The 56,944-nt window shown below is 72.5% G+C and carries 49 protein-coding genes, 1 rRNA gene and 1 pseudogene (1 of these 51 cut by a window edge); 15 read left to right on the top strand and 36 right to left on the bottom strand.

Features of this window, described 5'->3' with window-relative positions; all coding sequences use genetic code 11:
- Positions 1-1,098, bottom strand: the 5' portion of a protein-coding gene (locus tag ACH4G3_RS32225; protein ID WP_397627820.1) for a DUF5685 family protein. 132 nt of this gene lie to the left of the window's left edge; 1,098 of the gene's 1,230 nt are visible here — the first part of the coding sequence; the start codon lies at positions 1,096-1,098; the stop codon falls past the left edge of the window.
- Positions 1,099-1,387: 289 nt separating this feature from the next.
- Here ACH4G3_RS32225 and ACH4G3_RS32220 point away from each other — a divergent pair, with 289 nt between their 5' ends.
- A complete protein-coding gene (locus ACH4G3_RS32220) occupies positions 1,388-1,825 on the top strand; it encodes a cell division protein SepF (RefSeq protein ID WP_114251168.1) in 438 nt (145 codons plus the stop codon).
- A 37-nt stretch (positions 1,826-1,862) separates the two neighbouring features.
- Here the strand turns inward: ACH4G3_RS32220 and ACH4G3_RS32215 are convergent, their stop codons facing one another.
- Positions 1,863-3,053, bottom strand: coding sequence for an acyl-CoA dehydrogenase family protein (locus ACH4G3_RS32215; RefSeq protein ID WP_397627819.1), 1,191 nt, complete (start codon positions 3,051-3,053; stop codon positions 1,863-1,865).
- 241 nt (positions 3,054-3,294) lie between these two features.
- Positions 3,295-4,902, bottom strand: coding sequence for an MFS transporter (locus ACH4G3_RS32210; protein WP_397627818.1), 1,608 nt, complete (start codon positions 4,900-4,902; stop codon positions 3,295-3,297).
- 263 nt (positions 4,903-5,165) lie between these two features.
- On the opposite strand from ACH4G3_RS32210, the gene ACH4G3_RS32205 reads away from it, so the two are divergent.
- Positions 5,166-6,335: a hypothetical protein gene (locus ACH4G3_RS32205; RefSeq protein ID WP_397627817.1), complete on the top strand. Its 1,170-nt coding sequence runs from the start codon at positions 5,166-5,168 to the stop codon at positions 6,333-6,335.
- Positions 6,336-6,562: 227 nt separating this feature from the next.
- Positions 6,563-7,555 (top strand): phosphatase PAP2 family protein, encoded by a 993-nt coding sequence (locus ACH4G3_RS32200; RefSeq protein ID WP_397627816.1) that lies wholly within the window; start codon positions 6,563-6,565, stop codon positions 7,553-7,555.
- Positions 7,556-7,651: 96 nt separating this feature from the next.
- Here ACH4G3_RS32200 and ACH4G3_RS32195 read toward each other — a convergent pair whose 3' ends face one another.
- Positions 7,652-7,867, bottom strand: a complete 216-nt coding sequence (locus ACH4G3_RS32195) for an I78 family peptidase inhibitor (protein ID WP_397627815.1) — start codon at positions 7,865-7,867, stop codon at positions 7,652-7,654.
- Positions 7,868-8,295: 428 nt separating this feature from the next.
- Here ACH4G3_RS32195 and ctaD point away from each other — a divergent pair.
- Positions 8,296-9,867: pseudogene (gene ctaD / locus ACH4G3_RS32190) on the top strand (aa3-type cytochrome oxidase subunit I); the annotation flags it as partial.
- On the opposite strand, the gene ACH4G3_RS32185 reads toward ctaD, so the two are convergent.
- The 3 genes from ACH4G3_RS32185 to ACH4G3_RS32175 are packed head-to-tail and all read right to left on the bottom strand — an operon-like array spanning position 9,866 to position 12,770.
- On the bottom strand, positions 9,866-10,906 hold the full coding sequence (locus ACH4G3_RS32185; RefSeq protein ID WP_397627814.1) for a helix-turn-helix transcriptional regulator: 1,041 nt from the start codon (positions 10,904-10,906) through the stop codon (positions 9,866-9,868). The pseudogene ctaD and the gene ACH4G3_RS32185 sit on opposite strands and share 2 nt — an antisense overlap.
- 39 nt (positions 10,907-10,945) lie before the next feature.
- Positions 10,946-12,232 (bottom strand): ABC transporter substrate-binding protein, encoded by a 1,287-nt coding sequence (locus tag ACH4G3_RS32180; protein ID WP_397627813.1) that lies wholly within the window; start codon positions 12,230-12,232, stop codon positions 10,946-10,948.
- Positions 12,207-12,770, bottom strand: coding sequence for an MTB12 C-terminal domain-containing protein (locus ACH4G3_RS32175; protein ID WP_397627812.1), 564 nt, complete (start codon positions 12,768-12,770; stop codon positions 12,207-12,209). The genes ACH4G3_RS32180 and ACH4G3_RS32175 overlap by 26 nt, the downstream gene beginning before the upstream one ends.
- Before the next feature lie 143 nt (positions 12,771-12,913).
- Here ACH4G3_RS32175 and ACH4G3_RS32170 point away from each other — a divergent pair, with 143 nt between their 5' ends.
- From ACH4G3_RS32170 to ACH4G3_RS32160, 3 genes are read left to right on the top strand one after another with little or no spacing between them, the layout of a single operon-like run.
- The gene (locus tag ACH4G3_RS32170) at positions 12,914-13,390 is read left to right on the top strand and encodes a hypothetical protein (RefSeq protein WP_397627811.1); all 477 of its coding nucleotides are present in this window, start codon (positions 12,914-12,916) and stop codon (positions 13,388-13,390) included.
- A gap of 9 nt (positions 13,391-13,399) precedes the next feature.
- Complete coding sequence (locus ACH4G3_RS32165) at positions 13,400-16,279, top strand: ABC transporter permease subunit (protein WP_397627810.1); 2,880 nt, start codon at positions 13,400-13,402, stop codon at positions 16,277-16,279.
- Positions 16,276-16,920, top strand: a complete 645-nt coding sequence (locus tag ACH4G3_RS32160; RefSeq protein ID WP_397627809.1) for an ATP-binding cassette domain-containing protein — start codon at positions 16,276-16,278, stop codon at positions 16,918-16,920. The genes ACH4G3_RS32165 and ACH4G3_RS32160 overlap by 4 nt, the downstream gene beginning before the upstream one ends.
- 69 nt (positions 16,921-16,989) lie before the next feature.
- Here the strand turns inward: ACH4G3_RS32160 and ACH4G3_RS32155 are convergent, their stop codons facing one another.
- The gene (locus ACH4G3_RS32155) at positions 16,990-17,637 is read right to left on the bottom strand and encodes a LysM peptidoglycan-binding domain-containing protein (RefSeq protein WP_020269693.1); all 648 of its coding nucleotides are present in this window, start codon (positions 17,635-17,637) and stop codon (positions 16,990-16,992) included.
- A gap of 547 nt (positions 17,638-18,184) precedes the next feature.
- On the opposite strand from ACH4G3_RS32155, the gene ACH4G3_RS32150 reads away from it, so the two are divergent.
- Positions 18,185-18,970, top strand: coding sequence for a hypothetical protein (locus tag ACH4G3_RS32150; protein WP_397627808.1), 786 nt, complete (start codon positions 18,185-18,187; stop codon positions 18,968-18,970).
- Between the two features lie 86 nt (positions 18,971-19,056).
- Positions 19,057-19,467, top strand: a complete 411-nt coding sequence (locus tag ACH4G3_RS32145; RefSeq protein ID WP_397627807.1) for a hypothetical protein — start codon at positions 19,057-19,059, stop codon at positions 19,465-19,467.
- 73 nt (positions 19,468-19,540) lie between these two features.
- On the opposite strand, the gene der is transcribed toward ACH4G3_RS32145, so the two are convergent.
- The 5 genes from der to aroH form a co-directional block, all read right to left on the bottom strand.
- Positions 19,541-21,034 (bottom strand): ribosome biogenesis GTPase Der, encoded by a 1,494-nt coding sequence (gene der, locus ACH4G3_RS32140; RefSeq protein WP_354749958.1) that lies wholly within the window; start codon positions 21,032-21,034, stop codon positions 19,541-19,543.
- 79 nt (positions 21,035-21,113) lie between these two features.
- Positions 21,114-21,764 carry a lysophospholipid acyltransferase family protein gene (locus ACH4G3_RS32135; RefSeq protein WP_397627806.1) on the bottom strand — a complete coding sequence of 217 codons (651 nt, stop codon included), beginning with the start codon at positions 21,762-21,764 and terminating at the stop codon, positions 21,114-21,116.
- Positions 21,761-22,441, bottom strand: a complete 681-nt coding sequence (cmk, locus tag ACH4G3_RS32130; RefSeq protein WP_397627805.1) for a (d)CMP kinase — start codon at positions 22,439-22,441, stop codon at positions 21,761-21,763. The genes ACH4G3_RS32135 and cmk overlap by 4 nt, the downstream gene beginning before the upstream one ends.
- 116 nt (positions 22,442-22,557) lie before the next feature.
- Positions 22,558-23,643, bottom strand: coding sequence for a prephenate dehydrogenase (locus ACH4G3_RS32125; RefSeq protein ID WP_397627804.1), 1,086 nt, complete (start codon positions 23,641-23,643; stop codon positions 22,558-22,560).
- Entirely contained in the window at positions 23,640-24,002 is a 363-nt protein-coding gene (aroH, locus tag ACH4G3_RS32120; RefSeq protein ID WP_020269700.1) for a chorismate mutase, read from the bottom strand. Before aroH ends, ACH4G3_RS32125 begins: the two co-directional genes overlap by 4 nt.
- Before the next feature lie 188 nt (positions 24,003-24,190).
- Here aroH and ACH4G3_RS32115 point away from each other — a divergent pair, with 188 nt between their 5' ends.
- A complete protein-coding gene (locus tag ACH4G3_RS32115) occupies positions 24,191-24,634 on the top strand; it encodes a Rieske (2Fe-2S) protein (protein ID WP_397627803.1) in 444 nt (147 codons plus the stop codon).
- Positions 24,635-24,692: 58 nt separating this feature from the next.
- Here the strand turns inward: ACH4G3_RS32115 and ACH4G3_RS32110 are convergent, their stop codons facing one another.
- The 10 genes from ACH4G3_RS32110 to ACH4G3_RS32065 form a co-directional block, all read right to left on the bottom strand.
- Positions 24,693-25,712, bottom strand: a complete 1,020-nt coding sequence (locus ACH4G3_RS32110) for an ADP-ribosylglycohydrolase family protein (protein ID WP_397627802.1) — start codon at positions 25,710-25,712, stop codon at positions 24,693-24,695.
- Positions 25,713-25,784: 72 nt separating this feature from the next.
- Positions 25,785-26,846 (bottom strand): pseudouridine synthase, encoded by a 1,062-nt coding sequence (locus tag ACH4G3_RS32105; RefSeq protein WP_397627801.1) that lies wholly within the window; start codon positions 26,844-26,846, stop codon positions 25,785-25,787.
- Positions 26,846-27,532: an SMC-Scp complex subunit ScpB gene (scpB, locus tag ACH4G3_RS32100; RefSeq protein WP_397627800.1), complete on the bottom strand. Its 687-nt coding sequence runs from the start codon at positions 27,530-27,532 to the stop codon at positions 26,846-26,848. Before scpB ends, ACH4G3_RS32105 begins: the two co-directional genes overlap by 1 nt.
- On the bottom strand, positions 27,529-28,584 hold the full coding sequence (locus ACH4G3_RS32095) for a segregation and condensation protein A (RefSeq protein ID WP_397628121.1): 1,056 nt from the start codon (positions 28,582-28,584) through the stop codon (positions 27,529-27,531). The genes scpB and ACH4G3_RS32095 overlap by 4 nt, the downstream gene beginning before the upstream one ends.
- 468 nt (positions 28,585-29,052) lie before the next feature.
- Positions 29,053-29,640, bottom strand: a complete 588-nt coding sequence (locus tag ACH4G3_RS32090; RefSeq protein ID WP_397627799.1) for a hypothetical protein — start codon at positions 29,638-29,640, stop codon at positions 29,053-29,055.
- Positions 29,625-30,752, bottom strand: a complete 1,128-nt coding sequence (locus ACH4G3_RS32085) for a ParA family protein (protein ID WP_082319718.1) — start codon at positions 30,750-30,752, stop codon at positions 29,625-29,627. The genes ACH4G3_RS32090 and ACH4G3_RS32085 overlap by 16 nt, the downstream gene beginning before the upstream one ends.
- 412 nt (positions 30,753-31,164) lie before the next feature.
- Positions 31,165-32,289, bottom strand: coding sequence for an alanine dehydrogenase (gene ald, locus ACH4G3_RS32080; protein ID WP_020269708.1), 1,125 nt, complete (start codon positions 32,287-32,289; stop codon positions 31,165-31,167).
- Positions 32,290-32,425: 136 nt separating this feature from the next.
- The gene (locus tag ACH4G3_RS32075) at positions 32,426-34,510 is read right to left on the bottom strand and encodes a tetratricopeptide repeat protein (protein ID WP_397627798.1); all 2,085 of its coding nucleotides are present in this window, start codon (positions 34,508-34,510) and stop codon (positions 32,426-32,428) included.
- Positions 34,511-34,711: 201 nt separating this feature from the next.
- Positions 34,712-35,338, bottom strand: coding sequence for an NUDIX domain-containing protein (locus ACH4G3_RS32070; protein WP_020275045.1), 627 nt, complete (start codon positions 35,336-35,338; stop codon positions 34,712-34,714).
- Between the two features lie 115 nt (positions 35,339-35,453).
- Positions 35,454-37,112 (bottom strand): CTP synthase, encoded by a 1,659-nt coding sequence (locus ACH4G3_RS32065; RefSeq protein ID WP_397628120.1) that lies wholly within the window; start codon positions 37,110-37,112, stop codon positions 35,454-35,456.
- 519 nt (positions 37,113-37,631) lie between these two features.
- Between ACH4G3_RS32065 and ACH4G3_RS32060 the strand changes: the two genes are divergently transcribed.
- A complete protein-coding gene (locus tag ACH4G3_RS32060; protein ID WP_397627797.1) occupies positions 37,632-39,434 on the top strand; it encodes a glycoside hydrolase family 15 protein in 1,803 nt (600 codons plus the stop codon).
- A gap of 69 nt (positions 39,435-39,503) precedes the next feature.
- Complete coding sequence (locus ACH4G3_RS32055; RefSeq protein ID WP_397627796.1) at positions 39,504-40,886, top strand: FAD-binding oxidoreductase; 1,383 nt, start codon at positions 39,504-39,506, stop codon at positions 40,884-40,886.
- On the opposite strand, the gene ACH4G3_RS32050 is transcribed toward ACH4G3_RS32055, so the two are convergent.
- Positions 40,873-41,829 (bottom strand): LLM class F420-dependent oxidoreductase, encoded by a 957-nt coding sequence (locus tag ACH4G3_RS32050; RefSeq protein ID WP_397627795.1) that lies wholly within the window; start codon positions 41,827-41,829, stop codon positions 40,873-40,875. The two genes, ACH4G3_RS32055 and ACH4G3_RS32050, sit on opposite strands and share 14 nt — an antisense overlap.
- A 126-nt stretch (positions 41,830-41,955) precedes the next feature.
- On the opposite strand from ACH4G3_RS32050, the gene ACH4G3_RS32045 reads away from it, so the two are divergent.
- Positions 41,956-43,599, top strand: a complete 1,644-nt coding sequence (locus ACH4G3_RS32045) for a PucR family transcriptional regulator (RefSeq protein WP_397627794.1) — start codon at positions 41,956-41,958, stop codon at positions 43,597-43,599.
- A 12-nt stretch (positions 43,600-43,611) separates the two neighbouring features.
- On the opposite strand, the gene ACH4G3_RS32040 is transcribed toward ACH4G3_RS32045, so the two are convergent.
- From ACH4G3_RS32040 to ACH4G3_RS32020, 5 genes are all read right to left on the bottom strand, one after another.
- On the bottom strand, positions 43,612-44,757 hold the full coding sequence (locus tag ACH4G3_RS32040; RefSeq protein WP_397627793.1) for a glycosyltransferase family 4 protein: 1,146 nt from the start codon (positions 44,755-44,757) through the stop codon (positions 43,612-43,614).
- Positions 44,758-44,969: 212 nt separating this feature from the next.
- Entirely contained in the window at positions 44,970-46,688 is a 1,719-nt protein-coding gene (recN, locus tag ACH4G3_RS32035) for a DNA repair protein RecN (RefSeq protein WP_243382864.1), read from the bottom strand.
- Positions 46,689-46,842: 154 nt separating this feature from the next.
- Positions 46,843-47,748: an NAD kinase gene (locus tag ACH4G3_RS32030; RefSeq protein WP_354749996.1), complete on the bottom strand. Its 906-nt coding sequence runs from the start codon at positions 47,746-47,748 to the stop codon at positions 46,843-46,845.
- Positions 47,745-48,560, bottom strand: coding sequence for a TlyA family RNA methyltransferase (locus tag ACH4G3_RS32025; protein ID WP_397627792.1), 816 nt, complete (start codon positions 48,558-48,560; stop codon positions 47,745-47,747). Before ACH4G3_RS32025 ends, ACH4G3_RS32030 begins: the two co-directional genes overlap by 4 nt.
- Before the next feature lie 7 nt (positions 48,561-48,567).
- Complete coding sequence (locus ACH4G3_RS32020) at positions 48,568-48,882, bottom strand: hypothetical protein (RefSeq protein ID WP_397627791.1); 315 nt, start codon at positions 48,880-48,882, stop codon at positions 48,568-48,570.
- A gap of 42 nt (positions 48,883-48,924) precedes the next feature.
- Here ACH4G3_RS32020 and ACH4G3_RS32015 point away from each other — a divergent pair, with 42 nt between their 5' ends.
- Entirely contained in the window at positions 48,925-49,272 is a 348-nt protein-coding gene (locus ACH4G3_RS32015) for a sterol-binding protein (RefSeq protein ID WP_010046015.1), read from the top strand.
- Here the strand turns inward: ACH4G3_RS32015 and ACH4G3_RS32010 are convergent.
- From ACH4G3_RS32010 to ACH4G3_RS31995, 4 genes are all read right to left on the bottom strand, one after another.
- Positions 49,256-50,122, bottom strand: a complete 867-nt coding sequence (locus tag ACH4G3_RS32010; protein ID WP_397627790.1) for an ABC transporter ATP-binding protein — start codon at positions 50,120-50,122, stop codon at positions 49,256-49,258. The genes ACH4G3_RS32015 and ACH4G3_RS32010 overlap by 17 nt on opposite strands.
- On the bottom strand, positions 50,119-51,159 hold the full coding sequence (locus ACH4G3_RS32005; protein ID WP_397627789.1) for a FecCD family ABC transporter permease: 1,041 nt from the start codon (positions 51,157-51,159) through the stop codon (positions 50,119-50,121). Before ACH4G3_RS32005 ends, ACH4G3_RS32010 begins: the two co-directional genes overlap by 4 nt.
- Complete coding sequence (locus tag ACH4G3_RS32000) at positions 51,156-52,199, bottom strand: FecCD family ABC transporter permease (protein ID WP_397627788.1); 1,044 nt, start codon at positions 52,197-52,199, stop codon at positions 51,156-51,158. Before ACH4G3_RS32000 ends, ACH4G3_RS32005 begins: the two co-directional genes overlap by 4 nt.
- 156 nt (positions 52,200-52,355) lie before the next feature.
- A complete protein-coding gene (locus ACH4G3_RS31995; RefSeq protein WP_397627787.1) occupies positions 52,356-53,387 on the bottom strand; it encodes an HAD hydrolase-like protein in 1,032 nt (343 codons plus the stop codon).
- Positions 53,388-53,459: 72 nt separating this feature from the next.
- Here ACH4G3_RS31995 and ACH4G3_RS31990 point away from each other — a divergent pair, with 72 nt between their 5' ends.
- A complete protein-coding gene (locus tag ACH4G3_RS31990; protein WP_397627786.1) occupies positions 53,460-54,752 on the top strand; it encodes a DUF1015 domain-containing protein in 1,293 nt (430 codons plus the stop codon).
- Positions 54,753-54,828: 76 nt separating this feature from the next.
- On the opposite strand, the gene ACH4G3_RS31985 is transcribed toward ACH4G3_RS31990, so the two are convergent.
- From ACH4G3_RS31985 to rrf, 3 genes are all read right to left on the bottom strand, one after another.
- The gene (locus tag ACH4G3_RS31985) at positions 54,829-55,566 is read right to left on the bottom strand and encodes a tetratricopeptide repeat protein (protein ID WP_397628119.1); all 738 of its coding nucleotides are present in this window, start codon (positions 55,564-55,566) and stop codon (positions 54,829-54,831) included.
- Entirely contained in the window at positions 55,458-56,636 is a 1,179-nt protein-coding gene (locus tag ACH4G3_RS31980; RefSeq protein WP_397628148.1) for a hypothetical protein, read from the bottom strand. The genes ACH4G3_RS31985 and ACH4G3_RS31980 overlap by 109 nt, the downstream gene beginning before the upstream one ends.
- A gap of 216 nt (positions 56,637-56,852) precedes the next feature.
- A 5S ribosomal RNA gene (gene rrf / locus ACH4G3_RS31975) occupies positions 56,853-56,944 on the bottom strand; the annotation flags it as partial.

Below are 56,944 nucleotides of genomic sequence, written 5' to 3'. Positions count from 1 at the left end.
CCCGCAGCCGGCCCAGAACCCGCGCCGCCCCCGGGGCGGCTGGGGCACCGGCGCACCACCGCCGAATCCCCCGCCGCCGTACCCGCCTCCCCCACCTGCGAACGGGTTCCCGCCACCGCCCGCGTACGGGTTCTGCCCAGTGCCGTGCTGCCCGTGCGGCCCCTGGGCGTACGGGCCCTGAGGAGGTTGCTGTCCGTACGGCCCGCCCTGGTGCGACGCGCAGACCGGCACCGTGCCGAACGCCCGGTCCACCGAGCGCCGCAGTTCGTGCACCAGCAGCAGATGCACGAGCTTCGCGTCGGTGAACTCGGTGTCGCGCAGCGCGAGCCCCACGCCGTGCACCGCGTCATCGGCGAGCCGCCGGGCCTCCGCCAGGGAGGTGCCGGTCGCGGCGATCGGGTTCCAGGCACCCGACGCGGCGTCAGCGTGCAGGTCCTCCACGGCGTCCAGGAGATGGGCCAGCCGTCCGAAGAGCCGTCCGGCTTCGGCGAGCGGCCGGGCGTTGTGCGGCCGGCCGGCGAGGACCGCCGTGTGCGCGAAGGCGGCGGCGGTCGCGGTCTCGGTCGGTTCGGTGACCCTCAGGATCGGTGTGCCGGGACCGGCGAGCGCCTCGATGCCGCTCTGCCGGTCCACGGCGTCGACCAGGACGGCCGTGTCGAACCCGACGGCGGAGCCGGTGCGCGCCCCGGCGCGGTCCCAGCCCGCGGCGACCCGGCGCGCGGCGCGTGCGACCGGCGCGCGGGCCAGCAGTCCGTCGCCGTCGGCGACGTGGTCGCGCACCTTGGCGGAGGCGAGCACCAGCGACACGGCCGCCGCCAGCCGCGCTCCCTCACCGTGCGCGACGGACGCGGTGCGCATCCCGCGCAGCGGACACGGACCCGCCGTACGCCGCCCCACCCCGCCCGGCCCGCCGGCCGCCCGGCCCGCCTGAGCCTCCGTCAACACCGAGACGAGAAGCCCGTCGTAGTTCGTCACGATGCGCGCGAGCTGCCCGTGGTCCCCGCGCAACGCGAGACACAGCCCGCACAAATGCGCCATCCACTGGGCCGTGAGGCTCTCCCCGAGCCGGTGCCTACAGGGCCTGACCATTCCGAACATCGATGTCCCCCCGTGCTCCGTACGACGTTTGGCGCCGCATGGTATCGGCCATCGTGTTCACCCGTACGCACCCCTCATCACCCGTACGCCGCGAAGAATCATATTTCACTCACAGTCAGCAGTCGTTTACGACAAGGCCCTTGGGAAACACGGACTCTCGACGGATTCGCTGTGCACCAGTACCGTCACAAACCCCCCGTGCGGCGTCTATCCACTTGGCGCGCCATCCGCATCATGGACGACCATAGGGATGCGGAAAGCAGAAAGACCGCTGTGAGAGGAGGCGTCCATGGGATCGGTACGCAAGGCAAGTGCCTGGCTTGGCCTCGTCGACGACAACGAAGACGAGCGTTACTACGACGACGACTACTCCGACGGGACCGAGCCCGGGGAGGCCTGGGTCACCGATCCGCGCGTCAAGGTGGCCTCGGACGTCGCCGAGGAGAAGGGGCGCCGCATCGGCACGGTGACCCCGGACAGCTTCCGGGACGCGCGCGCCATCGGCGAGCTGTTCCGCGAGGGCGTGCCGGTCATCATGAACCTCACGGCCATGGATGCCGGCGACGCCAAGCGCGTGGTCGACTTCGCGGCCGGGCTGATCTTCGGCCTGCGCGGTTCGATCGAGCGGGTGTCGACCCGCGTGTTCCTGCTGACCCCCGCCAACACGGAGATCGTGAACGGCGACCCGGCCGCGCACCGCACGGACGGCTTCTTCAACCAGAGCTGAGGCAGGGCCGCTCACCGGCCCTGCCCCCGCGCGGGGTTCACCGGAAGGCGTCGAGTCCGGTGAGCGCCTTGCCCAGCACGAGCTGGTGCATCTCGACGGTGCCTTCGTAGGTGAGCACCGACTCGAGGTTGGTCGCGTGCCGCATCACGGGGTATTCGAGGGAGATCCCGTTGGCGCCGAGAATGGTGCGGGCGGTGCGGCAGATCTCGATCGCCTCTCGTACGTTGTTGAGCTTGCCGAAGCTGACCTGCTCGGGACGCAGGCGGCCGGCGTCCATACGCCGCCCCAGGTGATGGGCGAGCAGAATTCCCTTGTGCAGTTCGACCGCCATGTCGGCGAGTTTGGCCTGGGTGAGCTGGAAGCCGCCGATGGGCCGTCCGAACTGCTCCCGCGACTTCGCGTAGTCGACCGCGGCCTCGAAACAACTGCGGGCCGCGCCCATGGCGCCCCAGACGATCCCGTAGCGCGCGTGCGACAGACAGCTGAGCGGTCCGCGCAGGCCGGTGCCCTCCGGGAGTACGGCGTCGGCGGGCAGCCGTACGTCGTCGAGGACGAGCTCGCTGGTGACGGAGGCGCGCAGGGACCACTTGTGCTTGATCTCCGGGGCGGAGAACCCACCGCTGCCGGCCGGCACCACGAACCCCCGGATCCCGTCCTCGGTCTGCGCCCACACGACGGCGACGCCGGCGACCGACCCGTTGGTGATCCACATCTTGCGGCCGCTGAGGACCCAGTCGGCGCCGTCGCGCTTGGCGTACGTCCGCATGGAGGCCGGGTCGGATCCGTGGTCGGGCTCGGTCAGCCCGAAGCACCCGATGACCTCGCCGGAGGCCATCCGGGGCAGCCACTGCTGCTTCTGCGCTTCACTGCCGAACCGGTGGATGGCGTACATGGCGAGGGAGCCCTGCACGGAGACGAGAGACCGGATCCCGGAGTCGGCGGCCTCCAGCTCCAGGCAGGCGAGCCCGTACTGCACGGCGGACGCCCCGGCGCACCCGTACCCCTCCAGGGACATCCCCAGGGCACCGAGCTCCCCGAGTTCCCGGGCGAGCTCCCTGATCTCCGGCAGCTCCCCCTTCTCGTACCACTCGGCGACATTCGGCAGCACCCGGTCCGCGGCCCAGGCCCGCACGGTGTCCCTGATCCCGAGATCCTCCGGCTCCAGGAGGTCGTCGAGGCCGAGGGGATCGGCTGGGTCGAAGGGAGGAAGCTTGGACGACTCGGACATGCGGACACCCTCCGAAGCTCTTTAACTAGCACTGCTAACCGAGACGCTACGACCTCCACCCACCCACGCACCACCCAAAGCTGCCGACCGGAGGGCTGAAGTCGCCCGTGGGGGCACAGCATCGTCGGCGTCCGCGCCCATCATTCGCCCGCCACCACCGCAAGCCGCCGACGGCGCTCCGCCCCCACGGGCGACCTCGACCCCTCGATCGGCAGATACGGGTGGCGCGTGGGTCGGCAACTCACACCGAGACGCGCGACTCCGCAGCGTCCCTGGGTGCGGGCACCTCCACCGCACCAGTGCCCTCGCCCTCGCACTGCATGACCCGCGGCAACCGCAACGCCATCACCGCCCCGAGCAGCAACAACCCCGCGCTCACCAGCAACGTCACATGCAGCCCGTGCACAAACGCGTCCCGCGCGGCATGCCGCAGGGCAACTCCGGCAACCCCGCCCAGCTGCGCGGCGACCTCATACGCCTCCCCCAGCGAATGCCCCGCGGCAGTGGACGCCGACTCCGGCACACCCGGCACACCCGACAACCCCGGCGCGTACGCCGCGTTCATCACCGTGCCGAGCAGCGCGATCCCGATCCCCGCGCCCAGCTGGTACGACGTCTCCCCGATCGCCGCCGCCCCACCGGCCTGGTCCTGCGGCGCCTCGCTCAGCATCGACTCGTACGCCCCGAACAGCGTCGTCTCCAGGCCGAAGCCGAGCAGCACGAACCCGGTCAGCATCAGCGCGCAGTCGTCGGTCCGGCCCAGCGCCGTCAGCAGCACCACCGCGAACGCCGTCAGACAGAACCCGAAGCACACCATCCGCCGCGGCCCGAACCGCCGCAGCATCCGCGCCCCGGCCAGCCCGGCCGCCATCGCGGCGAACGTCAGCGGCACCAGACGCAGGCCCGTCTCCAGGGGCGACAGTCCGAGCACCAGCTGGAGGTACTGCGCGGCGATCAGTTCGAGTCCGACCAGCGCGAGCATCGCCAGCACGATGCACCCGACGGCCGTGCTGAACGCCGGCCGCGCGAACATCCCGAGGTCGACCAGCGGATGCGTCCGCCGCCGCTGCCGCCGTACGAAGGCGACCAGCAGCGCCGCGCCCACCACGAGCGGCAGCACGGTGAGCAGGCTCCCCACCGACTCCCCGCCGCCGAGCCGCTTGACGCCCAGCACCACCCCGAACAGCCCGATCGCGGCCATCAGCGCGCCGACCACGTCCCAGGGCCCTTCGCCGTCGCCCTTCGACTCGGGCAGCAGAAGTCGCCCGACCGGGAGGCTGACCAGCATCAACGGGATGTTGACGAGGAACACCGAGCCCCACCAGAAGTGCTCCAGCAGGAAGCCGCCGAGCAGCGGTCCGACCGCCGCGCCCACCGCGGCCACGGCGCTCCAGATGCCGATCGCGAGCGCCCGTTCACGCCGATCCGGGAAGACCTGCCGCAGGATCGACAGGGTCGCCGGCATGATCATCGCGCCGCCCACGCCGAGCAGCGCCCGCGCCACGATCAGTACCTGGGCGTTGTCCGCCAGGGCCGCCAGGCCCGAGGCGACGCCGAACAGCGCGTACCCGAGGAGCAGGACCCTTCGGCGGCCGACGCGGTCACCCAGCGTGCCGAACAGGATCAGCAGCGAGGCGCAGACGAGCGGATAGACGTCGACGATCCAGAGCAGCTCTATCCCGCCGGGCTTCAGGTCCTCGGTGACGGCGGGGACCGCCACGTGCAGCACGGTGGCGTCGACGGCGACCAGCAGCAGGCTGACGCAGAGGACGACGAGAACCACCCAGCGGTTGGCACCGGCCCCGGCCGCCCGACGGCGCAGCGCAGCGGCCGTGGTCGTCCCGGACATGTACGTACCTCCCAGATGTTCCCTCGCGATCGGCGGGTTCACGGGGTGGGGGACGCCCCCGCGACTCGGCCGGAGAGGAGCGGTGGTCTCCGGCCCGCGCAAACGAAAAGCGAGTGACACGTCAGAGTACGCGAGTCCGCGCCGGAGCCCAGTGGCGGACCTCTCACACATTCGGCGGAAAGATGTGGCGTACGCCACTCCCCTCTCCCTCGACCACGCCCCGGGCGGCCGGGCGGTTGCGGCCCGGGTCGATAATCGGGCGCGTGACCGATCTTGAGACGCGCGCGGCCCCGGCCCGCGCCGGGGCGCTGCGCCGGGCGGCCCCGGCGCTCATCGGGTACGCGGCCGTCCGCGGCCTGGGCCTCGTCACCCTGGCCCTGTGGAGCGCGGCGCGCGACAAGAGCGCGTACACGCTGCTGACCGCTCGCTGGGACGCGCTCTGGTACACCAGGGTCGCCGAACTCGGCTACGGCTACGAGGTGCGTCTGGCGAACGGGGACGTGCACTCGAACCTCGCGTTCTTCCCGCTGCTGCCCTGGCTGGAGCGGCTGGTGGCGGCGGTGTCCCCGCTGTCGTACGCGGACGGCGGATTCCTGGTCGGCCTGGTCGCCTCCCTCGCCGCGGCCTGGGGGATCTTCGCGGTCGCGGACCACGTGTACGGCCGCCGGGCCGGGGTGTGCGCGGTGCTGCTGTGGGCCGTGCTCCCGGTCGGGATCGTGCAGTCGATGGCGTACAGCGAGTCGCTGTTCACGGCGCTCGCCGCGTGGTCGCTGTACGCGGTCCTGACGGGCCGCTGGGTGACCGCGGGCACGCTGGCCCTGCTCGCGGGACTGACCCGCCCGGTCGGGATGGCGGTGGTGGCCGCGGTGTGGGTGGCGGGGATCGCCTCCTTCGCGCGGGAGCGGCGGGCCGGCGACGCCCACGGCCCCGGCCCTCGTGCCCGCCGTGTCCTCGGCATGCTGCTCGCCCCCCTCGGCACCGCCGGATACGTGCTGTGGGTCGGCCACCACACCGGCAAGGGGCCGCTCGGCTACCTCGACGTGCAGGCGGGGTGGCGCAACGGCTTCGACGGGGGTTACGCCTTCGCCGGGTTCGTCGCCGAAAAGTTCACGTCGTTTCCCTCGGCCCTGGCCGGTGCCGGGCTGATCGCCGGGGTCGCGTCAGTCGTATGGCTGTATGTGGTCGGCGCACGTCAGCGCCAGCCGCTCCCGCTGCTGGTCTACACCGGAGTCGTGACCGCGCTCGCCCTGTGCGCGTCGAGCTACTTCGGCTCGAAGCCGCGCCTGCTGATGCCGGCCTTCCCGCTGCTCCTGCCCCTCGCCCTGGCCCTGACCCGGCTGCGTATCCGCAGGTCAGCACTGGTGCTCGGGTCGGTCGCTGTCGCCTCGGCGGTGTACGGGGCGTTCTGGCTGAACGGTTCGGGTCCCCCCTGACCCGCTGTGAGCGTCCGGAGAATTCCGCACCATGCCCCGGTGAACGAATTCAAAAGCTCAATAAAACCCGCATCCGGAATGATCAAAGGAATTGAAGGCCGCAGGGCCCGGCGATTACGGATTCGCTGGAAATAAACCTCCTGCTGAGAGGAATCCCACATCACATCGTCATCACAAAGCCGTTGATTCGACAGGGATCCGAGCTCACTCGCTGTAACGTCGATTGGGTGCGTACCGAACCGAAGCTCACCCGTCTGGACCGGGTGTTCGCCCGGCTGGACCGTGAGCCGGAACGACCGGCCCACATCGATGTGCCGAAGATGAGCAGGCACCGCATCGTGCTCTTCGCGGCGACCCTGGCCTTCTACGGCGCGATCGTGTGGGCCGTGATCATCACGTCCTGGCTGGTGCGGCTCGACTGGCAGGTCATGTTCTTCCGGCCGTACCAGCAGTGGTCGGAGATCCACTGGTTCGTCGACTACTACGTGGTGCTCGGCCAGCGCGGCCCGACCGCCGTGATGGTCGCGGCCTGGCTGGGCTGGCGCTCCTGGCGGCAGCACACCCTGCGCCCGCTCCTCGCCCTCGGCGTCTCGCTGCTCCTGCTGAACATCACGGTCGGCGCCGCCAAGTACGGCATGGGCCGTCTGGGACCGCACTACGCGACTGTGATCGGCTCGAACGAGATGTGGCGCGGCGGCGATATATTTCCGAGCGGTCACACCGCCAACGGGGTGGTGACCTGGGGCATCCTGGCCTACCTGGCCTCGACCCCGAGAGCCCGGCGCTGGCTGTCCGCCGTGTCCGCGGTGACCTCGCTCGGCGTCGGGATGGCCACCGTCTACCTCGGTACGCACTGGCTGAGCGATGTGCTGCTGGGCTGGGTCGCGGGGCTGCTGATCCTGCTCGCCCTGCCGTGGTTCGAGCCGCTGATCGCCCGTTCCGAGACCAGGATCTTCGACCTGCGCGACCGCTGGCGGGCCCGCCGGAGGGGTACGGCGGCGGCCGCCGCCCCGGTCAGCGCGCCGCCCGTGGTGGTCACGCCGCTGCCCGCCGACCGGGACGACGTCGCCGCCCGCTCGCCCCGGGCCCCGGTCTACCTGGCGCCGGGCCCGCACACGACCCGCTCGGAGCGCACGCCGATCACCCCGGCGGGCAGCCGCCGCCCGCCGCACACGGAGCGGCACCCACGCGGCTCGGCCTCCTCCTCGGCCCGCCCCTGACGGGCGGCTGACCACGACGGACGGCAGTCCGGTGCGCACACCCCAGGCACGGCGAAGGCCCCGGTTCCGGAGCGGAACCGGGGCCTTCGCGGTGGCTCAGCCCTTCCAGGCCCGCGCCACCCGGCCGCCCTTCACCTCGAAGTTCAGCCGGCCCACGCGGTACTCCATCGTGATGATCGCCCCCGGCGGCAACGCGCGCACCGTCGGCCAGCCGCGCTCACGCGCGAGGTGCTCGGCCCGGCCGGCCTCCAGGCCGACATAGGCGTCCGGGCTGTCGTCGGGTTCCGCGGAAGGTGTCGGAATCGGTGCCATGCCGCCACGCTATGCCGTGCCCGGCGACCACGGAAGTCCGGGCCCGTGACCCTGGTCCCCGTCCCTCCCCTGTCACGCTTCTGTCACAAGATCACGACAGCTGTTTCGAGAGCTGTCCGTCACACGGACGAGCGGTTTCCTAGGCCTTCCGCCGGTATTCGATCGCAATTTCCGCGTGTCACATGAGCCCATGGAAAAGCCCGGCGGAAAGTTCCGGGAGAAGTGGCCTCGGGGCCCCATTCCATTCCGGCGCCGCACCGGGCCGGCTCAGCCGCCGCCGCACAGGAAACGCATGACTTCGGCACACAAAGGCCGGTACGCCCCCTGTCGGAGCGCTCGGTGACGCGAGCATCATGGCGTGAGCTCGCGGGTACGTGGCGCGGGCTTCGGCGGACCCGGGACGCGATGAGCGAAGGGGCGAGCGAGCGATGGGGACGCAGACCGTACAGGCGACGGTCCGGCCGGTGTCGAGGAAGAGGCACGGGCGGGTGCTGGTCGACTGGCTGACCACGACGGACCACAAGAAGATCGGTCACCTCTACCTGATCACGTCGTTCGTGTTCTTCCTGATCGCCGGGGTGATGGCGTTGCTGATGCGCGCCGAGCTGGCCCGCCCCGGACTGCAGATCATCAATAACGAGCAGTTCAACCAGGCCTTCACGCTGCACGGCACGATCATGCTGCTGCTGTTCGCGACGCCGACCTTCGCGGGCTTCGCGAACGAGCTGATGCCGTTGCAGATCGGCGCGCCCGACGTCGCCTTCCCGCGACTGAACATGTTGTCGTACTGGCTGTTCCTGTTCGGCGGGCTGATGGTGCTGGGCTCGCTGCTGGTGCCGACCGGACCGGCGGACTTCGGCTGGACCGCCTACGCCCCGCTCAACAGCGCGGAGCGCACGCCGGGCATCGGGGCCGACCTGTGGATCATGGGGCTGGCGCTGTCCGGCTTCGGCACGATCCTCGGCGCGGTCAACTTCGTCACCACCATCATCGGGATGCGCGCCCCCGGCATGACGATGTTCCGGATGCCGATCTTCGTCTGGAACACGCTGTTCACGTCGATCATGATCCTGATGGCGTTCCCGGTGCTGGCGGCGGCGCTGCTGGTGCTGGAGGCGGACCGGAGGTTCGGCTCGCAGGTGTTCGACGCGGCCAACGGCGGGGCGATCCTGTGGCAGCACCTGTTCTGGTTCTTCGGCCATCCCGAGGTGTACATCATCGCGCTGCCGTTCTTCGGGATCATCACGGAGATCATCCCGGTCTTCAGCCGCAAGCCGATGTTCGGCTATCTGACGCTGGTCGGCGCGACGATGGCGATCACCGGCCTGTCGATGATCGTGTGGGCGCACCACATGTTCGCCACGGGCGCGGTGCTGCTGCCGTTCTTCTCCTTCATGAGCTTCCTGATCGCGGTGCCGACGGGCGTGAAGTTCTTCAACTGGACCGGCACCATGCTCAAGGGCTCGCTGTCCTTCGAAACGCCGATGCTGTGGGCGACGGGCTTCCTGGTGACGTTCCTGTTCGGCGGGCTGACCGGGGTGATCCTGGCGTCGCCGCCGATGGACTTCCACGTGACGGACACGTACTTCGTGGTCGCGCACTTCCACTACGTCGTCTTCGGCACCGTCGTCTTCGCGATCTTCGCCGGGTTCTTCTTCTGGTGGCCCAAGTTCACCGGGAAGATGCTCGACGAGCGGCTCGGCAAGATCCAGTTCTGGGTGCTGTTCACCGGCTTCCACACCACGTTCCTGGTGCAGCACTGGCTGGGCGCCGAGGGCATGCCCCGCCGGTACGCCGACTACCTCGCCGCGGACGGCTTCACGGCGCTCAACACGGTGTCGACGATCGGCGCGTTCCTGCTCGGCATGTCGACGCTGCCGTTCCTCTACAACGTGTGGAAGACCGCCAGGTACGGCGAGAAGGTCGACGTCGACGACCCCTGGGGCTACGGCCGCTCCCTGGAGTGGGCAACGTCGTGCCCGCCGCCCCGGCACAACTTCACGGTGCTGCCCCGGATCCGGTCGGAGTCGCCGGCGTTCGACCTGCACCACCCGCGGTACGCGGCGGTGACTGCGCAGCCCGAGCCAGAGCCCCATCAAGCCGGTCGCGAACCCTCCTGATCGCCTCGATCAGCCCGTCGGGTTCGAGCACCTCGAACTCGAAGCCCAGCATCATCACGTGGATCACCATCACGTCGAGGCTCCCGGCGCCGCAGCGCAGCAGGCAGGTGTCCGGGCCCTCCGCCTCCAGCACCCCGGCGCTGGGCGAGATGTGCGCGGCGGCCTCCTCCAGGGGCGCCAGGAGCCGCACGACGGCGTGAGTGGCGTACACGCGCGTGGAGACGCCCTGGGAGACGTAGGCGGCGAGGTCCTCGGCGGGCGCCGCGCGCGGCTGGAAGCGCGGGCCGTGCGGTGGCCTGGGCGTGACGCGGTCGACGCGGAAGGTGCGCCAGTCCTCCCGGTCGAGGTCCCAGGCGACCAGGTACCAGCGGCGCTCGGTGCACACCAGGCGGTGCGGTTCGACACTGCGGCGGCTTCGGGTGCCGTCGTGGCCGCGGTACTCGAAGCGCAGGCGCTCGGCGTCCCGGCACAGGTGGGCGAGCTCGGTCAGCACGGCCGGGTCGACGGCGTCGGGCACCGGGCCGCGCAGCATCGGCACGGTGAAGGCGTTGAGGGCGCCCACGCGGCGGCGCAGCCGGTTCGGCAGCACCTGTTCCAGTTTGGCCAGGGCTCGTACCGAGGTCTCTCCGATGCCCTCGATGCCCTGCCCGGCCGCCGTGCGCAGCCCGATCGCCACGGCGACGGCCTCGTCGTCGTCCAGGAGCAGCGGCGGCAGCTCGGCGCCCGCGCCCAGCTGGTAGCCGCCGCCCGTGCCGGGGCTGGCGTTGACCGGGTAGCCGAGTTCGCGCAGCCGGTCCACGTCCCGGCGCAGGGTGCGTGCGCTGACGCCGAGCCGCTCGGCCAGGTCGGGGCCGGACCACTCGCGGTGGGCCTGGAGCAGGGACAGCAGGCGCAGCAGGCGTGCCGAGGTCTCCAACATGGGGGCGAGTCTGCCAGCCCTTGCGGACAGCCGCTGTCCTCAAGGCTCGTACGCCAGCTGGGGGACGTCGAAGCAGATGCGGTTCATGTCGCCCTGGCCGACCCATCCCTTGCCGTCCTGCCAGCGGGCCACCGACAGGCAGGTGCGGCTGGTCTTCGGCGGCTCTGCCTGCCGCGCGAACTCGACGGGGAGGAGCAGGCCGCCGGCGGTGTAGCCCTGGCTGCGGTTCATGTAGGCGTCGACGCACGCGCGCGTGATGCCCGTCCGTGCGCAGGACCGTGCGGCGTCCGTGAACCAGCGGGCGGCCGCCCAGCCCTCCAGCTGCCACTGCGAGTGCGTCTTCAGGCCCTTGGTCGCCTCGCGGAACTCCCGTACGGCCGGGTGGCCGGTGTCGTCGAAGTTGCGGCTGGAGCCCGTCGCCCAGAGGGCGTTGCGGCAGCGCGGGGCGTCCTTGTAGGCGTCGGCGACGGTGGACGTCCAGTTCTGCACGTTGGTCACCTTGGCGGTGACGTGGGCGCCGACCTCGTCCATCGCCTGGCACAGCCGGGCGTTGCCGTGCCCGTCGATGGCGTCGAAGACGAGGTCGGCGCCCTGTTCCTTCAGGTCGGCCGCGACGGCGCGGAAGTTGGGCAGGGCGAAGTCGACCTGCTCGGTGACGACCTTGTAGCCCTCGGCGCGCAGACCCCGTTCGACGAGCCGGGCGTAGGCGGCGGACGCGGACTGGTTGTAGGAGACGACGGCGGCGGTCCGGGCGCCGTGTTCGCGCTTGAAGTAGCGGTAGACCTCGGTCCCGCCGTACAGCTTGCCGTCCCAGCCGGGGGTGCCGTCGCGCGGCGCGAGGCTGCCGTAGATGCCGTAGAGGTGCGGGTAGGTGTCGTAGGCGCTGCCGATGGGCTGGCCGCCGATGTCGGGCACGCGCGCGCGGGAGACGCGGGAGGCGCCCGCGTAGTCCAGGGCGGTGGTGGCGACCAGGGCCACTACCTTCTCCTCCTCGACCAGCCGGTGCACGCACTCGTTGTTGCCGACGCCGCTGCCGCCGTCGTCGCACAGGAGTACCTCCACCTGGCGTCCGTCGATGCCGCCGCGCGCGTTGAGCCGGTCGAACCATGCCTCGGCGCCGTCGCGCGGGCCGGTGAAGGCGCTGCCGCCGACCGGGCTGGTGGCGCTGGTGATGATGCCGACCCGCAGGGGCGCGGAGCCGCGGGGCATGGAGCCGCGGTCGTCGTGCTCGAAGTCGCTCTCCGGGAGCCGGCTGCCGCAGGCCGCGCTCAGGGCGAGCAGCAGCACCGCGGCGAGGGCCTCAACAGCCCGGGACCGGCGACGCATTGCCGCTCAGTTGCACCAGCGCGCACAGCGTCTTGGCGGACACCTTCCAGGTGCCGTTCTGCTCGACGGCGCTTCCGGAGGCGTCGGGCAGGGCGGTGGCGCCCTTCAGGGTGAGCGTGTACGTCACGTCCGCCTCGGTCGCCGAGGTGAACTCGATCTTGGTGACCTTCGCCTGGACCTGTCCGCCGCGCTCGTCACCGCTGAAGGCCTGCAGGACGGGGCCCAACCGGTCGCCGTTCTCCAGGACGGCCTGCTTGTCCTCGGCCGAGGTCTTCGGGTCGAAGAACTTCTCCCAGTTCTGCCTGATCTCCGTCTCGGCCGCGGCCCGGTCCGCCGGCGCGCTGGCCGGTGCGCTCGTGGTCCGCTCCGCGGTCGGTGTGGGCGGCGTGGTCTCGCTGCCGCCGCCGTTGTCGTCGCTGCATGCCGCGAGGGCCGGGGCGAGGACCAGGATCAGGGCGGCCGCGATCGCCGTACCCCGTCCCGCGGCTCGTGGGCCCCGTGTCGCGTTCCCTCGCCTGAGGTCGCTGCCGAGAACCATCTGGCTCACCACCGGGTGTCGGTCCGGGCCATGTGCGCCCGGTGCTTTCAGGGTCAGCTTCCAAGGGGCATAGTGCAAGCGATCGGCGGACTTGAACAGGCGGCCAGGCGCGTGCCCGGACAACCGACGTGTGGGAGCCAGCGATGCGGACAAGCCGACTGCGGACCGTGCATCCCGTCCTCTGGGCCGGCTGGGCGGCGCTGGCCGCCGGCGCGGTGCTGTGCGTCGTCGGCTGGTACGGCGTCTCCGGCGAGCGCTTCGCCGAACGGCAGCTGCCCTACCTCGCCTCCTGCACGGTCCCCGGCGCGGCGCTGATCGTCTCCGGGGCGGTGTTGCTGGCCCACGGCCGGGGCTCGATCGCCGCCGCGCGCGTGGAGGAGCTGTACGGCCTGCTGGTGGCGGCCGAGCCGGCGGACGAGGACGAGACCGGGCAGGCCGCGCTCGCGCCCCTCGCGGTCAGCGGCGAGCTGCTGATGGTGCCGGGCGGCACGCTGTGGCACCGCGCGGACTGCCCGCTGGTGGCGGGGAAGGCGGAGGCGGTTCCGGTGGACTCCAAGCTGGTGGCGAGCGGTGAGCTGGGCCCGTGCCCGATCTGCGAGCCCGTCGAAGAGACCGACTGAGCCCGGGCGATGTCCTCGCTGACGTACGACCTCACCCTGGCCGGCCTGTCGGTGGGCAGCGCGGCGGCGTTGACCGGGATCGGCCTGATCGTGACGTACCGCGCGACCGGGGTGCTGAACTTCGCGCACGGCGCGATCGCGATGGTGTGCGCCTACGTGCTGCGGCAGTGCGTGGTCGAGTGGGGCTGGCCGCTGTGGCTCGGGGCCGCGGTGACGCTGCTGGTGCTGGCGCCGGGGCTGGGTGTCGTACTGGAACGGTTCGTCTTCCGGCCTCTGGCGGTGCTCAGCGGTGACCCCGCGCAGACTCTGGTGGCGTCCATCGGGGTGTTCGTGCTGCTGGTGGGCGGAGCGGCGCTGCTGTGGGGACAGGGGGCGCGGGCCGACGCGCCGGAGCTGGTGCCGGACGAGCCGTGGGGGCAGCTGGCGGTGGTGCTGGTGCTGGCCGCGGGGGTCGCGGCGGTCGTCCGCTGGACGCGGTTCGGGCGGGAACTGCGGGCCGTGGTCGACGACCGGCGGCTCGCCGTGCTGGGCGGCATCGACGCGGACCGGGTCGCGGCGGCGGGCTGGGCGTTCGGCTCCTTCACGGCGGGCCTGACGGGCGTACTGCTCGCGCCGTACGTGCGGCTCGACCCGTACGGGCTGTCGCTGCTCGTGATGGAGGTGGTGGCGGTCGCGGTCGCCGCGCGGATGCGGAGCCTGCCGGTCGCGGTGGTGGTCGCGCTGGGCGTCGGGGTGGCGCAGAGCCAGCTCACGCGGCTGCACCCGTCCGGGTGGGGCGCGCCGCTGCTGCAGACGGCCGGCACGAACCTGTTCGTCGTCGCCCTGCTGGTCGCGGCCCTGGTCCTGCCGGGCGTGGGCACGCGTGACGCGCTGCCGCGCACGGCCACCGCCCGGGTTCCGACGCCGCCCGGCGCGTGGATCGTGGCGGCCGTGCTGTTCCTGCTGCCGCTGGGCCTCGCCGGCCGGGACCTGCACACCTCGATCCAGGTGCCGGCGCTGGCCGTCGTCCTGCTGTCCCTGGTGGTGGTCACCGGACGCGGCGGCCAGATCTCGCTGGGGCAGGCGGCGTACGCGGGTCTGGGCGCCCTGTTCACCGCTCTGCTGGCGGCGGGCCGCTTCCCGGGCCTGCCGGCCGTGCCGGAGCTGGCGGCCCTCGCGGTGGCGGTCGTCCTGGTGGCACCGCTCGGCCTGCTCACGGGCTGGCCGGCGATCGGCCGCCGGGGCCTGGCGCTGGCGCTGGCGACGTTCGCCGTCGGCGTGGGCGTGAGCCGCTTCGTCTTCGACCAGCCGTACGCCACGTCGGGCCTGACGCTGGGCCGCCCGGCGGGTTTCGAGGGGGACCGCGCGTACTACGTCCTGGAGTTGCTCCTGCTGGCGCTCGCGCTGCTGGCGGCCCACGCGCTGCGCCGGGGGCGGACGGGCCGGGCCCTGGCGGCCATGCGGGACCACGAGGCGGGGGCGCAGGCGGCGGGCGTGCGGGTGCCGTCCCTGAAGCTGCTCGCCTTCGTCGCGGGCGCCGCGCTCGCCGCGCTGGGCGGCGGCATGCTCGGCATGGGCCTGCGCGCCTTCGACCCCGCCGCCTACGACCCCGTGCGCGGTCTGCTGTGGTTCGCGGCGGTCGTGGTCCTGGGCGCCGACAGCACCCTCGGCGCCCTCGCCGCCGCGGCCCTCCTGGTCGGCCTGGACGCGGGCACGCGCGGCGGCGTGGCGGCAGCCCTGATCGGCGTCCTGGCGGTCCTCGTGGGCCGCTTCCCCGGTGGCCCGTATGAGGCCCTGCGGGCAGCGGCGGAACGCCTGCGCCTGCGCCGCGCACCAAGTCTCACGCCGACGGGAACCCGGGCCCGCCGGCTGCTGCACCCGGTGCGACCGCGGGCGGCCCGCACTTCCCCGGTGCCCAGGGGGGCGACGGCAACACGGGTGGTGCGGGAGGCCGAGGTCACGGGGGCGGCTGGGCGTGCCGGCCTCCCGGGGGGCGCGGACAGTACGGCACCGCGCGCCGCCACCGCGGACGGACGGCGAGCGGCTCCCGGTGCCGGGCCCGCGGGCCGCGAGGCGCCTCGGCCGCCCGTCCAGGGCCCCTCGGCCCCCGCCGCCCATCGCCCACCGGCGGCTTCGGCGGACGGGACACCGGCGTCCGCCCCGGCCGACCGCCACGGCTCGCCCGGCGAGGCGCGCCCCGGCAGTGCCGCCTCCTCCCCCCTCCTCACGGCCCGCCGCCTCCACGTCCACTACGGCGGCTTCACCGCCCTCGACGAGGTCGACGTGGACGTCACCCCCGGACGGATCACCGCGGTCGTGGGCCCCAACGGGGCCGGAAAGAGCACCCTGTTCCACTGTCTGGCCGGGACGCTGCGGCCCGCGCGTGGCGAGGTACGGCTGGCCGGGCGGGACATCACCGCACTGCCCTCGCACGCCCGCACCCGGCTCGGTGTCGCGCGGACCTTCCAGCAACTGGCCGTCTTCCCCTCGCTGACGGTGACCGAGAACGTCCGGGTGGGCGCCGAACAGGGCCGGGTCACCGATCCGGGCGCCGTGGAGCGGACGCTCAGGCTGCTCGGTCTCGACGGGCCGGTGCGCGCACTGCCCGCCGCCGGGCTGCCCACGGGGACGCTGCGCCGCGTCGAGCTGGCCCGGGCCCTCGCGGGCGCCCCGCGCGTCCTGCTGCTCGACGAGCCCGCCGCCGGCCTCGACACCGCCGAAGTGGCCGCCCTCGCCCGGGTCCTGAAGGCCCTGGCCGCCGACGGCACGGCCCTGCTCGTCGTCGAGCACGACCTGGACCTGGTCGCGGGTCTCGCCGACGTGGTGCACGTGATGGCGGCGGGCCGGATCGTCGCCTCCGGCCCGCCCGGGCAGGTCCTGGACGCGCTGGGAACGGCGGCCGGGCGATGACCACCGTCTCCCTGCGCCACGCGCGCGTGCGCTACGGCCCGCTGGAGGCCCTGCACGGCGTCACCCTCGCCGCCCCCGGCCCGGGCCTCACCGTGCTGCTGGGCCGCAACGGCTCCGGCCGCAGCACCGCCCTGCGCGCCCTGGCGGGAACGGTGCCCCTGTCGAGCGGCGCCGTGGTGTGGGACGGCGCCGACGTGACCCGCGTACCGGCCTACGAGCGGGCCCGGCGCGGGCTGTGCCTGGTCCCGGAGCGGCAGGCCGTGTTCGGCTCGCTCACGGTGCGCGAGAACCTCGGGCTCGCCGCCCCGGACCACGGCCCGGCCCTCGACGCCTATCCGCAGCTGCGGCCCCTGCTGGAGCGGCGGGCCGGGACCCTCTCCGGCGGGGAACAGCGCATGCTCGCCCTGTCCCGGGCGCTGCTGGCACGCGCGCGCGTGGTGCTCGTCGACGAGCCCGCTCAGGGCATGTCGCCCTCGGTCGCGGCCCGCACCTACGAGCTGCTGAGCGCGCTCGACGCGTGCGTGGTGGTCGCCGAGCAGCGCCTGCCGCCCGCCCTGCGGGAGCGGCGGCCCGCCCTCGTCTATGAACTGCGGCGCGGGACGGTCGTGTTCGCCGGAGAGGCGGGCGAGCTCCCCCGTTGACCCGCCACACGAAGGCCCCGTCCGGTCGGCCGACCGGACGGGACCCGTGTCCCGGCGAGGGGGAGCGGCTCAGAGTTCGAGGCGCAGGCCGGGCACGATGATGTCGGGATCACCGCCGATGGCGGCCTTGTTGGCGGCGTAGAGATGCTGCCAGGTGGTCCCGTGCCGGGCGGCGACGCCGCTCAGGGTGTCGCCCGCGCGGACGGTGTAGTCGCCGCGGGAGGAGCCGCGGTCGGGGTGTGCCGCCGTGGAACGCTCCGGCGTCTTCGAGGGCTTCGCCGGAGCGGGCTTGACGGAGGTGACCGGGTCGGCCGCCGCGGAAGCCGCGGGTGCGCTGCCGCTCGCCCCGGCGCGTGCCGAGCAGGTCGGCCAGGCGCCCCATCCCTGGGCGCGCTGGACCTTGGTGGCGACGGCGATCTGCTGGGACTTGCTCGCCTGGTCGGCGGTGGGCGCGTAGGCCGTGCCGCCGTAGGCGCGCCAGGTGGAGGCGGCGAACTGGAGTCCGCCGTAGTAGCCGTTGCCGGTGTTGATGTGCCAGTTGCCGCCGCTCTCGCACTGGGCGATGCGGTCCCACACTCCGCTGTCAGCCGCCGCGGCGTTTCCGGTCGCGGCCAGCAGTCCGAGGGGCGCGAGCAGAGCCGCCCCGGCGAGGACCGCCGTCGTACGAACCTGGTTCTTCCGAGCGTTGTCGCGCGTGGTATCGGCACATTCGGACATGTAGTTCCCTCTCGACGCACTCGGGGTCCCCCGAGGCGGAACGCCACTCCCCGCGCCATGGGGCGCGTGGGTCGCGCTCGCCCCGTCCGCCGGTGTGGTGCTGCGCGTGGTTCCGGAGAATCACGCGGCCGGCGGACGTACCCGAGCGGTGCTCGCTGCACACGGCCGAGGAATCTAAGGAGGTTGACGGGTCGTCATCAACCGGTTGCCCGTCATGCCAGGCCAGTTCCCCGATACCTCAGGTAACGGCTATTTCCGGACACCCACTTCATTCCCGGATTTCCTGATATGTCGACCAACGCGCCCGACGGCCTGTGACCCACTTCACCCCCTCAACATCCTTTACAAAGCGGCGACTTGACGATGAGTACGCGATTCCGCGCCGAGCGTGACCCTGTGCGCTGGATGGTTCGATTCCGTTCGCCCTGGGGCGTGACTCCCGCCACAGATCGCCCGTTGTCTTCTTCATGAGCCGGGACCCACCCGGACCACGGGCCGGGAGCCACCCCCGGCCCTGCCACGCACCGCATCCCCGAGGGAGCCACCCGTGCCGCGCATGCTCGACGTCAGCGACGAGGTACGCGCCGAGATCGGCGACGAAGAAGCCGACCGCCTGCTCGCCGGAGAGACCGCCCCGGGCAGTTACGACTGCACGTCCTGCCGCACTCCGGGCGACTCCGAGCAGGAGCGCACCAGCACCGTGCTGTTCATCGGGGACGAGACCGCCGTCCTCGCCTTCGCCCACGCCGGCTGCCTGCCCTCGCAGGTCGTCCAGGTCACCGAGGAACAGCTCCGGGGCGCGGTGAAGTCCATCACCGGCGACACCGTCGACCTGGAGCCCGACAAGGTGGTGCCCGAGCAGGCGGTGCTCGGTGTGACCAGCGGACTCGTGCTGATCGCCGGGGAGCTGCACCCGGCCCTGGTGGTGGAGCCGACCGCGCCCATCGCCCGGCCGGGCAACACCACGGGCGTCGGGGACGACTTCCTGCCGCTGCTCATCGAGCAGGGCTTCCTGCCGCTGACCGAGCTGTCCGCCGTACCGCCCGTGCTGCACGGCTGGTCCGTGCTGCTCGCCGTGGGCCAGCTGCACGCGGTGCTCCAGCCCGGCAGCAACGGCGGCCAGCCGGTGGCCTGGTGGCAGGCGCACCAGCCGCTCCAGGTCACCGAGGGCTGGCGCGCGGCCGCCAACAAGCACCACCAGGTGCTGATGTTCGCCGCGCCGGTCGGCTCGATCGGCCGCCAGCCGCGCGAGGACCTGCTGCGGGACGCGCTGGACAAGGCGGCGGCGAACGGAAAGCTCGTCGCCGCGGCGCTGCCGCTGGCCGGCACCTGAGCGGCGCGTCACCCGGGCAGACCGCACCCCCGCGAAAGCCGCATCGGGGGCCGCATCCCCTGACCCGCGGGGTCGTTTGCACATACGTGCACGCATATGACGTTCCCCGCCGCCAGTCCTACTCGCCGATCCCCTCCGCACGGTCGGCTCAGGACTCCCAGGGCGGCCCATCGGCCACGCCGATCTACGACGCGCTCTACGCCGAGTACGTCAAGTCCTTCCGCGCACTTCCCGGCGACCGCAGCGGCGAGGAGAAACTCGACTTCACCGCCTTCGGGAACATCCAGCACAACACGGGCACATACGGCTCGTACGGCAGTTCGTACAGTAGCTCGTACAGCAGCTCGTACAGTGCCTACAGCGCGGGTGCCCAGAGCGCCCGCCATGCCGCCGGACAGCAGCCGCAGTGGCAGCGCGTCGGGACCATCGGCTCGCACGGCACGGGGATGCACCACGTGCCGGCCGCACTGCCGCCGGGTCGGCGCAGCGGCGGCTGAAGCGAGCACACGACACAGCGGAAGGGCGGCCCCAGCCGGGGCCGCCCTTCCGCTGTGTGGTCCTTGCTTCGTCCTACTTCTTCTTGCCGCGCTTCTCGCGCACCCGCACCGAGATGTGGATCGGCGTCCCCTCGAAGCCGAACTCCTCGCGCAGGCGGCGCTCGATGAAGCGCCGGTAGCCCGCCTCGATGAATCCGGAGGCGAAGAGCACGAACCGCGGCGGCTTGGTGCCCGCCTGCGTGCCGAACAGGATCCGCGGCTGCTTGCCGCCCCGGATCGGGTGAGGGTGAGCGGCGACCAGCTCGCCGAGGAACGCGTTCAGCCTGCCGGTCGGGACCCGGGTCTCCCAGCCCGCCAGGGCCGTCTCGATCGCCGGGACCAGCTTCTCCATGTGACGGCCGGTGCGCGCCGAGACGTTGACGCGCGGGGCCCACGCCACCTGGCCCAGCTCGGTCTCGATCTCCCGCTCCAGGTAGTAGCGGCGCTCCTCGTCGAGGGTGTCCCACTTGTTGAAGGCGAGGACGACCGCGCGGCCCGCCTCGACGGCCATCGTGACGATCCGCTGGTCCTGCACCGAGATGGACTCGGAGGCGTCGATGAGGATGACCGCGACCTCCGCCTTCTCGACGGCGGCGGCGGTGCGCAGCGAGGCGTAGTAGTCGGCGCCCTGCTGGAGGTGGACGCGCTTGCGGATGCCCGCCGTGTCGACGAACTTCCAGGTGACGCCGCCGAGTTCGATCAGCTCGTCGACCGGGTCACGGGTGGTGCCCGCCAGCTCGTTGACGACGACGCGCTCCTCGCCCGCCACCTTGTTCAGCAGCGAGGACTTGCCCACGTTCGGGCGGCCGATGAGGGCGATGCGGCGCGGCCCGCCGATGCCGCCCCCGCCGAAGGTCTCGCGCGGCGCCTCCGGCAGCACCTCCAGGACCTGGTCGAGCATGTCGCCGGTGCCCCGGCCGTGCAGCGCCGAGACCGGGTACGGCTCCCCCAGGCCCAGCGACCACAGGTAGGCCGCGTCGGCCTCGCCGCTCGGGCCGTCCACCTTGTTGGCGCACAGCACGACCGGCTTGCCGGCCTTGCGCAGCAGCCGTACGACGGCCTCGTCGGTGTCGGTGGCGCCGACCTTGGCGTCGACGACGAAGACGACGGCGTCGGCCGCGTCGATGGCGTACTCGGCCTGGGCGGCGACGGAGGCGTCGATACCGAGGACGTCCTGCTCCCAGCCGCCGGTGTCGACGACCTTGAAACGGCGGCCCGCCCACTCGGCCTCGTAGGTCACACGGTCGCGGGTGACACCGGGCTTGTCCTCGACGACGGCCTCGCGGCGGCCGATGATGCGGTTCACCAGGGTCGACTTGCCGACATTGGGGCGGCCGACCACGGCGAGGACGGGCAGCGGGCCGTGACCGGCCGCCTCGATCGCGCCCTCGACGTCCTCGAGGTCGAAGCCCTCCTCCACGGCGAGCTCCATGAACTCCGCGTACTCGGCGTCGCCGAGCGCCCCGTGGTCGTGCTCGGGCGCGCCCTCGTAGGCGTCCGAGCCGTCGGGCTGGGTGTGGTCGTTCATGAAGTCCGTACCTCGTCGTTCATCGTGGTGGTCGGTGGAGTACCCGCTGTCCTGCGGCTGATCCACTACTCAGTGTCGCCTAGCGCCCGGTGAGGCGCCTGGCGTTTTCCAGGTGGGCGGCGAGCTGCTTCTGGATGCGCCCGGTCGCCTCGTCCAGCGCCGTGCGCGTACGGCGCCCGCTGCCGTCGCCCGCCTCGAAGGGCTCCCCGAAGACGACGTCGACGCGGGACCGCAGCGGAGGCAGCCCCTTTATCAACCGTCCCCGCCGGTCGGAACTTCCCAGCACGGCGACGGGCACGATCGGGGCGCCGCTGCGCACCGCGAAGTACGCGAGCCCGGCACGCAGCGAGGCGAAGTCGCCCTCGCCCCGGGTGCCCTCCGGGAAGATGCCGAGCACGCCGCCGTTGTCCAGCACGCCGAGGGCCCGGGTGATCGCCGTGCGGTCGGTGGTGTGGCGGTCCACCTTCAGCTGGCCGATGCCGGTCAGGAAGGGGTCGAGCGGGCCGATGAACGCCTCCTTCTTGATCAGGAAGTGCGTCGGCCGGGGCGCCACGCCCATGACCATCGGGCCGTCGATGACGTGGGAGTGGTTGACGGCGAGGATCACCGGGCCCGTCGTGGGCACCCGCCAGGCGCCGAGCACGCGCGGCTTCCACAGCCCGTACATCAGGCCGACGCCGATGCGCCGCCCGACGTCGGCGCCCCGCGGGGAAGGCAGCTGGTCGGTCACTTCCCGGCCCGCTTCTCCTCGACGAGGGTGACGACGCACTCGATGACCTGGGCCAGCGTGAGCTCGGTGGTGTCCACCTCGACCGCGTCGTCCGCCTTGGCGAGCGGCGAGGTCTTGCGGCTGGAGTCGGCCGCGTCCCGCTTGATCAGGGCCTCGCGCGTGGAGTGCACGTCGGCGCCCTTCAGCTCACCGCTGCGGCGGGCGGCACGCGCCTCCGGCGAGGCGGTGAGGAAGATCTTCAGGTCGGCGTCCGGCAGCACGGTCGTGCCGATGTCACGGCCCTCGACCACGACGCCGTTCGCCGCGGAGGCCGCGATCGAGCGCTGGAGCTCGGTGATCCGGGCGCGCACCTCGGGCACCGCGCTGACCGCGCTGACCTTGGAGGAGACCTCCTGGGTGCGGATCGGGCCGGCCACGTCGACGCCGTCGACGGTGATGGCCGGGGCCTGCGGGTCGGTGCCGGAGACGATCTCCGGCTTGCCGGCCGCGGCGGCGATCGCGGCGGGGTCGTCGATGTCGATGCCGTTGTTCACCATCCACCAGGTGATCGCCCGGTACTGGGCGCCGGTGTCCAGGTAGCTCAGCCCGAGCTGTGCCGCCACGGCCTTCGAGGTGCTCGACTTGCCCGTGCCGGCGGGGCCGTCGATGGCGACAATCACTGGCGTGGCGCTTTCCACTGTGGGGACCTTCCTGAACCGGGCTGGCGGGGGTGAGGGCGCGACTGCCCCGCACAAGGTTACTGGGTGCGGGTCACTCGTCCGGCCGCGCGTCGGTCAGCCACGTCCAGCATGCACTACTGCCGGATCGCCCAGCCCCGGTCCCGCAGCGCGGCACTCAGTACGGGTGCCGCCTTCGGCTCCACCATCAGCTGCACGAGACCTGCCTGCTGCCCGGTCGCGTGCTCGATGCGCACGTCCTCGATGTTGACGCCGGCCCTGCCCGCGTCCGCGAAGATCCGGGCCAGCTGCCCCGGCTGGTCGTCGATGAGCACGGCCACGGTCTCGTAGACCCGCGGAGCGGACCCGTGCTTGCCGGGGACGCGGATCTGCCCGGCGTTGCCGCGCCGCAGGACGTCCTCGATGCCGGTGGTGCCGTCACGGCGCTTGTCCTCGTCGGAGGACTGCAGGGCGCGCAGGGCCCGCACGGTCTCATCCAGGTCGGCGGCGACGTCCGTGAGCAGGTCGGCGACCGGCCCGGGGTTCGCGGAGAGGATGTCGATCCACATCCCCGGATCGGAGGCGGCGATCCGCGTCACGTCCCGGATGCCCTGCCCGCACAGCCGGACGGCGGCCTCCTCGGCGTGCTCCAGGCGCGCGGCGACCAGGCTGGAGACCAGGTGCGGCATGTGGGAGACGAGGGCGACCGCGCGGTCGTGGGCGTCGGCGTCCATCACGACCGGCACGGCACGGCAGTGCGAGACCAGCTCCAGGGCGAGGTTCAGCACCTCGGTGTCGGTGTCCCGGGTCGGGGTGAGCACCCAGGGGCGGCCCTCGAAGAGGTCGCCGGTGGCGGCCAGCGGACCGGACTTCTCCCGGCCCGACATGGGGTGCGTGCCCAGGTACGCCGTCAGGTCGAGGCCCTGTGCCTCCAGTTCGCGGCGCGGCCCGCCCTTGACGCTGGCGACGTCGAGGTAGCCGCGTGCCGCACCGCGCCGCATGGCGTCGGCGAGCACATCGGCCACGTGCGCGGGGGGCGCCGCGACGATCGCGAGGTCGACGGGCCCGTGCGGCGCCTCGTCCGTGCCGGCGCCGAGCGCGGCGGCCGTACGGGCCTGCTCCGGGTCGTGGTCGGCAAGGTGCACGGTGACACCGCGCTGGGACAGGGCGAGGGCGGCGGACGTGCCGATGAGCCCGGTGCCGATGACGAGTGCGGTCCTCACTGGGCGATGTCCTTGCGCAGGGCGCCCGCGGCGCCGAGGTAGACGTGCGCGATGCCGGCACGGGGCTTGTCGGACTCGATGTGCGCGAGGACGCGCACGACACGCGGCATGGCGCCCTCGATGTCCAGTTCCTGGGCGCAGATCAGCGGGACGTCGACGATGCCGAGCTTGCGGGCGGCGGCCGCAGGGAAGTCGCTGTGCAGGTCGGGCGTGGCCGTGAACCAGATGCTGATCAGGTCGTCGGCGGTGAGGCCGTTGCGCTCCAGGATGGCCGTGAGCAGGGCTCCGACCTGCTCGTCCATGTGCCCGGCCTCGTCCCGTTCGAGTTGGACGGCGCCCCGGACCGCTCGTACCGCCACGGCGATGCTCCTTGCTGACGTGCGTGTCACTGCGTGTCGCTCTGTGTGTCAAGCCTAGTCAGCCCGCGCGGCCGGGGTGCACGGCGCCCATCCGGTGAGACACCGGCATTGCCGCCCCTTGGGTATTTTCGATGCAAAAATGCAGAGAATTCCGATTTACCCCTCTTTGGCACCTTCGGAGTGACGACATGACCTACGAGACCACACGCCGCACGGTCCTCCTCGCGACGGGCGCCACGGGCGCCGTGGCGCTCGTCGCCGCCTGCGGCGGGGGCGGCGACGACAACGGCTCCGCGTCGACGAGCTCACCCACCGGCCGGGAGACGGCCGGTCAGGAGACGGCCGGACGGGATCTGGCCACCACGGACGAGATCCCCGTCGGGGGCGGAAAGATCTTCAAGGAAGAAGAAGTCGTGGTGACCCAGCCCGAGCAGGGCCGGTTCAAGGCCTTCTCGGCGATCTGCACCCACCAGCGCTGCACGGTGGCGTCCGTCTCCGACGGCACCATCAACTGCGTCTGTCACGGCAGCAAGTTCGACATCGCCGACGGCTCGGTGGCCCACGGCCCGGCGACGAGGCCGCTGCCCACCGAGAAGATCACCGTGGAGGGAGACTCGGTTCGGCTGGCGTGAGGGTTCCGGGTACGCCCCGCACGGCCACCAGGCCCGTGTCCGGAACGTCGGTCGTCCGTCACGCGTCCCAGAGCGCGCCGAGGGTCAGCAGGTCGCTCCGGTACTCGATCCGGTCGGCCCACTCGTCCGGCCAGGCCTCCGCGCCCAGGTGCGCGCCGGCGAATGCTCCGGCCAGGCAGGCGATGGAGTCCGAGTCGCCGGCGGTGCAGGCGCCGCGGCGCAGCGCCGTGAGCGGCTCGTCGGCGAAGAGCAGGAAGCACAGCAGCCCGGTCGCCAGGGCCTCCTCGGCGATCCACCCCTCGCCCGTGGCCAGGCACGGGTCGTCCTCGGGCGAGACCGTGCCCACGGCGTGCCGGAGCCGGTCGAGGATCGCCAGGCACTCGTCCCAGCCGCGCGCGATGAACTGCTCGGGGCTCGGGTCCTGGGCCCGGCTCCACAGGTCGCCGAGCCAGCGCTCGTGGTAGTGGCTGCGGTTGTCCAGGGCGTACGTACGGAGCAGCCCGATCAGCCCGGCCGGTTCGGCGCCCTGCGCGAGCAGCCGTACGGCGTGCGCGGTGAGGTCGGACGCGGCGAGCGCGGTGGGGTGCCCGTGGGTGAGGGCGGACTGCAACTGGGCGGCGCCCGCGCGCTGTTCGTCGCTCAGGCCGGGGACCAGCCCCAGGGGCGCGACCCGCATGTTGGCGCCGCAGCCCTTGGAGTGGATCTGACTGGCGTCCTGCCAGGGGCGGTCCGCGTGCTCCAGCAGGGCGCAGGCCCGCAGGCACGTGTTGCCGGGAGCGCGGTTGTTCTCCGGAGAGCGGTTCCAGGCGATGAACTCCTGCCGCACGGCCTCGGCCATCCCCTCGGGCTCCAGCACGCCCCGGTCCATCGCCGTCCGGATGCCCCGCCCGAGCGCCAGCGTCATCTGCGTGTCGTCGGTGACGAGCGCCGGCTCCGGCAGGGCCAGCCGCCGCCACGGACCGAACCTGGCGACGATCCGCGGCACGTCGCTGAACTCGGTCGGATACCCCAGCGCGTCCCCCAGGGCGAGGCCGGTCAGCGCTCCGGTGGCGGCTTGCTTGTAGACGAGCGTGGTCATGTCAGAAGTCCTTCCGTCCCCGCGCCCTGACGGACACGGGGAACTCACGGCACTCGGGGTGTCCGCGTCAGCCTAGAGATCGACTTCCTGCATCAGCATGCCGACCTCCGTGTTGGACAGCCGCCGCAGCCAGCCGGACTTCTGGTCGCCGAGGGTGATCGGGCCGAAGGCGGTGCGCACCAGCTTGTCGACCGGGAAACCGGCCTCCGCGAGCATCCGGCGCACGATGTGCTTGCGGCCCTCGTGCAGGGTGACCTCGACGAGGTAGTTCTTGCCGGTCTGCTGGACGACCCGGAAGTGGTCCGCGCGCGCGTAGCCGTCCTCCAGCTGGATGCCGTCCTTGAGCTGCTTGCCCAGGTCGCGCGGGATCGGGCCCACAATGTGCGCGAGGTAGGTCTTCTTCACGCCGTACTTGGGGTGGGTCAGCCGGTGGGCCAGCTCGCCGTGGTTGGTGAGCAGGATGACACCCTCGGTCTCGGTGTCGAGCCGGCCGACGTGGAAGAGCCGGGTCTCACGGTTGGTGACGTAGTCACCGAGGCACTGCCGGCCCTCCGGGTCCTCCATGGTGGAGACGACCCCGGCGGGCTTGTTCAGCGCGAAGAACTGGTAGGCCTGCGTGGCGACGGTCAGCCCGTCGACCTTGATCTCGTCCTTCTCCGGGTCGACCCGCCGCCCCTGCTCCAGCACGATCTCGCCGTTGACCTCGACCCGGGCCTCCTCGATCAGCTCCTCGCAGGCGCGGCGGGAGCCGAAGCCCGCGCGGGCGAGGACCTTCTGGATCCGCTCGCCCTCCTGCTCGGCGCCCGGGAAGGTCTTGGGCAGCTTGACGTCCTTCTTCCCGGCGTACCGGTCGCGGTTGCGCTCCTCGATCTGCGCCTCGTACTCGCGGGGACGTGCCGGGGCCGTACGCCCGCGCTGCTGGGGCTGCTTGGGACCGCCCTTGGCGCCGCCGCGCGCCGCACCGCCGCGCCCGGACTTGGGTCCCTCCTTCGTCGCTCCGGGGCCCACGTCGTAGCGGCGCTCCTCGGGGCGGGGCTTGCGGGGGCGGCCCTGCCCCTGCTTCTGGTCCCTGTCGTTACCGGCGCCGCGGTGGTTACCGCGTCCGCCGCTCTTGCCGCTGCCGCTGCTTCGCATCAAAGTTCCGTCTGGTCGTCTTCGTCGTCGGTACCCGGGGTGGCCGGGCGGCCCGGCACGTCGTCATCAGGCGCGTCCGGGTCGAACGACGGTACGCCTTCCTGGGTCTCGGCCTCGATCGCCTCCGCCTCCGGGAGGAAGGGCGCGAGTTCCGGGAGCTCGTCCAGGCCGCGCAGGCCCATCCGCTCCAGAAAGTAGTTCGTCGTCGTGTACAGGATCGCACCTGTTTCGGGTTCCGTGCCCGCCTCCTCGATCAGACCGCGCTGGAGGAGGGTGCGCATGACGCCGTCGCAGTTGACTCCGCGTACGGCGGAGACCCGGCTGCGGCTGACCGGCTGCCGGTAGGCGACGACGGCCAGGGTCTCCAGGGCGGCCTGCGTGAGGCGGGCCTGCTGGCCGTCCAGCACGAAACGCTCGACGGCCGGGGCGTACTCGGCGCGGGTGTAGAACCGCCAGCCGCCCGCCACGAACCGCAGCTCGAAGCCGCGCCCTTGGACGGTGTACTCGTCGGCCAGCTCGCGCAGGGCGTCCGCGATCTGGCGCCTGGGCCGCTCCAGTATCTTCGCGAGGTGCTCCTCGGTCGCGGGCTCGTCCACGACCATGAGGACGGCCTCCAGAGCGGGCTTGAGATCGAGTCCGGCGACGGCACGCAGCCCGGCCGGTACCTCGGTGGCTTCCTGGCTCATGCCTTCTTCTCCTCCTTCGGCGGCTCGGGCGGCCGGTCGAACTCGTCGGTGACGGTCGGGGTCTCGTCCCCGTGCCCGCCGGTCCACCGCACGAGCAGCTCACCGAGCGCGGTCTCCTGCTCCAGCTCGACGGCCTTCTCCCGGTACAGCTCCAGCAGCGCCAGGAAGCGGGCCACGACGGTCAGGGTGTCGTCGGTGTCCGCCACGAGTTCCCGGAAGCCGGCCTCGCCGAGCTCCCGGAGCCGCGCGACGACGATCGCGGCCTGCTCCTGCACGCTGACCAGCGGGGCGTGGATGTGGTCGACGTACACCTGCGGCTTGGGCTTGGGCTGCATCGCCTTCACGGCGAGCTTGGCGAACCCTTCCGCGCCGATGCTGATGACGACCTCGGGCAGCAGCTCGGCATGGTGGGGTTCGAGCCCGACGGTACGCGGATAGCGCCGGGCCTCGTCGTCGAGCCGCCCGCTGAAGATGTCGGCGATCTGCTTGTACGCGCGGTACTGGAGCAGCCGGGCGAACAGCAGGTCCCGGGCTTCGAGCAGCGCGAGGTCGGCCTCGTCCTCCACCTCTGCGGCGGGCAGCAGCCGTGCCGCCTTCAGATCGAGCAGCGTGGCCGCGACGACGAGGAACTCGGTCGTCTCGTCCAGATCCCAGTCCGGCCCCATCGCCCGGATGTACGCCATGAACTCGTCGGTCACCTTCGACAGCGCGACCTCGGTGACGTCCAGCTTGTGCCGGGAGATCAGCTGGAGCAGCAGATCGAAGGGACCTTCGAAGTTCGCGAGCCGGACCTTGAAGACCCCGTCGTCGCCGCCGGAACCGTCGGTCGAGGGCTGGGAGGCGCCCTCCGACGCGCTCCGCCCCTGCGGGGCCTCCGCTCCGAGGGCCGCCCCGGCCTCGGCCCGGGCGTGCGGAGGAACAGCCCCGGCTCCCGGCTCCGGAACGGCGACCTCGGCGTCGGTATCGGCCGCAGGAGCGGACGCGAGCGCCTTGCGCGGAGCCCCGGGCTCTCCGGACTCGGCGGCCGCGGCCGCGGTCTCGGTCGCGGCCACCGGCCCGGGGGTGGGATGCTCACGCCCGGCCGCCGGATGACCCGCCTCGGGCGGGAACCGGGACGGGTTGTCCCCCTCCGGGGAGACGCCGCCACGGCCCACCCCGGTGGCGGCAGCCGCGGGCTCCGCCGGGGCGGGCCCGGCCGCACGCTTCAGTCGAGTCGTTCCGGCCACCGTCCCCGGCTCGGCAGGGGCCTGCCGCTCCACGACGTCGGGCGGTTCCTCGGCAGCCAACGCCTGCGCGCCGGCCGCTGCCTCCGCGGCCCGGTCACCCGCCCCGGTGGCCTCCGCCTCCTCGGGCGTCACGCCAGACTCGGCGGTGCCCTCAGGCAACCCTCCGGGCTCGACCGGGTCCACCGGCTCAGCCGGCGGAGCCACCGGCCCACGCCCCAGCGCACGCCGACGCCCGGACGGGCCGCCGGGGGGTGGTGGGGAGGCGTTCGAGGTCATGGCCCCCGCAGGCTACCGCTAGCGCCCGCGCAGCCGTCGTACGAGGATGCTGGCGTCCCCGCGGGTCTCCAGGTCGGCGAGGACCACGGCGACCGCCTCGCGGACGATACGGCCGCGGTCGACGGCCAGGCCGTGTTCGCCGCGGAGCACGAGACGGGCGTGCTCCAGGTCCATGAGCTCCTCGGCCGACACGTACACCGTGATCTTCTCGTCGTGCCGCTCACGGCCGCTGGGACGGCGTGCGGCGGCACGCCCGCGCTTGCGCGGTGCCGCCGCGGCGGCACCGGCCGCACCCGCGGCAGAACCTTCCTGCGCCGCCTGCCTGCGGGCGGAGCCGGAGCGGCTGCGGGACTCCCCGGCCTCGGCCGAGTCCGCGTCCGCGGCGACATGCTCCGCGCCTTCGCCGTCGCCACCCTGCGCGGGCACCGACTGCGGCACGTCCTCCGCGGCCGTGGCCGCAGCGGCCACCGCGTCGCCCTCCCCCGCCGGAGCGGGCACCCGGGCGTCGCCGTTGGCCTGCCGCCTGGGCTGGGACGACTGAAGCGCCATCCCCCCTGTCGTACGGAAGAGTTCGTCGGCCCCCGGCAGACTCACTCGGCGTGACACCGGGCGAGCACCTCCCTGGCGAGCTGGCGGTAGGCGGCGGCACCGACGGAGTTGGAGGCGTACGTGGTGATCGGCTCACCGGCGACCGTGGTCTCCGGGAAGCGGACCGTGCGCCCGATGACCGTGTGGTAGACGTGATCGTCGAAGGCCTCGACGACACGCGCGAGCACCTCACGGCTGTGCACCGTGCGCGAGTCGTACATCGTGGCGAGGATCCCGTCGAGCTCCAGGTCGGGGTTGAGCCGCTCCTGGACCTTCTCGATGGTCTCCGTCAGCAGGGCCACACCACGGAGGGCGAAGAACTCGCACTCCAGCGGCACGATCACCTTGTGCGCGGCCGTCAGGGCGTTCACCGTGAGCAGGCCGAGCGAGGGCTGGCAGTCGATGACGATGAAGTCGTAGTCGTCCAGCAGCGGCTTCAGCGCGCGCTGCAGGGTCGACTCGCGGGCGACCTCGGAGACGAGCTGGACCTCGGCCGCCGACAGGTCGATGTTGCTGGGCAGCAGGTCCATGTTGGGGACCGCCGTCTTCAGCAGCACCTCGTCGGCCGCCATCCCCCGCTCCATGAGCAGGTTGTAGACGGTGAGGTCGAGTTCCATCGGGTTGACGCCGAGTCCGACCGACAGCGCGCCCTGCGGGTCGAAGTCCACGAGCAGGACCCGGCGTCCGTACTCCGCGAGCGCGGCACCCAGGTTGATGGTCGACGTCGTCTTGCCGACGCCGCCCTTCTGGTTGCACATCGCGATGATCTTCGCGGGTCCGTGGTCGGTCAGCGGGCCCGGGATCGGGAAGTACGGCAGCGGGCGCCCGGTCGGGCCGATGCGCTCCCGGCGCTGTCTGGCCGCGTCGGGCGCGAGAGTGGCCGCGTACTCGGGGTCGGGCTCGTACTCCGCGTCGGGGTCGTAGAAGTGCCCCTCGGGCAGTTCGTCGTAGTCGGCGAAGTGGTTGTGGGGCGCGCCACTTCCGTCGCCGGCCATGGCGTTCACGTGATGGCCATCCATCTTCTGGTGTGCAGTGTGAGTCGCCTGCTGACTCTGGTGGGCTGCGAAGGTGCGCACAGCGACGGAGCCGACAGCAGCGAACCCCGCGGGACCCTGGCCCCGTGCAGGCATTCCTGGTTGACCACCCCCGGGAGTAAATGTCGACTCATTCACAAGTCGTCTTACCTCCTTGGTGACCAGGAAACTTCTAGACAGGTCAGCGTGGCACCATGCCGACGGTTGGCGACTCTATGGCGTGTCGGGCGTCCGCAGCAACACAATCCGCCGGACCCGGCCCGATGTGTCGGCAATGAAACATCCCGCTGTCAAGGGCGTACGGCCGTCGCACGGCAGGTTTCACCGGTGTGCGAATCGGTTGAAGGGTTACGTTCGAGGCGAGTTGCCCGAGAATCGCGAAGTGACCATACACACATCCGGCCGGACCTTGTCGGGCAAGGTCCGGCCGGGTGCGCGGCATTGACGACCTGTGTTGACGTATCGCCTTTGCCTGTTGGTGACTTAGCCGACTTACCGGCCGCCGGGCTCAGCCGAGCAGCGAGGACAGCTCGACGTGCTCCACGTCGTGCGCCTCGGCGACCTCCTTGTAAACGACCTTGCCGTCATGGGTGTTGAGACCCTTGGCCAGCGCCGGGTCGCGGCGCAGCGCGTCCGCCCAGCCGTGGTCGGCGAGCTCCACGATGTAGGGCAGCGTGGCGTTGGTCAGCGCGTAGGTGGAGGTGTTCGGCACGGCGCCGGGCATGTTGGCGACGCAGTAGAAGACCGAGTTGTGGACCTGGAAGGTCGGCTCGGCGTGGGTGGTCGGACGGGAGTCCTCGAAGCAGCCGCCCTGGTCGATCGCGATGTCGACAAGGACACTTCCGGGCTTCATCCGCGAGACCAGCTCGTTGGTGACCAGCTTCGGGGCCTTGGCGCCGGGGACCAGCACCGCGCCGATGACGAGGTCGGCCTCCAGGCAGGCCTTCTCCAGCTCCAGGGCGTTGGAGACGACGGTCTGGATCTTGGTGCCGAAGATCTTGTCCGCCTCGCGGAGCTTGTTGACGTCCTTGTCGAGCAGGGTCACGTGGAAGCCCAGGCCGATGGCGATCTGTGCCGCCTGCCAGCCGGAGACGCCGCCGCCGATGACGACGGCCCGGCCGGCCGGCACGCCGGGGACGCCGCCGGGCAGCACGCCGCGGCCGCCGTTGGCGCGCATCAGGTGGTAGGCGCCGACCTGCGGGGCCAGCCGGCCGGCGACCTCGGACATCGGGGCGAGCAGCGGCAGCGCGCGGCCGGGCAGCTCGACCGTCTCATACGCGATCGCCGTGGTGCCGGACTCCAGCAGGGCGTCCGTGCACTCCTTGGAGGCGGCCAGGTGCAGGTAGGTGAAGAGCGTCTGGTCCTTGCGGAGGCGGTGGTACTCCTCGGCGATGGGCTCCTTGACCTTCAGCAGCAGGTCGGCGGCGGCCCACACCTCGTCGGCGGTCTCCAGGATCTGCGCACCGGCGGCCACGTACTCCTCGTCCACGATCGAGGAGCCGACACCGGCGCCGCGCTCGATGACGACCTGGTGGCCATGACGCACCAGCTCGTGCACGCCGGCGGGGGTGATGGCCACCCGGAACTCGTTGTTCTTGACCTCGCGGGGGATGCCGACCTTCACGTCGATCACGGTCCTTGACTCAGAGGGTATGGGCGTATTACTAGACATACCCGGGCACGCACGGGCACACCGGGAGAGACCGCAGGAGAACGTGCGGCATGGCCAGTCTAATGAAGGTGTTCCCGCTGTCTAGCCTTTCATTGCATCAATCTTCAGCGGATGTGCCACGGATTTCGCAGGTGTCAGGCTCCGGTTTCCGATGTGAGTCGCCGTCGGAGGCCCCCACGGGCTCCTCCTGGTCCTCCTCGTACTCGCCGAGGATCCGCTCGGCGGCCCCGCGGTGCAGCTGGGCCGACGCGGGGTCGCCGAGGTGCTCGAGGGTGTCGGCGACCCGCAGATGCAGCGCGGCCTGCAACCGCGTGTCCTCGGCCCGCCGCGCCCATTCCACGGCCTCCCGGCAGGTGCGCAGCGACTCCTCGGGCCGGCCCGCGTACTCCTGGACCCGCGCCAACTCGCTCAGCGCCCGGGCCTGGGCGGCCACGTCACCGTTCTTGCGGTGCCCCGCGATCGCCGCGCGCCAGTTCCGCACGGCCTCGCCGTAGCGGCCCGCGAAGGTGTGGGCGGCGGCGATCCGCCCGTACAGCCGGGCGGCCTCGGCGCGCTCGTCCCGGGCGAGCCGCTCGACCAGGGCCCGGCCGAACCAGTCGGCGGCCCGGTCGAAGTCGCCGAGCTCCAGATGCGCACCGCCTACGGATTCCATCGCGCGGCCGGTCGCATACGGATCGTTCACCTCACGTCCGGCGTCCAGCGCGGCCCGGTACCGGGCCAGGGCGTCGGCCGTGCGGCCGGTCCGGGCGTCGAGGTCGCCGATGTTGAGCAGGGCGGCGGCCCGCTCACGGGGCAGGTTCCGGCGCTCGGCCACGTCGAGGACCAGGCTGTGGATGTCGTAGAGGTCGGGCGCCGCCGCCTGGGTGCCGACATGCGCCACCATGGCCCGTACCAGCTGGGACATCAGCCGCCGGGCCAGGGTGTCCAGCTGCCCGTCGGCGACCGCGAGCCGGGCCGAGGCCAGCAGGGCGGGCCGGGTCACGCTCAGCCACTCGGCGGCCGCCCGGGGCGTGGGGAAGCGCAGGGCACGCGGCAGGTCGAGGAGCTTCTGGCGCGCCTGGGGGCTGTCGGTCTCAGTGATCGCCCGGCACGCCTGGAGCAGCCGCACCGTCCGCTCCAGCATGCGGGCGCGGGCCAGCTGGAGCTCGGCCGGGCGCTCGTGGTGCTCGGCGAGGACGCGGAGCCGGTCGTGCAGACAGCCCGGCACCTGGTACTGCGGCAGCGGCGAGTCCACCGCGTGCAGGAAGCCGAGGGCGACGAAGCCGTCGAGGGTGGTGCGGGCGCTGTCCACCGAGCAGCCGACGAGCGCGGAGGCGGTCTGCGGGTCGACCAGTCCGGCCGGGGCGAGGGCGAGCAGGCGCAGCATCCGGGCGGCTGTGGCGGGCAGGGCCGCGTAGGCGAGGCGGAAGACCCGGCTCAGCGCGGTCCCCTCGCCGTCTTCGGCGCGCAGCTGCTTGGCGAGGTCGGAGACGGCCGCCTTGGGACGGGCGGCGAGCCAGCCGCCCGCCAGCATCAGCGCGGCCGGCTGCCCCTGGCACTCCTCGGCGAGGCCCTCGGCGGCCCGGGGGTCGACGGTGATGCGGACTGAGCCGGTGTGCCGGGACAGCAGCTCCACCCCGGACTTGGCGTCCAGGCCGCCCAGGGTGCACGGGCGGACGTCCGAGATGCCGGTCAGCGGACCCTCTGAGACCGCGACGACCAGGCAGTCCGGGGTGTCGGGCAGCAGGGCGTCGACCTGCTCGGCGTCGGCCGCGTCGTCCAGCAGGAGCAGGGCCCGGCGGTCGGCCAGGGCGGTGCGCAGGGCGTCGGTGAGGTCGTCATCGCAGGCGCCTGCCGGGGCCTGCCGGTCCAGGGCGGCGAGCAGCTCCCGGGCGGTGTGCCCGACCGGCACGGGCGTGCCGTCGGGGTCACTCAGGCGGGCGCGCAGTACCCCGCCGGGGTAACGGTCCGCGACCTGCCGGACGAGTTCCCCGGCGAGTGCGGTGCGCCCCGAGCCGGGCCGGCCGGCGATGAGCAGCACACGCGCGCGTGGGGGCTTGCGGCCGGCGAGGGTGTCCAGGCCGGCGCGCTCGATGTCGGCGCGCAGTTCCTTCAACTCCCGTGTGCGGCCCAGGAATCGGCTCTCCCCGGAAGCGTGTCCGGTCAGCCGCACGTCGCCTGTCTCCACGACCTGATCCGTCACGGGCCACACTCCCGTCCCACCACACGCACAAGCCCGCCGGGACTCCGGTCCGGGCGTGAACAGAGCCTAGTTCACGCTCTGCAACGCCCCGGGCGGAGCACGACGGGCACGGCGGGCACATCCCCCGATCGGATCAGCCGATCTTCACACCACACTGGGCATGGGGCGGGATGCGGGGTGCTGGGCGGGATCCGGACACCTTCACGCCTCGAACGGACGCGCCGGCCACGGCGCCTGGGCCGGGCGCAGGGCGTCCAGACCGTCGCCGGCGCGTGCAGCGACCAGGGAGAGGACGCCCACGACGAGGCAGTTGTTGTGCAGTTCCCCGGCCAGCACGCCCCGGACGAGGTCCTCGACCGGTACCCGGTCGAGCTCCATGTCGGCCTCTTCCTCCTCCACCGCGAAGCGCTCGCCCTCGGCCTCGGACAGACCACGGGCGAGGAAGATCCGTACCGCTTCGTCGCAGCCGCCGGGGGTGGTGTAGACGTCGGTCAGCACCCGCCAGTCCTCGGCCTTGACGTGCGCCTCCTCGTACAGCTCGCGCTGGGCGGCGTGCAGCGGGTTCTCGCCGGGGACGTCGAGCAGACCGGCCGGGATCTCCCACAGCTTGTGGCGCACGGGGTGGCGGTACTGGCGCAGGACCAGGACGCGGTCGGCCTCGTCGAGGGCGAGGACGGCCACCGAGCCCGGGTGGACCTGGTAGTCGCGGCCGACCACGGTGCCGTCGGGCATGACCACGTCGTCGGTGCGGACGGAGGTCTTGTTGCCCACGAAGGGGGTGTCCGTCGCCCGGATCTCCCACTCCTCCGGGGTGTCCTTGATCGTCATGCCTGTCCTCCCACGTGCCCGGCGCGACTGCGCGTGCCGGGCCCGACGTGCCGAAAAGAAACCGGGGTGCACACCCTTTGAAGGGATGCACCCCGGCCACCGTACAACTGGTGTGTTACTTCGAAGTCTTCCGCTCGACCGCGGCCTTGACGAGCCCGGCGAACAGCGGGTGCGGGCGGGTCGGCCGCGAGCGCAGTTCCGGGTGCGCCTGGGTGGCGACCAGGTACGGGTGGACGTCGCGCGGGTACTCGACGTACTCGACGAGCTTGCCGTCCGGCGAGGTGCCGGAGAACAGGATGCCCGCCCTCTTCTCCAGCTCCGCGCGGTAGGCGTTGTTCACCTCGTAGCGGTGCCGGTGGCGCTCCTCGACGTACTCCTTGCCGTCGTACACCTCGCGCACGATCGAGCCCTCGGCCAGCTTCGCCGGGTACATGCCGAGCCGCATGGTGCCGCCCATGTCGCCCTCACCGGCGACGATGTCGAGCTGCTCGGCCATCGTGGAGATGACCGGGTGGGCGGTGGCCGGGTCGAACTCGGTGGAGTTGGCGTCGCCGATGTCGGCCAGGTTCCGCGCGGCCTCGATCACGATGCACTGCAGGCCCAGGCAGAGGCCGAGCAGCGGGATCTTGTTCTCGCGGGCGTACTTGATCGCGCCGACCTTGCCGAGCACGCCGCGGTCGCCGAACCCGCCGGGGATGCAGATGCCGTCGACGTCGCCGAGCTGCGCCGCGGCGCCCGCCGGGGTCTTGCAGTCGTCGGAGGTGACCCACTTGATCTTGACCCGGGCCCGGTTGGCGAAGCCGCCGGCGCGCAGCGCCTCGGTGACCGACAGGTAGGCGTCGGGCAGGTCGATGTACTTGCCGACCAGCGCGAGGGTGATCTCGTGGTCGGGGTTGTGGACGCGGTCGAGCAGGTCGTCCCAGGTCGTCCAGTCGACGTCCCGGAACGGCAGGTCCAGCTTGCGGACCACGTAGGCGTCCAGGCCCTCGCCGTGCACGGTCTTCGGGATGTCGTAGATCGAGCGGGCGTCGGGGCAGGCGACGACGGCGGCCTCGTCGACGTCGCACATCAGCGAGATCTTCCGCTTGATCGCGGTGGGGACCTCGCGGTCGCAGCGCAGCACGATCGCGTCCGGCTGGATACCGATGTTGCGCAGAGCCGCAACCGAGTGCTGGGTGGGCTTCGTCTTCAGCTCACCCGAGGGGCCGATGTACGGCAGGAGCGAGATATGAACGACGAAGACGTTGTCACGGCCGACCTCGTGACGGACCTGGCGGACGGTCTCCAGGAACGGCAGCGACTCGATGTCGCCGACCGTGCCGCCGACCTCCGTGATCACGACGTCGACCTCGTCCGTCGCCATGCGGCGGATGCGGTGCTTGATCTCGTTCGTGATGTGCGGGATGACCTGCACGGTGTCGCCCAGGTACTCGCCGCGGCGCTCCTTGGCGATCACGGTGGAGTACACCTGGCCGGTGGTGACGTTCGCGGAACCGTCCAGGTCACGGTCGAGGAAGCGCTCGTAGTGGCCGATGTCCAGGTCGGTCTCGGCGCCGTCGTTGGTGACGAACACCTCACCGTGCTGGAAGGGGTTCATCGTGCCCGGGTCCACGTTGAGGTACGGGTCGAGCTTCTGCATCACGACGCGCAGACCGCGGGCCTTGAGCAGCATGCCGAGGCTGGAGGCCGTCAGGCCCTTGCCGAGCGAGGAGGCGACACCCCCGGTGACGAAGATGTGCTTGGTCGTCGAGTTACGAAAAGCGGCGGGCGGCATGGCCAAGACGGGGCTCCCGTGGTCGCGGTCTGGGGGTGCGGTACGGCTGCCTGCCGGAGGTTTCCGGGGGGTCGCCGTCGCTGCGGTTCGGGGGTTTGCTGCCCACCGGTCCACGGGCTACCAGCGTATCAGCGCCGCGGGAGGATGGCTTCCGGCCACGCTCCGCGCACGCACCGACACTCAGACGGCCACCCTCACCGGTCTCTCACCCGTTGCTCACTCCTTCGGCGTACTCGCCTTGCCGAGACGGGCACCCGGAACATCGGCGTGCGTCGTATCCTGCTCGGACACTCGCTGCCGAGCCCGCCGGCCCAACGGCACCACCCCCCGCCCGTAAGCACCGGAACAACGTGAGCTCGTCAGTTCGTTGAGCAACAATTGGCGCTTTGCATCACGGCTGAGTGACCTGTTTTGCTTCATCGCTCAACGACGCATTGCAAGACTTGCTGAAAATCCCCCTTGACCGCACTAGCGACAGCCCCCTTGCGGGGTGACGTGGCCGTTCGACTGGAGTTGCACGTGGCCGGGCGCATCGAAGACTACGCACTCATCGGAGACATGCAGACCGCTGCCCTGGTCTGCCGGGACGGCACGGTGGACTGGCTGTGCCTGCCCCGCTTCGACTCGCACGCCATCTTCGCCGGCCTGCTGGGCAACGAGGAGCACGGCTTCTGGCGGCTCGGGCCCGCGTACGCCTCCGACCAGCAGCCGCCCACCGCGGCCCGGCGCAGCTACCGCGGTGACTCGCTGATCCTGGAGTCCGAGTGGGACACCCAGCGGGGCACGGTCCGGGTGACGGATTTCATGCCGCCGCGTGACGGCGCCCCGCAGCTGATCCGGATCGTGGAGGGCGTCTCGGGCCGCGTGCCGATGCGCTCGGCGCTGCGGATGCGGTTCTCCTACGGGCGGGTGGTGCCGTGGGTGCACAAGCACGACGGGCGCACGGTGGCCGTGGCGGGCCCCGACTCCGTGTGGTTCGACACATCCGCGGAGACGTACGGGAAGTCCCTGACGACGTACGCGGACTTCACGGTCGCGCCGGGTGACCGGATCGCGTTCACGATCTCCTGGCAGCCCTCGCACAAGGAGCCGCCGCCGCTGCCCGAGCCGGAGCAGTCGCTGGAGGCGACGGAGGACTTCTGGCGCGAGTGGGTCGACCACTGCACGTACCACGGCCCCTACCGGGAGGCCGTGGTCCGCTCGCTGATCACGCTGAAGGCCCTGACGTACGCCCCGACCGGCGGCATCGTCGCCGCGCCGACCACCTCCCTGCCGGAGGACATCGGCGGCGTCCGCAACTGGGACTACCGCTACACGTGGCTGCGCGACGCGGCGATCACGCTGTCCTCGCTGCTGCGCACCGGCTACCGCGAGGAGGCCCGCGCCTGGCGCGAGTGGCTGCTGCGGGCCGTGGCGGGCGACCCGGAGAACCTCCAGATCATGTATGGCATCGCCGGCGAGCGCGAGCTCGGCGAGGCGGAGCTGGACTGGCTGCCGGGCTTCGAGAACTCCACGCCGGTCCGGGTCGGCAACGGCGCCGCGCACCAGCTCCAGCTGGACGTCTACGGCGAGGTCACCGAGGCCCTGCACCTGGCCCACATGACGGGCCTCGCCCGCAACGACTACGCCTCGCTCCTCCAGCTGAAGCTGATCCGCTACCTGGAGGACCACTGGCAGGAGCCGGACGAGGGCATCTGGGAGGTGCGCGGCCCGCGCCGGCACTTCGTGCACTCCAAGGTGATGGCCTGGGTCGCCGTCGACCGCACGATCAAGCTGATCGAGTCCGGGGACGCGGACGGCCCGCTGGAGCGGTGGAAGGAACTGCGCGACGACATCCACCGCGACGTGTGCGAGAAGGGCTACGACAAGGAACGCAACACCTTCACGCAGTCCTACGGCTCGAAGGAGCTGGACGCGTCGCTGCTGCTGATCCCGCAGATGGGCTTCCTGCCGCCGGACGACAAGCGCGTCATCGGCACCATCGAGGCGATCCAGCGGGAGCTGTCCACGCCGGACGGCTTCATCCTGCGCTACCCGACGCAGGGCGACAACGAGGGCGTCGACGGCCTGCCGGGCGACGAGGGCGCGTTCCTCGCCTGCTCGTTCTGGATGGCCGACGACCTGGCGATGATCGGCCGCGTGGACGAGGCCCGCAAGCTGTTCGAGAAGCTGCTGTCGCTGCGCAACGACCTCGGCCTGCTGGCGGAGGAGTGGGACCCGCGCCTCCAGCGCCAGGTGGGCAACTTCCCGCAGGCGTTCAGCCACGTGCCGCTGATCGACACGGCACTGCGTCTGACGGCCTCTGGCGCCTACGGCGGCTGAGGGGCCCGACCGGCCGTGGCCCCCTAGTCTGGAAACGGACGATTGCCCCTTTTTCGGAAGGGGGCGGCCATGGCTTCCCTCTCGAAGGCGGGCGCGGCCCTCACCGCGCTGCGCGAGGATCTGACCGGCGACGTGTTCGCCCCGGAGGACCCGGGCTACGACGAGGCGCGGGCCGTCTTCAACGCCATGATCGACCGGCGGCCCGCCGTGCTCGCGCAGTGCGCCGACGAGGACGACGTCGTGCGGGCCGTGCGGTTCGCCAGGGGGCTGGATCTGCCGGTCGCGGTCCGGGGCGGCGGCCACAGCGTGGCGGGCATGGCCGTGGGCGAGGGCGGCGTGGTGGTCGATCTGCGCCGGATGCACGACGTGACCGTGGATCCGGCGTCGCAGGCGGTCCGGGTCGCCGGCGGGGCCACGATGAGCCACCTGGACCGGGCCACCGAGCCGTACGCACTGGCGACGACCGGCGGCCGTGCCTCCACCACGGGCGTCGGCGGTTTCGTGCTGGGCGGCGGCACCGGCTGGCTCGACCGCTGGTGCGGCCTCGCCGTCGACAACCTGCTCGGTGTCGAACTCGTCACCGCCGACGGCACCCGGATCCACGCCAGTGCCGACGAGAACCCGGACCTGTTCTGGGCGCTGCACGGCGGCGGCGGGAACTTCGGCGTCGCCACGGCGCTGACGCTGCGGCTGCACGAACTGCCCGAGTTCTCCATCGCGCTGGTGCTGTTCCTGCCGGAACACGGCCCGGACGTGGTGCGCACCTACCGCGAGGTGATCACGCACGGGCCCGACGAGGCGGGCGGCGGCGTTCTCTACTTCACCGGCCCGCCGGAGGATTTCGTACCCGGGCACCTCGTGGGCAGGCTCGTGTGCGGCGTGCTGCTGACGTACGCCGGCGGTGAGGACGACATGCGCAAGGTCGCCCAGCCCCTGCTGGCCCTGCCGCACGAGGCCGAGATCGTCGGCGCGATGCCGTACGCCGACGTCCAGTGCATGATCGACGATCCGCCGGGGATGCGGAACTACTGGTCGGCGGAGTACCTGACGGGCGCGCCCGACGACTTCGTGGACGTCTTCTGCGCCCGGGCGGAGTCCATGCCGGTGCCGACCGGCACCCAGCACGTGCTGTTCCCGCAGGGCGGGGCGATCGCCGACGGCCCGGGCGAGTATCCGGTGCCCTACCGGGACGCGCCCTGGGCGGTGCATCCCTTCGGCATCTGGGAGGACCCGGCGGACGACGAGCGGTGCGTGCGGTGGGTGCGGGACGTGCGCGCCGACGTGCGGCCGTGGAGCACCGGCGCCGTCTACCTGAACTTCATCGGCGACGAGGGCACCGACCGGGTGGTGGCGGGACTGGGCACCGAGAACACCCGGCGGCTGGCGGAACTGAAGCGGCGTTACGACCCGGACAACGTGTTCCGCTTCAACCACAACATCACGCCGGCCTGAGGGCCGTGAGCGTCCGCTCCCCCGCCGGGTCGCCCGCCGTGGCCGGGACCAGGGCGATCTCGTCGAGGCCGGCCTCGGCGTAGGCGTCGATGCGGGCGCGGACGGTGCCGGCGTCGCCGACGAGCGCGACCGTGTCCGCGGCCTCGGGCGGCAGGGCCCGCAGCAGAGTGTCGCGGTCGGCTCCCTTGGCGGCCAGTTCGACGACCTCGGCGAACCCCGCCTCGACGAACATGTCGCTGTAGCCCGGCACGGTGAGATAGCCGACGACGCTGCGCAGGACCTGGGTGAGCGTCTCGGGCCGGGGGTCCACGGCGGCGGGCAGCCAGGCGACCAGCCGGGGCGGCGTGCGCCCTGCCCGCTCGGCGGCGGCGAGCATCCGGGCCCGCAGCATGCGGACCTGCTCGGGGGAGACGATGTCGAGCAGCATCCGGTCGGCGTGCTCGACCGCCGCGGCGACCGCGCGTTCACCGAACGCCGCGACGGTGAGCATGCCTCCGGGCGGCGGCAGACGGCGCGGGAAGCCGCTGCCGGGCACGATCGGCTCGCCCGGCCGGCTCTCCATCAGCGCGCGCACGGCCGCCGCCGACTCCGCCAGCGCGGCGGCGGGCCGGGTCCGCGGCCGGCCGTGCACGCCCTCGACGACCCGCTTGCTGGAGGTGCCCAGGGCCACGCCGACGGGCCGGCCGGTGACGGCCGCGGTGGACGCGGCGCCCCGCACGATGGTGAGCGGGTCCCGTACCGACACCGGCACGGGACCGGCCGTCAGGGTCGCCTGTCCGGTGGCCGCGCCGATCGCCGTCGCCAGGACGAACGAGTCCCACGTCGGTCCCTCGCCCGCCCACACCTCCCGGTACCCGAGCCGGTCGGCGAGCACCGCCACCCGCAACGGCTCCTCGACCGGACTGTCGTCCTCCCGCCCCACCGCCACCACGCTGATGTCCATGACCGCGCCCGTACCCGGTCGATCACCCCGTAATCCGGAGAGATCCGCCGCGGGCTCCTGGAGGTGATCGTCCCGGTGCCCCGCCGGAGATGTCCCTCAGGCACCCGCGCGGGTAGCGTCCGGCTCATGGAGACCGGGACGGACGGCGGTTACGGCACCCAGGCCGCCGGGATCACCGTGCAGCGGGCACTGGAGCTGCCGGGGCTGCGCAGCGGGCTGCCCGAGGTGCTGGCGGGGGCCGACCGGCTGGGGCGGACCGTGCGCTGGGTGCACGCCGGGGAGGTGCCGCACATCGCCTCGCTGCTCAAGGGCGGCGAGCTGCTGCTGACCACGGGCTACGGCCTCGGCACCCGCCCGGCCGAACAGCGGGCGTTCGTACGCACGCTGGCCGAGCGCGGCATCGCCGCCCTGGTCGTGGAGCTCGGCCCGCGCTTCGCACGGCTGCCCGCCGCCCTCGTCGACACGGCCCGTTCGGCCGGGATGCCGCTCGTCCAGCTGCACCGCGAGGTGCCGTTCGTCACGGTCACGGAGGAGATCCACACCGAGATCGTCAACGGCCACTACGCGCTGCTCCAGCGGGCCGAGGAGGTGCACCGGCGGTGTACGGAGGCCCTGCTGGGCGGCGGCGGGGTGCCCCAGGTCCTCGGCATCCTGGCCGACTTCGGCGGCAATCCCGTCTTCCTGGAGACGGCGGAGGGGCAGTTGCTGTACGCCGCCGGGGCCGGTCCCGAGGGGGCGGACCCGCTCCAGGTGTGGGAGGGGCTGCGCGGCCAGCACAAGGACGAGCCGCCGCTCGCGGGCTCGGTCCTGGTGGACGTGCCGGGCGGCGGGCCCGGCAGCGGGGGCGTCCGCGCGCGGCTCGTCCTGCTGCCCGTTCGGGCTTCCCTGGCGCCGGTGCACCGGATGGCGGCGGAGCGGGCCGCGGGCATCCTGGCCGTGGTGCTGATGCAGGCGCGGCAGGAGGAGGAGCTGGCGGCGCGCGGGCGCGGCGACTTCCTCACGGACCTCGCCGAGGGCCGGGTCACGGCACAGGACGCCCCGGCACAGGCGCGCGTGCTGGGTTTCCGGCCGGGTGACGGCCCGCTGCTGCCGGTCGTCATGCGGCTCGGGGACACCCTGTCACCGGGGGGAGGCTGGGCCGTGCTGGCCCGGGCGGTGTCCGAGGAGCTGGCCTCGGTGGGCGTGCCGGTGCTGCTCGGGGTACGGCCGGTGGAGGGCCGGGTGCTGGTGCTGCTGGGGCTGCGCTCGGAGCCGGAGCGGGTGACGGTCGCGGAACGGGTCGCGGTGGCGCTGCGGGCCGGGGTCGGCCGGGCCGGGATGCTGCGGCCGGGCGGGCCGCCGCCCGTGGTGGTCGTGGGGGTGGCGGGCGGCTGGACGGCTGCGGCGTCGGGCCTGCGGCACGCGGCCGAGACGGCCACGGCGGCCCAGGGCCTGCCGGACCGGCCCTGGTACGACGCCCGGCGCCTGGACATCGATCTGCTGATGTGGCGACTGCGCGACCATCCGGACCTGGCCGCCTTCGTCGACCGGGCCCTCGGTCCGCTCCTGGAGCACGACCGACGCTCCCGGCCGCCGCTGCTGCCCACCCTGTCGACCTACCTCGCCCACGCGGGGCGCAAGGCGGAGACGGCCCGGGAGCTCCACCTCAACCGGCAGACCCTCTACAACCGCCTGGCGCGCATCGGGGAGTTGCTGGGCACGGACCTCGACGACCCGCAGACGGTACTGGCCCTGAGCCTGGCCCTGCGTGCCCGCAGGCACGTTCCCTAGCCAGCGGGATGTCTAGGCAAGGGGCCGGGGCTGGGTCAACTCGTCGTACACGCTGAGCACTTGGGCGACCGTCTCGTCCTCGCTCGGCCAGGTCGCCGCCTGCCGCGCGCCCCTGGCCTTCATCAGCTCCCGGCGCTCGGGGTCGCCGAGCAGGCGTACGACGGTGCCGGCGAGCGCCTCCGCGTCGCCGCGCGGGACGAGTTCGGCCGCATCGCCGACGAGTTCCGGGATGCCGCCGACGTCGGCCGCGACGAGCGGCACGCGCGCGTGGAGGGCCTCCTGGGCGAGGACGGAGCGCGCCTCCTCCCATCGGCTCGGCAGCAGGGCGAGGTCGGCGGCGGCGAGCAGGTCGGTGATGTCGTCGCGCCGCCCGATGAGCCGGACGGGCAGCTCCTCGCCCTCGATCCGCTCCTGGAGTTCACCGCGCAGCGGCCCCTCGCCCGCGATCACGACCAGGGGCACGGGATCGAGCCGGCGCCAGGCGCGCGCGGCGTCCAGCAGCACGTCGTACCCGCGGTGCCGCTCCAGGGAGCCGACGGCCATCAGCAACGGCCGTCCGGTGGCGCCGAGTTCGGCACGCACCTTGGGGCGCAGCCGGTCGGGGTCGTCGGGCTCCAGGGGCCTGCGGGGGCCGGGCAGTGCGACGGCCGCGAGCCGCGCGTCCCGCGCGCCGGTCCGCCTGGCCCGGTCCACGAGGGCCGAGGTGGTCCCCAGCACCACGGTGGCCGCCTTCACGACCCGCCGCTCCAGCACCCGCAGCAGATGGGCGCGTGCCCCGTCGGCGTGCGCCCGGTCGTGCCACGTCACGACCAGCGGAGTACGCACGCGCCGCCCGCTGAGCGCGAGCACGGTACGGAACGAGGCGTGCAGCCCGTGCGCGTGCACCAGATCGGCGTCGGCACAGGCCGCCCGCAGGGCCGCGACCGACACCGGGTCACTGCTGCGCGGCACATGCACATGGTCCGCCCCGACACCACTGAAGTCATAGGCGCGATCCGCCTCATAAGGGGCGCACACCGTGACTTTCACGCCCCGCGCGACGAGCCCCGCAGTCAGGGAGCGCACATGCGCACTGCTGGCCGCATTGCCTCCGCCCAGCACCTGCACGGTGCGCAACGGCGACTGGCCATGCGGTGAGTGGCTGCTCACGGGGGTCACGTGGCCGGGCTCCTGGTTCGGGTCGGGCAGTCACCGCGCAGGATTCCCACGCGTCCTCCGCCAAGGATGCCAGGACACATGCGGGTTCCGGGAACGCCCGAAGCCCGGCGGCGCGACAGCGGGGGTGCGGCATCGGGGAGACGCGCCGGGCCGGGTCACCCACACGAGTGAAGATCGGCGCATCTCCCGTCAACTACGCGACCGCTCCTCGGCTACAGATCCGCCCGAGCCGTCGCCAGCAGCTCCTCCGCGTGCGCCCGGGCCGTCTCCGAATCTTCCTGGCCGGCCAGCATCCGGGACAGCTCCCGGACCCGTTCCTCGCCCTCCAGCACCTTCACACCGGAACGGGTGACCGACCCGTCGTTCGTCTTCTCGACCAGCAACTGCCGGTCGGCGAAGGCGGCGACCTGCGGGAGATGGGTCACGACCACGACCTGCGCGGTCCTCGCCAGGCGCGCGAGCCGCCGGCCGATCTCGACCGCCGCCTTGCCACCGACACCGGCGTCGACCTCGTCGAAGAGATACGTCGGCACGGGATCCGTCCCCGCGAACACGACCTCCACGGCCAGCATCACGCGGGACAGCTCACCACCGGACGCCCCCTTGGCGATCGGCCGCGGCGGCGCGCCCGGGTGCGGGGCCAGCAGCAGCTCGACCTCGTCGGCGCCAGCGGGTCCGTACGCGACCGGACGGCCGCCGACCTCGACGCCGTCGGGGTCCTCGGTCTGCCGGATGTCGAAGGACACGCGCGCGTGCGGCATGGCCAGGGAGGCCAGCTCGGCGGTCACGGCAGCGGCGAACCGCTCGGCGGCCTCCGTCCGCGCGTCCGTCAGCGCCTGTGCGAGCCCTCCCAGTTCGGCCCGCAGCGCGTCCCGTTCGGCGGTCAGTTCCCCGATCCGCTCGTCGTCCCCGTCGAGTTCGGTCAGCCGGGCGGCACTGCGCTCGGCCCAGGCCAGCACGGCGGCGATGTCCTCGCCGTACTTCCGCGTCAGTCCGGTCAGCGCGGCCCGCCGCTCCTCGACGGCCGCCAGCCGCAGCGGATCGGCGTCCAGGTCGTCGGCGTACCCGGCCAGGTCCCCGGCCGCGTCGCGCAGCAGGATCCCGATCTCCCCGATGCGGTCGGCGAGCGCGGCCAGCGCCGGGTCGTGCGACCGTACGGCGTCCAGGGCCCGCTGCGCGCCCGCGACGAGCGTCCCGGCGTCGACGCCCTCCGGGTCCTCCGGATTGCCCGCGAGGGCGGCGTGCGCGACCGCGGCGGCGGACGCCAGCGCCTCGGCGTGCCCGAGCCGCTCGGCCTCCTCGGCCAGCTCCACGTCCTCACCGGCCCGGGGCTCGACGGCGGCGATCTCGTCGAGCCCGTAGCGCAGCATGTCGGCCTCCTGGGCCCGCTCACGCGCGCGCGTGGTGATCTCGTCGAGTTCGGCGGAGACCGCCCGCAGCCGCTTGTAGGCCTCGCCGTACTTGGCCAGCGGCACGGCGACCGCGTCACCGGCGTACCGGTCGAGCGCCTGCCGCTGCCGGGACAGCTTGAGCAGCCCCTGCTGGTCCGTCTGCCCGTGCACGGCCACCAGCTCGTCCGCGAGCTCGGCGAGCACCCCCACGGGCACACTGCGCCCGCCCAGGTGCGCCCGTGAGCGCCCCTCGGCGGAAACGGTACGGCTGATCAGCAGCGCCCCGTCGTCGAGCTCGGCCCCGGCCTCCTCGGCGCGTACGGCTGCCGTGGCGTTGTCCGGGACGGTGATCCGCCCCTCCACGACGGCCTTCCCGGCCCCGATCCGCACCAGCGCCGGGTCCGCGCGCCCGCCCAGCAGCAACCCGAGGCTGGTGACCACCATGGTCTTGCCCGCACCCGTCTCACCGGTGACCGCGGTGAACCCGGGCGACAGCTCGACGACAGCGTCGTCGATCACGCCGAGCGACCGTATCCGCATCTCCTCCAACACGGACACGACCTTACGAGGTCCGAGCCAAGGATTGCGACTGGCCTGCCCTTGTCACCCACGAGAGTGGATCGCCCTTCAGGGGCGCGGGGAACTGCGCGACAAGCCACAGACGGCCCGCACCCGCCGACGACGAGCAGCCACGCTAATGGGGAGCTCCCCGCCACCCGGAAACAGGCAGCGCGAACTTGGCCACCAGCCGGTCGGTGAAGGACGCATGATGCAACCGAGCCAGCCGCACCGGCACAGCCCCCCGCCGCACCTCCACCCGCGCCCCGGGCGGCAACTCAACGGTCCGCCGCCCGTCACACCACAGCACACCCGGCGGAATGTGTGGCAGAACCTCCACAGCCAACACAGAATCCGGCGATGTCACCAACGGCTTCGCGAACAACGCGTGCGCGCTGATCGGCACCATCAACAACGCCTCGACCTCCGGCCACACCACCGGCCCACCCGCGGAGAACGCGTACGCCGTCGACCCCGTGGGCGTCGCACACACGATCCCGTCGCAGCCGAACCCGGTCACGGGCCGCCCGTCGATCTCCAGGACGACCTCCAGCATCCGCTCGGCGGACACCTTCTGCACGGCCGCCTCGTTCAGCGCCCAGTCCGTGTGCACGATGTCCCCGTTGCGGTGCACCACGACGTCGACGGTCATCCGCTCCTCGACCTCGTACGCCTTGGTCACCACCCGGTCGACGACCTTGTCGAGGTCGTCCCGCTCGGCCTCCGCGAGGAACCCCACGCGCCCGAGGTTGACGCCGAGCATCGGCACGCCCGACGCCCGCGCGAACTCGGCACCGCGCAGCAGGGTGCCGTCACCGCCCAGCACTATGAGCAGCTCACACCCGTCGAGGCACTGCGGAGTGGCCTCCTTGACCAGCTCCACCTCGTCCGGAAGCGGCAGGTCACGCGCCTCGGCCTCCAGGACGCGCACGCCGAGACCGGAGCGCAGCAGTCCCTTCACGACGAGCTCGGCACTGCGCACGGCGGCGGGCCGCCCCGTGTGGGCGAGCAGGAAAACAGTACGAGCTCGGTTCTCGGTCAACGCGGCCCCTCCGCCACTGCACGGTCGACATCGGCCGGGTCCGGTTCCGGTGCCCCGGCCCGCAGCCACAGAAAGTATTCGACATTCCCCGACGGCCCGGGCAGCGGACTGGCCGTCACGCCCTTCACCCCGAGCCCCAGCCCCCAGGCCTTCCGGGCCACCCCCGTCACCGCTTCGGCCCGCAGCTGGGGGCTGCGTACGACTCCCCCGCTGCCCAGCCGCTCCTTCCCCACCTCGAACTGCGGCTTGACCATCATCACCAGGTCCGCGTCCGGCTTCACGCACCGCACCAGGGCGGGCAGGACCAGCCCGAGCGGGATGAAGGACAGATCCCCCACGACAAGATCCACAGGCTCCCCATCGATCTCTTCAAGTGTCAATTCGCGAACGTTCGTACGGTCCTTGACGGTGACGCGTTCATCGTTCTGCAGAGACCAGGCGAGTTGTCCGTATCCGACGTCCACGGCGACGACATGGGCGGCGCCCGCGCGCAGCAGGACATCGGTGAAACCGCCGGTGGACGCTCCGGCGTCGAGTGCCCTGCGCCCCTCGACGACCAGGCCCTGCGGCAGGAACGCCGTCAGCGCGCCGGCGAGCTTGTGCCCGCCGCGCGACACGTAGTCGGGATCGTTCGCGTCGGCCGCGACGACGATCGCGGCCGCGGTCTCCACCTGCGTGGCGGGTTTGGTCGCGACGGTCTTGCCGACGGAGACCCGCCCGGCGGCGATCAGCTGGCCGGCGTGCTCACGCGAACGCGCGAGCTTCCGGCGGACCAGCTCCGCGTCGAGACGGCGGCGTGCGACTCCTGCCACGTTCGGTTCAGCTCCTCGGTCCGTGCTGCGACGGGGGCACCGGAGGTCCCGGGCGGGCGTCGAGCGCGGTGAGCGCGTCGCGCAGCCCCCGGTGTACATCCTCGTACACCTCGACGTGTCCGTCCGTGGCGAGGTGATCCGCGTCACCGAGCCGGTCCAGGGCCGCGTCCACGTCGGCGTTGCCCGTAGGGGTGCGGGGCACGTTCAGCGGGGCGGGGGCGGCGGGGTCGTCCTCCGGCGCCGGCACCGGCTCAGACCCGGGCTCCGGCTCGGGGGCGGGTTCCTCCTCCGCCACCGGCATTTCTGGAACTGCGTCTTCCATGCCCCGACGCTACCGCGAACCGCTGCGGTACCGTCGATCGCGATGGCCACGATCGAGGAGTGCCGCAGCGCACTCGACAAGCTCTCCGACAACATGCAGCGCGCCGAAGGGGACGTCCGCGACGCGGCGGCCCTGGACCGTTCGGTGAGCTGCCACATCACGGACCTGGACGTCACCTTCGTCGGCCGTATGCGCGGCGGGCGGATCGAGGTGCACGACACCGTGCAGGGACCGCCGCCGGACCGGGCCGAGATCAGGCTCGCCATGACGGGTGACGACCTGGTCGCCCTGGTCGACGGCGAGCTGAGCTTCGCCAAGGCCTGGGGCTCGGGCCGGGTGAAACTGCACGCGGGCGTGCGCGACCTGCTCCAGCTCAGGAAACTTCTGTAGCGACCGTCTTCTCGACCCCTGCCCCGGTCCCCGTCCCGACGCGTGCCTTCCGCGCCGCCGGCACGACCAGCGGCGTCCCCGTCTCCGGGTCGTCGATGACCTGGCAGCGCAGTCCGAAGACCTCCTCCACCAGGCCGGCCGTGACGATGTCCTTCGGCGCGCCCTCGGCGACGACCCCGCCCTCGCGCAGGGCGATGAGGTGCGTGGCGTAGCGGGCGGCATGATTCAGGTCGTGCAGCACGGCGACGAGCGTGCGCCCCTGCTCCTCGTGCAGCTCCGCGCACAGGTCCAGCACGTCGATCTGGTGCTGGATGTCCAGGAACGTCGTCGGTTCGTCGAGCAGCAGCAGCGGCGTCTGCTGGGCGAGTGCCATGGCGATCCACACGCGCTGGCGCTGACCGCCCGACAGCTCGTCGACGTAGCGGTCGGCCAGCTCGGCGACGCCGGTCTGCCGCATCGACTCCTGGACGACCCGCTCGTCCTCGGTCGACCACTGGCGCAGGATCCCCTGGTGCGGGTAGCGGCCGCGGCCCACCAGATCGCCGACGGTGATGCCGTCGGGCGCGATGGACGACTGGGGCAGCAGACCGAGCGTGCGCGCGACCTTCTTCGCGGGCATCGACTGGATGACCTGTCCGTCGAGCAGCACCCGGCCCGTACTGGGCTTGAGCATCCGCGACAGCGCCCGCAGGAGCGTCGACTTGCCGCACGCGTTGGGGCCGACGATCACGGTGAAGGAGTTGTCGGGTATCTCCACCGACAACTGCTCGGCGATGACGCGCTGGTCGTAGGCGAGGGTGACGTTCTCGGCGGACAGACGGTTCACGGTGCTCCTTCGGTTCTTGCTCATATCCTGCCCGCCTTGCGTTCGGTGACCAGCAGCCACAGCAGATAGACACCGCCGAGCACGCCGGTGACCACGCCCATGGGCAACTGCTCGGCGCCGAACGCCCGCTGCGAGAGCCAGTCGGCGATGACCAGCAGGGCGGCGCCCATGCACAGGGAGGCCAGCAGGTTCGGGCCGGGCGCACGGGTCAGGCGCCGGGCCAGCTGCGGCGCGGTGAGCGCGACGAAGCTGACCGGACCGGCGGCGGCGGTCGCGGACGCGGTCAGCAGCACGGCCGCCACCATCAGCAGCAGCCGTACGCGCTCCACCCGCACCCCGAGGGCGTACGACACGTCGTCGCCCATCTCCATCATCCGCAGCCCGCGCGCGTTGCACAGGACGAGCGGCACGAGCACGGCGCACAGCCCGAGCAGCGGCCAGACCTGGGCCCAGTCGCGGCCGTCGAGGGATCCGGTCATCCACACGACCGCGCGGGCCGCGTCCACGATGTCGGACTTGGTCAGCAGATAGCCGTTGACCGCCGTGACGATCGCGGAGACACCGATACCGACCAGCACCAGCCGGTATCCGTGCACACCCCGCTTCCAGGCGAGCACATAGATGGCCAGGCCGGTCACCAGACCGCCCGCCAGCGCCCCGGCGGCGACCTGGTTCGCGCTCCCGGAGAACAGCACGATCACCGTGAGCGCGCCGGCCGTCGCCCCCTGCCCGAGGCCCAGCACGTCCGGACTGCCCAGCGGATTGCGGGAGATGGACTGGAACAGCGCTCCGCCGAGCCCGAGCGAGGCGCCCACCAGCAGCCCGACCAGGACCCGCGGCAGCCGCAGTTCGTTGACGATGAACTCCTGGCCCGCGTTGCCCTCGCCGAACAGCGTCCGCAGCACGTCGGCGGCCGGGATCGGGAAGTCGCCGGTACCGATGAGCACGACACTCGCCGTGAGCGCCGCGACCAGCAGCAGGAGCACGACGGTCAAGGCCCGCACGTCCAGGCGCACGGAGAGCCCGCCCGGGGTCCGCACGGCACGGTTGGTGGTCTTCACAGCTGCGCCGTCCTCCGCCGTCGTACGAGATAGATGAACACCGGCCCGCCGAGGATCGCGGTGACGATGCCCACCTGCAGTTCCGCGGGCCGGGCCACGATCCGGCCGATGACATCGGCGCCGAGCAGCAGCACCGGCGACAGGATCGCCGCGTACGGCAGGATCCAGCGCAGGTCGGGCCCGGTGAAGGAACGCACGACGTGCGGCACCATCAGCCCGACGAACACGATCGGCCCGCAGGCCGCGGTCGCCGCCCCGCACAGCACGGTCGCCGCCAGCATGGACAGCGCCCGCGTCCGGTTCAGGTTGGCGCCGAGCGCCTTGGCGGTGTCGTCGCCCATGGCCATGGCGTTGAGCGGCCGGGACAGGGCCAGCGCCAGCACCATGCCGGCCAGCAGGAACGGCAGGACCTGCCGGATGGTCGAGTCGTTCGCCGCGGACAGCGAACCGACCGTCCAGAACCGCATCTTGCCCAGTGCCGCGTCGTCCATGATCATCACGGCCTGGAGGTAGCCGTAGAGCGCGGCGCTGATCGCCGTACCGGCGAGCGCGAGCCGCACCGGCGTCGCGCCCCGGCTGCCGCCGAGGAACCACACCAGCGCCCCGACCGCGGCCGCTCCGAAGAACGCGAACCAGACGTAGCCGCTGAGCGAGGTGATCCCGAGGAACGTGACGGCCGTGACGACCGCGGCGGACGCACCCGCGTTGATGCCGAGCAGGCCGGGGTCGGCCAGCGGGTTGCGCGTGAGCGCCTGGAGAACCGCTCCGGCCAGGCCGAGAGCGGCGCCGGCGAGCAGCCCGAGCACGGTCCGCGACAGCCGCTCCGCGACGACGACGTCGCCGTACGTCCCCGAGTCCTCGAACAAGCCGTGCCAGACCTGTCCGAGGGACAGCTCTTTCGCTCCGATCGCGATACTCGCCAGCGCGACGAGCACCAGGATCGCAACGGCCAGGACGAGCCCGAAGGCACGTATCGCCCGTCGGGTCGGGGGCGCGGGGGCGGTCTCCGCGCGCTGTTCGGGGGGACTGTCGACCAACACGCAAGTTAGGTTAGCCTACCCTGCCAACGATCTCGATTCCGGAGTCCGGCCGCCGCCACGGACACCCCGCCGGAGTGTGCCCGCGCGCCGCGGACCCAACCCTGACTCGGAACCGCGGATCCGCCCCTGACTCGGAACCGCGCATCCGACGGGCACTCAAAGGCCCAGCCTCGCCAGTGACTTCCCCCCGTCCAGCTCGCACACCCCCGCACCGGCGGCCGTCCACGCCGCGGCGCACAACGCGCGCAGCCCGTCCAGCGCCTCGCCGTCCCCGTCGAGCTCCAGCCGGTCAGCACCGGCCGTCGCCGTCCAGCCACCGCACCGGAACCCGCCGTCGCCCGCCTCCACGACATCCGGCTGGCCGCTGAGCATCCCGCGCAGATCGGCGTCCACATACGTCGGCCGGTGCTGCGGCGGCGCCGCCAGCAGCTGAGCGCCGTCGGTCACCCCGGTCAGGACGAGCAGCGAGTCGACCTCCCCGTTGAACGCGCCCTCGATGTCCGTGTCCAGCCGGTCCCCCACCACCAGCGGCCGCTCCGCCCCGGTCCGCAGGATGGTCTCCCGGTGCATCGGCGGCAGGGGCTTGCCCGCGACCTGCGGCTCGGCGCCCGTGGCGATCCGCACGACCTCCACCGCCGCGCCGTTGCCCGGCGCGATCCCACGCCCGCTCGGAATCGTCAGGTCGGTGTTCGAGGCGAACCAGGGCACACCGCGCGCGACCGCGTAACTGGCCTCCGCGAAACGACCCCACGGCAGCTCGGGACCGCCGTACCCCTGCACCACCGCCGCCGGATCGTCGTCCGCCGACTCCACGGGCACGAGCCCGCGCTCGCGCAACGCGACCCGCAGCCCGTCACCGCCGACCACCAGCACGCGGGCGCCCTGCGGCACCTGCTCGCTGATCAGCCGCGCGACCGCCTGCGCCGAGGTGATGACGTCGTCCGCGCCCGTCGGTATGCCGAGTTCCGTCAGATGCCCGGCCACGGTGTCCGGAGTCCGCAGCGCGTTGTTGGTGACGTACGCCAGACGCATCCCGCCCGTCCGGGCCGTGGCCAGCGACTCGACGGCGTACGCGATCGCGCTCCCGCCCGCGTACACAACACCGTCCAGGTCGAGCAGCGCCGTGTCGTACGCCTCGCTCAGGGCCCGCCCACTGCCCTCGGGCCTCGTCCTGACGCTCCGGCTCATCCCGCATCGCTCCTCGTTCGACGGCTTTCCCCCGATCATCCCCCATGCCACTGACAGCCGTACGATGCCGGGATGAACACAGCAGGTCACTCGGAAGCAACGGAGCGCCGAGGCCTGGAACTCACCCCGTTCCGAGGCCTTCGCTACGACCCCGACCGGGTCGGCAGTCTGGCCGCAGTGACGTCCCCGCCGTACGACGTCGTCGTCCGCCCCGACGGAGTGCACCATCTCCAGTCAGCCGACCCGTACAACATCGTCCGCCTGATCCTCCCCGAGGCCGCCACCCCCGGCGCCCGCAACGACCAGGCCGCAAAGACCCTGCGCCACTGGCTGTCCGAGGGCGTCCTGACCACCGACCCGCAACCCGGCCTGTACGTCTACGAGCAGCGGGACGGCAACGGCATGCTGCAACGCGGCGTCATCGGCGCCCTGCGCGTCTCGGACCCGGCCGAGCAGGTGGTGCTGCCGCACGAGGACGTCATGCCGCACATCGTCGCCGACCGCGCGGCCCTGATGCGGGCCACCTCCGCGAACCTCGAACCCCTCCTGCTGACCTACCGCGGCGACGACTCGACGACCGCCACGGCGGACCTGATCGAGCGCACCGCCGAACAGCCACCGCTCCTCGCGACCACCACGGAGGACGGCTTCAGCCACCGCCTGTGGTCGGTCACCGACCCCGCCGACCTGGCCACGATCCAGGCCGGCCTGGCCCGTCACCAAGCCCTCATCGCCGACGGCCACCACCGCTGGGCGACCTACCGCCGCCTCCGCACGGAGCACCCCTCCCCCAGCCCGTGGGACCACGGCCTGGTCCTCCTGGTCGACACGGCCCGCTACCCCCTGCGCGTCCGCGCCATCCACCGCCTCCTGCACGACCTGCCGGTCGTCGAGGCCGTGGCCGCCCTGGACGGCCACTTCCGCGTGCGCCGCCTCGAACTCCCGCTGTCCGAGGCCCTGGAGGCACTGGCGGACGCGGCCTGTGCGGGCAACGCGTTCCTGCTGGCCGGCGACGGTGCCTTCCACCTCGTCGACCACCCCGACCCGGACCTCCTGGCCCGCACGATCCCCGCCGACCGCCCCACCGCCTGGCGCACCCTCGACGCGACGGTCCTGCACGCCACGCTCCTCGACCACGTCTGGCGCATCCCCGAGGACTCCCCCGCGCACATCACCTACATCCACGACACGGCCGCCACGGTCGCGAAGGCGGAACGCGACGGCGGTACGGCCGTCCTGATGCACCCGGTCCGCGAGGAGGTCGTCCGCGACCTGGCCCGGCAGGGCGTCACCATGCCGCGCAAGTCGACGTCGTTCGGCCCGAAGCCGGCCTCGGGCCTGGTGCTGCGCGCGCTGGACCTCTGACGCGCTGGTTCTGACGCGGTGGCCGGACACACGAAAGGGGCGGATCCCGACCGGGATCCGCCCCTTCCGCGCGAGGTCAGTCCTGCGCCTCCTCGGCGGCGTCGCCGCCCTCACCCTCGTCCTCGGCCTCGTCCTCGGCCAGGGCGTCCATGAACTCCACCCCGTCCAGCTCGGCGAGCCGGTCCGAGGCGTCGGTGCTGCCGTCCCGGTCGGCCTCCACGGCCTTCGCGAACCACTCCCGCGCCTCGGACTCCCGCCCGGCCGCCAGCAGCGCGTCGGCGTAGGCGTACCGCAGCCGCGCGGTCCACGGCTGCACGGAGTTGGAGGCCAGCTCCGGGCTCTGCAGGGTCACGATGGCCGCGTCCAGCTGCCCCATGTCCCGCCGCGCACCGGCCGCGACGAGCCGCATCTCGACCTGCCCGGCCTTGTCGAGCTTGTGCACCTCAGGCGCCCCGGCCATGTCCAGCGCCTTCTCCGGCCGTCCGAGCCCACGCTCGCAGTCGGCCATGACCGGCCACAGGTCGATGTTCCCCGTCATCCGCTTGGCAGCCCGGAACTCGGCCAGCGCCTCGCCGTACTTCTGCGTGGCATACGCGGCGAACCCGGCGGCCTCCCGCACGGCGGCGACCCGTGACGCCAGCCGCAGCGCCACCCGCGAGTAGCCGTACGCGCCCTCGGGGTCCTCGTCGAGGAGCCGCGCGACCATCACCAGGTTCTTCGCGACATCGTCCGCGAGCGTCTTCGGCAGGCTCTGGAGCTCCTGCCGTACGTCCTTGTCGATCTCTTCGCCCGTGACGTCCTCGGGGATCGGCAGCCGCTTGATCGGCTCCCTGTCCCGCTCCCGCTCCTCACGGAACCGGCCGCCGCCGCCACGACGGTCGTCACGACGGTCATCGCGTCGGTCATCACGGCCCCGGAAGCCCCCGGGCCGCCCACCGCGATCGTCGCGCCGCGGGCCACGCCCACGGTCGTCCCGTCCGCGGTCGTCCCGGCCACGGAAACCGCCGCGGTCGCCGCGGTCACCGCGAGTGTCACGGCTGTCGTCGCGACGGAACTCGCCACGCTCGCTTCGAGGACCGTCGTCCCGACGGAATCCGCCACGCCCGCCCCGAGGGGCGTCGTCGCGCCGGAAACCGCCGCGCTCCCCGCGGTCGTCCCCGCGACGGTCGTCACGGCGCTCGTCACGGCGCTCGTCACGGCCGCGGAAGCCACCGCGGTCGTCACGCCGGAAGCCACGGTCGCGGTCGTCGCCGCGGGGGCCGCGGTCCCGGTCGTCACGCCGGAAACCGCGGTCGCGGTCACGGTCGTCCCCACGGAAGCCACGGTCCCGGTCGTCACGCCGGAAGCCACGGTCGCGGTCGTCGCCACGAGGCCCGCGGTCCCGGTCGTCGCCACGGAAGTTACGGTCCCGGTTGTCGCGGCGCTCCGGGGCACGGTCGTCGCGCCGGGGGAACCCGCCGCGGTCGCCCTCGCGCCTGTCGTCACGGCGGTCATCGCGCCTGTCGTCCCGACGGTCATCCCGTCGGAAGCCACCGCGCTGCCCGCGGTCATCGCCCCGTCGGTCATCACGCCGACCGTAGCCACCGCCGCGGTTGTCGTCGCGGCGGAACCCGCCACGGTCCCGGTCGTCCCGTCGCTCTCCTCGGTCGTCCCGCCGGAAGGAGGGACGGTCACCGCGATCGTCACGCCGGAAGCCGCCCCGATCACGGTCGTCCCTGCGCGGTCCTCGGTCGCGGTCGTCACGCCGGCCGCCACCACCACGGTTGTCATCACGCCGGAAGCCACCACGCTCGCCGCGGTCGCTCCGCTCACCTCGGTCGCCGCGGTCGCTGCGGTCGCTGCGGTCGCTGCGGTCGCTGCGGCGGAAGCCACCACGGTCTCCACGGTCCCCGCGCTGACCGCCGCGGTCGCTCCGGTCCCCCTCCCGTCGCTGCTGGTCGCGCTCCGGTCGGTCTTCGGGAGAGTTGGTGGACATGGTGACTCCTGTCTTCGGTACCGCAAGTCATTCTCGCGCAGCCGGGTGCCCAGCGCGCAGTGCAAAAACAAAAAGGACCCCTGGTCCCAGCTGAACGCTGGTGACCAGGGGTCCTTCCAAAGATTGTTCGGCGGCGTCCTACTCTCCCACAGGGTCCCCCCTGCAGTACCATCGGCGCTGTAAGGCTTAGCTTCCGGGTTCGGAATGTAACCGGGCG

Origin of the sequence: Streptomyces afghaniensis, assembly GCF_044327915.1 — a bacterium.
GTDB classification, from domain to species: domain Bacteria; phylum Actinomycetota; class Actinomycetes; order Streptomycetales; family Streptomycetaceae; genus Streptomyces; species Streptomyces afghaniensis.
Note: the sequence above shows the minus strand (reverse complement) of the source record. Positions and strands in the feature narration are given on the sequence as shown.

Coding starts and splice junctions, on each gene's coding strand:
- ACH4G3_RS32220 (WP_114251168.1), top strand. CDS start 1,388: ATGGGATCGGTACGCAAGGCAAGTGCCTGGCTTGGCCTCGTCGACGAC.
- ACH4G3_RS32165 (WP_397627810.1), top strand. CDS start 13,400: ATGTCCTCGCTGACGTACGACCTCACCCTGGCCGGCCTGTCGGTGGGC.
- ACH4G3_RS32105 (WP_397627801.1), bottom strand. CDS start 26,846: ATGCGAAGCAGCGGCAGCGGCAAGAGCGGCGGACGCGGTAACCACCGC.
- ACH4G3_RS32185 (WP_397627814.1), bottom strand. CDS start 10,906: ATGTTGGAGACCTCGGCACGCCTGCTGCGCCTGCTGTCCCTGCTCCAG.
- ACH4G3_RS32215 (WP_397627819.1), bottom strand. CDS start 3,053: ATGTCCGAGTCGTCCAAGCTTCCTCCCTTCGACCCAGCCGATCCCCTC.
- ACH4G3_RS32070 (WP_020275045.1), bottom strand. CDS start 35,338: ATGACGATCAAGGACACCCCGGAGGAGTGGGAGATCCGGGCGACGGAC.
- ACH4G3_RS32050 (WP_397627795.1), bottom strand. CDS start 41,829: ATGGACATCAGCGTGGTGGCGGTGGGGCGGGAGGACGACAGTCCGGTC.
- ACH4G3_RS32065 (WP_397628120.1), bottom strand. CDS start 37,112: ATGCCGCCCGCCGCTTTTCGTAACTCGACGACCAAGCACATCTTCGTC.
- ACH4G3_RS32110 (WP_397627802.1), bottom strand. CDS start 25,712: ATGACCACGCTCGTCTACAAGCAAGCCGCCACCGGAGCGCTGACCGGC.
- ACH4G3_RS31995 (WP_397627787.1), bottom strand. CDS start 53,387: ATGAGCCGGAGCGTCAGGACGAGGCCCGAGGGCAGTGGGCGGGCCCTG.
- ACH4G3_RS32085 (WP_082319718.1), bottom strand. CDS start 30,752: ATGCCTGCACGGGGCCAGGGTCCCGCGGGGTTCGCTGCTGTCGGCTCC.
- recN (WP_243382864.1), bottom strand. CDS start 46,688: ATGCGGATACGGTCGCTCGGCGTGATCGACGACGCTGTCGTCGAGCTG.
- ACH4G3_RS32010 (WP_397627790.1), bottom strand. CDS start 50,122: ATGAGCAAGAACCGAAGGAGCACCGTGAACCGTCTGTCCGCCGAGAAC.
- ACH4G3_RS32180 (WP_397627813.1), bottom strand. CDS start 12,232: ATGCGTCGCCGGTCCCGGGCTGTTGAGGCCCTCGCCGCGGTGCTGCTG.
- ACH4G3_RS32160 (WP_397627809.1), top strand. CDS start 16,276: ATGACCACCGTCTCCCTGCGCCACGCGCGCGTGCGCTACGGCCCGCTG.
- ACH4G3_RS32155 (WP_020269693.1), bottom strand. CDS start 17,637: ATGTCCGAATGTGCCGATACCACGCGCGACAACGCTCGGAAGAACCAG.
- ACH4G3_RS32170 (WP_397627811.1), top strand. CDS start 12,914: ATGCGGACAAGCCGACTGCGGACCGTGCATCCCGTCCTCTGGGCCGGC.
- ACH4G3_RS32045 (WP_397627794.1), top strand. CDS start 41,956: ATGGAGACCGGGACGGACGGCGGTTACGGCACCCAGGCCGCCGGGATC.
- ACH4G3_RS32015 (WP_010046015.1), top strand. CDS start 48,925: ATGGCCACGATCGAGGAGTGCCGCAGCGCACTCGACAAGCTCTCCGAC.
- ACH4G3_RS31990 (WP_397627786.1), top strand. CDS start 53,460: ATGAACACAGCAGGTCACTCGGAAGCAACGGAGCGCCGAGGCCTGGAA.
- ACH4G3_RS32020 (WP_397627791.1), bottom strand. CDS start 48,882: ATGGAAGACGCAGTTCCAGAAATGCCGGTGGCGGAGGAGGAACCCGCC.
- ACH4G3_RS32115 (WP_397627803.1), top strand. CDS start 24,191: ATGACCTACGAGACCACACGCCGCACGGTCCTCCTCGCGACGGGCGCC.
- ACH4G3_RS32195 (WP_397627815.1), bottom strand. CDS start 7,867: ATGGCACCGATTCCGACACCTTCCGCGGAACCCGACGACAGCCCGGAC.
- ACH4G3_RS32175 (WP_397627812.1), bottom strand. CDS start 12,770: ATGGTTCTCGGCAGCGACCTCAGGCGAGGGAACGCGACACGGGGCCCA.
- scpB (WP_397627800.1), bottom strand. CDS start 27,532: ATGAGCCAGGAAGCCACCGAGGTACCGGCCGGGCTGCGTGCCGTCGCC.
- der (WP_354749958.1), bottom strand. CDS start 21,034: ATGAACGACCACACCCAGCCCGACGGCTCGGACGCCTACGAGGGCGCG.
- ACH4G3_RS32055 (WP_397627796.1), top strand. CDS start 39,504: ATGGCTTCCCTCTCGAAGGCGGGCGCGGCCCTCACCGCGCTGCGCGAG.
- ACH4G3_RS32210 (WP_397627818.1), bottom strand. CDS start 4,902: ATGTCCGGGACGACCACGGCCGCTGCGCTGCGCCGTCGGGCGGCCGGG.